This window comes from Prevotella sp. tc2-28, from assembly GCF_900107705.1.
In the GTDB taxonomy this organism is placed as follows: Bacteria; Bacteroidota; Bacteroidia; order Bacteroidales; family Bacteroidaceae; genus Prevotella.
Genome location: NZ_FNRE01000008.1, coordinates 115,344 through 173,014 on the forward strand (window position 1 = coordinate 115,344; position 57,671 = coordinate 173,014).

Annotated in this window: 39 protein-coding genes (2 of these 39 cut by a window edge); 26 read left to right on the forward strand and 13 right to left on the reverse strand. The window is 49.0% G+C overall.

Annotated features, from left to right (window positions below):
* From BLU47_RS15275 to xyl3A, 14 genes are all read left to right on the forward strand, one after another.
* Positions 1–2,926: the 3' portion of a glycoside hydrolase family 88 protein gene (locus tag BLU47_RS15275; RefSeq protein ID WP_091961262.1), read on the forward strand. 1,904 nt of this gene lie to the left of the window's left edge; 2,926 of the gene's 4,830 nt are visible here — the last part of the coding sequence; the start codon falls outside the window, past its left edge; its stop codon occupies positions 2,924–2,926.
* Positions 2,927–3,025: 99 nt separating this feature from the next.
* Positions 3,026–4,237: a pectate lyase family protein gene (locus BLU47_RS08645; RefSeq protein WP_091961264.1), complete on the forward strand. Its 1,212-nt coding sequence runs from the start codon at positions 3,026–3,028 to the stop codon at positions 4,235–4,237.
* 16 nt (positions 4,238–4,253) lie between these two features.
* Positions 4,254–8,123: a pectate lyase family protein gene (locus BLU47_RS08650; RefSeq protein ID WP_091961267.1), complete on the forward strand. Its 3,870-nt coding sequence runs from the start codon at positions 4,254–4,256 to the stop codon at positions 8,121–8,123.
* A 183-nt stretch (positions 8,124–8,306) separates the two neighbouring features.
* Positions 8,307–11,549, forward strand: a complete 3,243-nt coding sequence (locus BLU47_RS08655) for a SusC/RagA family TonB-linked outer membrane protein (RefSeq protein WP_091961268.1) — start codon at positions 8,307–8,309, stop codon at positions 11,547–11,549.
* Positions 11,550–11,571: 22 nt separating this feature from the next.
* Complete coding sequence (locus BLU47_RS08660) at positions 11,572–13,698, forward strand: RagB/SusD family nutrient uptake outer membrane protein (RefSeq protein WP_091961271.1); 2,127 nt, start codon at positions 11,572–11,574, stop codon at positions 13,696–13,698.
* 128 nt (positions 13,699–13,826) lie between these two features.
* Positions 13,827–14,447, forward strand: coding sequence for an HU family DNA-binding protein (locus BLU47_RS08665; RefSeq protein ID WP_091961273.1), 621 nt, complete (start codon positions 13,827–13,829; stop codon positions 14,445–14,447).
* Between the two features lie 384 nt (positions 14,448–14,831).
* Positions 14,832–16,202, forward strand: coding sequence for a glycoside hydrolase family 28 protein (locus tag BLU47_RS08670; RefSeq protein ID WP_091961276.1), 1,371 nt, complete (start codon positions 14,832–14,834; stop codon positions 16,200–16,202).
* A gap of 198 nt (positions 16,203–16,400) precedes the next feature.
* On the forward strand, positions 16,401–19,685 hold the full coding sequence (locus tag BLU47_RS08675; protein WP_091961278.1) for a SusC/RagA family TonB-linked outer membrane protein: 3,285 nt from the start codon (positions 16,401–16,403) through the stop codon (positions 19,683–19,685).
* 15 nt (positions 19,686–19,700) lie between these two features.
* Positions 19,701–21,704 (forward strand): RagB/SusD family nutrient uptake outer membrane protein, encoded by a 2,004-nt coding sequence (locus BLU47_RS08680; protein WP_091961281.1) that lies wholly within the window; start codon positions 19,701–19,703, stop codon positions 21,702–21,704.
* A 20-nt stretch (positions 21,705–21,724) separates the two neighbouring features.
* Positions 21,725–24,106, forward strand: coding sequence for a hypothetical protein (locus tag BLU47_RS08685; protein ID WP_143025515.1), 2,382 nt, complete (start codon positions 21,725–21,727; stop codon positions 24,104–24,106).
* A gap of 203 nt (positions 24,107–24,309) precedes the next feature.
* The gene (locus BLU47_RS08690; RefSeq protein WP_143025516.1) at positions 24,310–24,945 is read left to right on the forward strand and encodes a hypothetical protein; all 636 of its coding nucleotides are present in this window, start codon (positions 24,310–24,312) and stop codon (positions 24,943–24,945) included.
* Positions 24,946–25,129: 184 nt separating this feature from the next.
* Complete coding sequence (locus BLU47_RS08695) at positions 25,130–26,569, forward strand: thrombospondin type 3 repeat-containing protein (protein WP_255402129.1); 1,440 nt, start codon at positions 25,130–25,132, stop codon at positions 26,567–26,569.
* A 16-nt stretch (positions 26,570–26,585) separates the two neighbouring features.
* Positions 26,586–28,436, forward strand: a complete 1,851-nt coding sequence (locus BLU47_RS08700) for a pectate lyase family protein (protein WP_176780516.1) — start codon at positions 26,586–26,588, stop codon at positions 28,434–28,436.
* A gap of 5 nt (positions 28,437–28,441) precedes the next feature.
* The gene (xyl3A, locus tag BLU47_RS08705; protein WP_091961291.1) at positions 28,442–31,027 is read left to right on the forward strand and encodes a xylan 1,4-beta-xylosidase; all 2,586 of its coding nucleotides are present in this window, start codon (positions 28,442–28,444) and stop codon (positions 31,025–31,027) included.
* On the opposite strand, the gene BLU47_RS08710 is transcribed toward xyl3A, so the two are convergent.
* The 4 genes from BLU47_RS08710 to BLU47_RS08725 are packed head-to-tail and all read right to left on the reverse strand — an operon-like array spanning position 31,014 to position 33,546.
* The gene (locus tag BLU47_RS08710) at positions 31,014–31,937 is read right to left on the reverse strand and encodes a calcium/sodium antiporter (protein ID WP_091961294.1); all 924 of its coding nucleotides are present in this window, start codon (positions 31,935–31,937) and stop codon (positions 31,014–31,016) included. The two genes, xyl3A and BLU47_RS08710, sit on opposite strands and share 14 nt — an antisense overlap.
* Positions 31,927–32,361: an RNA-binding S4 domain-containing protein gene (locus BLU47_RS08715; protein WP_091961297.1), complete on the reverse strand. Its 435-nt coding sequence runs from the start codon at positions 32,359–32,361 to the stop codon at positions 31,927–31,929. The genes BLU47_RS08710 and BLU47_RS08715 overlap by 11 nt, the downstream gene beginning before the upstream one ends.
* Positions 32,334–32,936, reverse strand: coding sequence for an aminoacyl-tRNA hydrolase (gene pth, locus BLU47_RS08720; protein WP_091961299.1), 603 nt, complete (start codon positions 32,934–32,936; stop codon positions 32,334–32,336). The genes BLU47_RS08715 and pth overlap by 28 nt, the downstream gene beginning before the upstream one ends.
* Before the next feature lie 10 nt (positions 32,937–32,946).
* Positions 32,947–33,546 carry a 50S ribosomal protein L25/general stress protein Ctc gene (locus BLU47_RS08725; RefSeq protein ID WP_091961302.1) on the reverse strand — a complete coding sequence of 200 codons (600 nt, stop codon included), beginning with the start codon at positions 33,544–33,546 and terminating at the stop codon, positions 32,947–32,949.
* A gap of 342 nt (positions 33,547–33,888) precedes the next feature.
* On the opposite strand from BLU47_RS08725, the gene BLU47_RS08730 reads away from it, so the two are divergent.
* Together BLU47_RS08730 and BLU47_RS08735 are read left to right on the forward strand one after the other, a co-directional pair.
* Entirely contained in the window at positions 33,889–36,219 is a 2,331-nt protein-coding gene (locus BLU47_RS08730) for a S8 family serine peptidase (RefSeq protein WP_091961304.1), read from the forward strand.
* A gap of 48 nt (positions 36,220–36,267) precedes the next feature.
* A complete protein-coding gene (locus BLU47_RS08735) occupies positions 36,268–37,437 on the forward strand; it encodes a glycoside hydrolase family 3 protein (RefSeq protein WP_218131542.1) in 1,170 nt (389 codons plus the stop codon).
* Between the two features lie 106 nt (positions 37,438–37,543).
* Here the strand turns inward: BLU47_RS08735 and BLU47_RS08740 are convergent, their stop codons facing one another.
* Positions 37,544–39,115, reverse strand: a complete 1,572-nt coding sequence (locus BLU47_RS08740; protein WP_143025517.1) for a hypothetical protein — start codon at positions 39,113–39,115, stop codon at positions 37,544–37,546.
* A gap of 524 nt (positions 39,116–39,639) precedes the next feature.
* Between BLU47_RS08740 and nusB the strand changes: the two genes are divergently transcribed.
* The 5 genes from nusB to BLU47_RS08770 all read left to right on the forward strand — a co-directional run bounded on the left by nusB (position 39,640) and on the right by BLU47_RS08770 (position 42,917).
* Positions 39,640–40,575 (forward strand): transcription antitermination factor NusB, encoded by a 936-nt coding sequence (gene nusB / locus BLU47_RS08750; protein WP_091961330.1) that lies wholly within the window; start codon positions 39,640–39,642, stop codon positions 40,573–40,575.
* 21 nt (positions 40,576–40,596) lie between these two features.
* Complete coding sequence (yajC, locus tag BLU47_RS08755) at positions 40,597–40,923, forward strand: preprotein translocase subunit YajC (protein WP_091961333.1); 327 nt, start codon at positions 40,597–40,599, stop codon at positions 40,921–40,923.
* 72 nt (positions 40,924–40,995) lie between these two features.
* Positions 40,996–41,922 (forward strand): YbbR-like domain-containing protein, encoded by a 927-nt coding sequence (locus BLU47_RS08760; protein ID WP_255402131.1) that lies wholly within the window; start codon positions 40,996–40,998, stop codon positions 41,920–41,922.
* Complete coding sequence (gene coaE, locus BLU47_RS08765; RefSeq protein ID WP_091961338.1) at positions 41,919–42,464, forward strand: dephospho-CoA kinase; 546 nt, start codon at positions 41,919–41,921, stop codon at positions 42,462–42,464. The genes BLU47_RS08760 and coaE overlap by 4 nt, the downstream gene beginning before the upstream one ends.
* 9 nt (positions 42,465–42,473) lie before the next feature.
* Positions 42,474–42,917, forward strand: a complete 444-nt coding sequence (locus BLU47_RS08770) for a DUF5606 family protein (protein WP_091961341.1) — start codon at positions 42,474–42,476, stop codon at positions 42,915–42,917.
* Here the strand turns inward: BLU47_RS08770 and BLU47_RS08775 are convergent.
* Positions 42,914–43,339: a Fur family transcriptional regulator gene (locus BLU47_RS08775; RefSeq protein ID WP_091961343.1), complete on the reverse strand. Its 426-nt coding sequence runs from the start codon at positions 43,337–43,339 to the stop codon at positions 42,914–42,916. The two genes, BLU47_RS08770 and BLU47_RS08775, sit on opposite strands and share 4 nt — an antisense overlap.
* A gap of 13 nt (positions 43,340–43,352) precedes the next feature.
* Positions 43,353–46,334: a TonB-dependent receptor gene (locus BLU47_RS08780; protein ID WP_091961347.1), complete on the reverse strand. Its 2,982-nt coding sequence runs from the start codon at positions 46,332–46,334 to the stop codon at positions 43,353–43,355.
* A gap of 144 nt (positions 46,335–46,478) precedes the next feature.
* On the opposite strand from BLU47_RS08780, the gene aroB reads away from it, so the two are divergent.
* Positions 46,479–47,525: a 3-dehydroquinate synthase gene (aroB, locus tag BLU47_RS08785; protein ID WP_091961349.1), complete on the forward strand. Its 1,047-nt coding sequence runs from the start codon at positions 46,479–46,481 to the stop codon at positions 47,523–47,525.
* 46 nt (positions 47,526–47,571) lie between these two features.
* Here the strand turns inward: aroB and BLU47_RS08790 are convergent, their stop codons facing one another.
* From BLU47_RS08790 to menB, 3 genes are read right to left on the reverse strand one after another with little or no spacing between them, the layout of a single operon-like run.
* Positions 47,572–48,567 carry an AMP-binding protein gene (locus BLU47_RS08790; protein ID WP_091961352.1) on the reverse strand — a complete coding sequence of 332 codons (996 nt, stop codon included), beginning with the start codon at positions 48,565–48,567 and terminating at the stop codon, positions 47,572–47,574.
* Entirely contained in the window at positions 48,546–49,613 is a 1,068-nt protein-coding gene (locus BLU47_RS08795) for an o-succinylbenzoate synthase (protein ID WP_091961355.1), read from the reverse strand. The genes BLU47_RS08790 and BLU47_RS08795 overlap by 22 nt, the downstream gene beginning before the upstream one ends.
* On the reverse strand, positions 49,610–50,467 hold the full coding sequence (gene menB, locus BLU47_RS08800) for a 1,4-dihydroxy-2-naphthoyl-CoA synthase (RefSeq protein ID WP_091961357.1): 858 nt from the start codon (positions 50,465–50,467) through the stop codon (positions 49,610–49,612). Before menB ends, BLU47_RS08795 begins: the two co-directional genes overlap by 4 nt.
* Positions 50,468–50,517: 50 nt before the next feature.
* Here menB and BLU47_RS14770 point away from each other — a divergent pair, with 50 nt between their 5' ends.
* Positions 50,518–50,676: a hypothetical protein gene (locus BLU47_RS14770; RefSeq protein ID WP_176780517.1), complete on the forward strand. Its 159-nt coding sequence runs from the start codon at positions 50,518–50,520 to the stop codon at positions 50,674–50,676.
* Between the two features lie 40 nt (positions 50,677–50,716).
* On the opposite strand, the gene BLU47_RS08805 is transcribed toward BLU47_RS14770, so the two are convergent.
* Genes BLU47_RS08805 through BLU47_RS08810 form a run of 3 tightly spaced genes read right to left on the reverse strand, consistent with a single transcriptional unit; the run spans position 50,717 to position 52,875 of the window.
* Entirely contained in the window at positions 50,717–52,030 is a 1,314-nt protein-coding gene (locus BLU47_RS08805; protein WP_091961360.1) for a rhamnogalacturonidase, read from the reverse strand.
* A 7-nt stretch (positions 52,031–52,037) separates the two neighbouring features.
* Positions 52,038–52,322 (reverse strand): rhamnogalacturonan lyase family protein, encoded by a 285-nt coding sequence (locus tag BLU47_RS15160; protein WP_255402132.1) that lies wholly within the window; start codon positions 52,320–52,322, stop codon positions 52,038–52,040.
* Positions 52,303–52,875 (reverse strand): rhamnogalacturonan lyase family protein, encoded by a 573-nt coding sequence (locus BLU47_RS08810; RefSeq protein WP_255402133.1) that lies wholly within the window; start codon positions 52,873–52,875, stop codon positions 52,303–52,305. Before BLU47_RS08810 ends, BLU47_RS15160 begins: the two co-directional genes overlap by 20 nt.
* 173 nt (positions 52,876–53,048) lie before the next feature.
* Between BLU47_RS08810 and BLU47_RS08815 the strand changes: the two genes are divergently transcribed.
* The 3 genes in view from BLU47_RS08815 to BLU47_RS08825 are tightly spaced (at most 25 nt apart) and all read left to right on the forward strand, a layout consistent with a single transcriptional unit that may run on beyond the window.
* Entirely contained in the window at positions 53,049–55,322 is a 2,274-nt protein-coding gene (locus BLU47_RS08815; RefSeq protein WP_255402134.1) for a glycosyl hydrolase 115 family protein, read from the forward strand.
* Positions 55,323–55,347: 25 nt separating this feature from the next.
* Complete coding sequence (locus tag BLU47_RS08820) at positions 55,348–56,292, forward strand: aldo/keto reductase (RefSeq protein WP_091961363.1); 945 nt, start codon at positions 55,348–55,350, stop codon at positions 56,290–56,292.
* Positions 56,289–57,671, forward strand: the 5' portion of a protein-coding gene (locus tag BLU47_RS08825) for a glycoside hydrolase family 2 TIM barrel-domain containing protein (protein ID WP_091961366.1). It continues 984 nt past the right edge of the window; 1,383 of the gene's 2,367 nt are visible here — the first part of the coding sequence; the start codon lies at positions 56,289–56,291; its stop codon lies off the right edge, out of view. Before BLU47_RS08820 ends, BLU47_RS08825 begins: the two co-directional genes overlap by 4 nt.

Below are 57,671 nucleotides of genomic sequence, written 5' to 3' on the forward strand. Positions count from 1 at the left end.
CAATAAGTCCCATAAGACCAAAAAGTCCAATAAGCCCAATACCGTCACCGCCATCTACGACGATGCTGTCAACCAGTTGAAGATTACCTACAACCGCACCTTCGACCCGAAGACCGGACTGAACCGCCATGCTTATGACGAGACGCGCAACACGTTCTGGGCTGACAAAGAGACAGGACTCTCACAGCACTGCTGGGGACGCGCCCAGGGTTGGTACACCATGGCGCTTATCGAAGTTCTCGATGCTCTGCCGGAGAACTACGCCCGCCGTTCAGAAGTCATCGATTTGCTCATCAAGGATTTTGATGCCATTCTGAAATATCAGGATGCCAAGACAGGATTATGGTATCAGGTGATGGACTGCCCCGGACAAGAGGGTAATTATCTTGAGTCCACCTGTTCCAGTATGTTCACCTATGCCTTGCTGAAAGCCTACCGCAAGGGATATGTGGGCGAGAAATACCGCGATGCCGGCATTCGTGCATACAAGGGTATCATTGAGAACTTTATCAAGGTGCATCCTGATAAAACCATTTCGCTCACACAGTGTTGTGAGGTTGCCGGACTTGGTCCTGCTGCAACACCTGAGGTCATCGCTGCCATGAAGAAAATCAATCCGAAAGGCAGTGTCAAGGAGAACCAACGACGCGACGGTAGTTACAAATACTACTTGAGCGAGCCCATCCGCGACAACGACGCCAAGGGTGTCGGACCGTTCATCTGGGCATCCTTGGAAATGGAAATGCTTGGATACACCACCGAAAACTTAACAGCCTCGATAGATCGCGAGGCTGTTCTTTTTCGCAACAACCCTATTATCACCAATGCCGACCCATTGGCGTCCCTCACCGTAGGTAATGGTCATTTTGCCACAACCGTCGACGTGACAGGAATGCAGACATTTGTTGAGGACTATAAAAATGGCATTCCCCTCAACGCCATGAGCGACTGGGGGTGGCATTCCTTCCCTAACGTGAATAACCTGAAAGAGGAAGAGAGCCAGAAGGCTTATGATTTCGGCCATGGCCATTCTGAGATTTACGCCATAGAATACAAAAAGGATGAAGACGGACGCCACAAACAAGCCACCGAGTATTTTCGCGTCAACCCTCATCGTCTGAACTTAGGCGCGGTGAGACTGGAATTAAAAGACAACAACGGGAAACGCATTCCTCTCAGTGGGCTGACAGACATCCATCAACAACTGGAGCTCTGGAATGGCGAAATCACATCTAGCTACAAGGCCGACGGTGCGAACGTAAAAGTAACCACTATCGGACTGCCTGACCGCGATGCTGTGGCATTTCGCATCACGACGTCTCTGCTCAAAGACAAACGAGCGAAGGCCTGCATGCGGCTACCCTATCCTTCTGGCAAACATGCTGATGATGCCAGCGAATGGGATAAAGACGCACTGCACACCAGTAGCATCGTAACACAGGGCGACCATAGCGCCACCATCAAGCATTGCATTGACACCACCACCTATTATATAACTATAAGGTGGGAAGGCCAGGCTCAACTCCAAGAGACGAAGGCACACACCTATCATCTCAGTACGGATGCCGATGTGCTGGCTTTTGAAGTGGAATACCTCAGTTCACCGGCTTATACTGTACGACAAGCCATCACCCCGTTTCGCTTCGACCAAGCCCAGAAGACTACCCAGAAATTCTGGCACAAGTTCTGGACGGAGAGCGCCTTTGTGGACTTCAGCCGCTGCACCGACCCACGTGCAAAAGAACTGGAACGCCGTGTGATACTTTCTCAATACCTCACCCGTATCAACTGCGCCAACAATATGCCACCTCAGGAAACAGGCCTGACATATAACACATGGTTCGGCCGTCCACATCTGGAGATGACTTGGTGGCATGCCGTTGACTTTGCATTATGGAACCAGCCTAAGGTTGTAGCCCAGATGTTAAATTGGTACGACGAGACTGCAGCACCCATCGCCAAGAAGATTGCCCAACGTCAGGGATTTAAAGGCATCCGTTGGATGAAGATGACCGACCCGTGGGCCGGTGAGGCACCTTCCAACACAGGCTCTTTCCTGACTTGGCAACAACCACACTACATCTACTTGGCAGAAGAGATGTATCGCGCAACACCTACTGTCAACACTCTTAAGAAATATGCTGAGAACGTAGAACAGACTGCAGAGTTCCTTGCTGATTTCGCCAAGACAGGAAAACTCTTCGGTCAGACCGCCATGCAGGAATGTATGACCAAGGACATCAGCTATAATCACCCCTTTGAATTGGCTTATTTCCGCTATGCGCTGAACGTAGCCCAACAGTGGCGAGAGCGCATGGGAAAGCCTCGCAACAAGCAGTGGGACGAGGTCATCAAACGCATCGCTCCTCTGCCCATCACCAAAGAGGGCATCTATACTGCCGGTCTGCCTAAGGGTTCAACCAATGCCGTTCTTCCCTCCTTCGATCCATTTAATACTGTTGGCGGAGGGTCTACTGCTAAGAAGACAGAAACCTTTGCTGACAAGACGCGCAACGACCACCCAGCAGTGCTCGGAGCCATTGGACTGTTACCTACAGGTTCTGCCAACTGCGACAGCATCGCCGCCCAAAAGACCTTGGAATGGGTGATGAAGAACTGGAACTGGATGACCACATGGGGATGGGATTACGGCATGATTGCCATGACTGCCGCTCGATTAGGCCGACCAGACATAGCACTTGACGCATTACTCATCGACACGCAAAAGAATACCTATCTCAAAAATGGGCATAACTTCCAGACTGCAGACCGTCTGCGTCTCTATCTGCCAGGCAACGGAGCCCTGCTCACAGCTATTGCCATGATGTGTGCCGGCTGGGATGGTTGCAAGCGTGCCGTCAACCCCGGATTCCCCCAGGATGGCAGTTGGGATGTCCGTTGGGAAGGACTACATCGCATGCAGTAAAGTCGCATCGTACGTAATCGTTTTAGTGTTAAAATATATAAGGTACGAACTGGTTTCCAAAACCTTTTCGTACCTTTGTATTTGAAAACCAATCTGCTTATGAGAATATTTACTACTTTCATACTCTTAGCACTGTCTCTGATTGCCTCAGCCACAGACTACGACCAGAACAAGCCCTTTGGTTTCTGTACCCGTTCGTCACGGACTGACGCGGCTGCAACTTTCAACGTCACAGGAGGCGGATGCTACACCTACCCCCTTGCTGAAAGTTTTACAGGAAAAGTGACAGTGCTGAAGTCCAATGGTCAGGATATGAAGCGTACCATTGAAAATGCCGTCAAACAAAACGACGTTATCATCTTCGATGGAGCCCAAGGCGACTTCATCGTATCAAGCAATGTTTCCATCTCTGCATCGAACAAGACCTTGCTAGGCATCAACAATGCCCGTCTCTGTACCCAATGGAGCGTGACACAGGAAATCATCGAAGCTCTCAACAAGGCAGGAGTCCCCAATATGAGTACCTCAAGCGGAACAGGTGGTATCCTGAGCAACGGTCACAGAGTCGGTGAAGAAGCAGAATACCAGACGCGTCAAATCATCATCAACATGACAAATGACGAAGAAGAGAAGTATCGTAGTGCAGGCGTTCTAACACTCTTCAGATGCCAGAACATCATTATCCGCAACTTGAAATTTGTAGGTCCTGGCTCTATCGATGTTGGTGGCAGCGACCTTCTCTCTTGCCGTGCATCCAGGAATTGCTGGATAGACCACTGCGACTTCACCGATGGCATGGACGGCAACCTCGACATTACCCAAAGTTCGGATTTCAATACCGTCAGCTGGTGTACCTTCAGTTATACCGAGCGTTCGTATATGCACCAGAACACCAACCTCATCGGTTATAGTGACCGAGAACCGACAGGATTTCTCAATACCACCTACGCCTTCAACTGGTGGGGTCCAGGTTGCGTTCAGCGCATGCCTATGGTTCGTGTCGGAAAAATTCACATGCTGAACAATTATTTCAGCTGTACGACAGCCAGCAACTGCATCAATCCCCGCAAGAACTCAGAAGTCCTCATCGAAGGCAACTATTTCGAGAAAGGCGTCAGGAGATACTACAGTCAGAAAGATGCCATTGCAGTTACTTGGGCTGACAGCAACTTTGCCGAGGAGAAGAATAAAATGGGGCAACCCGCATCCATCGGCGAACCCGTCACCGTTCCTTACGAATATACGATAGCGCCTTATGCTGACGTGCCTGCAGCAGTAAAGAAGCATGCTGGTGCAACATTAAAGAAATAACATAAACTATATAATTATGAAGAATCTTTTCCTCACATTATTAGCGACCATACTGTCCATGACAGTGTGTGCAAACGAATACGACCAGAACAAGCCGTTCGGTTTCTGCACCGTATCATCAAGAACGGATGCATCCAGTACCTACAGCATTACTGGTGGGGGCATCTATGATTACGCCCAACTTAAAAGTTTCAACGGAACATCCACCATTCTGAAATCCAATGGTCAGGACATGAAGAGCACCATTCAAAATGCCATTAAGCAGTATGATGTCATTATCTTCGATGGTTCTGAAGGCGATTTCATCGTGTCAGAAAATATTGGTTTCGAAAGAGGAAACAAGACGCTGTTAGGCATTAACAATGCCCGTCTTTGCACCCAATGGCATATGACCGACGAGATAAAAACCGCACTTAATCAAGCAGGAGTACCAAGCATGAGTACTAGCGGAGGAGGAGGCACTCTGCCCAACGGGACAAAAGTCAGTGAGGAAGCCGAATACAACACGAGAAGAATCATCATTGAGTTAACTGGTGATAACAGCGAGAAATATCGTAAATCAGGCATTTTCTCGTTAAATAAAGAGAATGTCATCATTCGCAACATCACTTTCGTAGGTCCTGGCTCTGTCGATGTGGGAGGCTACGACCTCATCTCTGCCACTGGCGCCAAGCACTGTTGGGTAGACCACTGTGCTTTCCAAGACGGCATGGATGGCAACTTCGACATCACCAACTCGTCGGATTTCATTACCGTCAGCTGGTGTACCTTCAGTTATACCGACCGCTCATATATGCACCAGAACACGAACCTTGTAGGTAGTAGCGATGACGAACCAACTGGTTTCCTGAACACCACTTTCGCTTTCAACTGGTGGAGTACCGGATGTAATCAACGTATGCCCATGGCACGTGTTGGTAAAATTCACATGCTGAACAACTACTACACCTGCGCCAATAATTCATCAGCTATCAATCCACGCAAGAATTCGGAATTCTTAGTTGAGGGTAACTACATTAATACTGGTGTAAAGAAGGTTTACAGCCAATCCAGTGCCACTGCTGTCACATGGAAGGACGACAATTACATCGCCGAATCATCTGTAAGCAAGCCATCATCATTTGGAAGCGCCGTCACGGTACCCTACGAATATACCGTTGCCCCTTACTCAGATGTACCAACAACCGTAACGGAGAATGCCGGTGCAACGTTGCAATTCAAAGATGACAGCCCCGAGGGAGACCTCGTGGAAAAGGCACTCTATTCAACCGATTTCAGTGATTGGACAAAAGCAAGTGCTGCACAAAGTGCTTCAACCGTGACCAAACAGACAAAATACAGTCACGAAACATTGACCTTTACCTTATTTAATACAGAGGTCAATCCTGCAGGAAGCAACAATAAGTTCAAAGACGGAGCCACTTTAGGATGGTTGATGGCAGCCAAGAGCAGTGACCCGTATGTTACCACTTCAAAGTTGGCTTCTATTACCAAAGTACGCTTCGTTCATGCAGCAACAGGCAGCAACCGAGGATGGAAACTGGAGGCAAAGGGTGATGGTGATGCCGACTGGGTAACTATTTCGAACTCTGTAGCGAACCCAGCAGGATGGTGCGAAGTCAATGCCAACATCAACCGTACCAATGTTGAACTGCGCTTCACAAATCTGAATTCTAATGAGAATGCTTACATGTTCGAACTCGACATCTACGGCAATGTCAACATGGGCGGGACTCCCTCATTGGGTACCATCAAGGCGAATGGTCAGACTTACGATTTAAGTGAGGTCTTTGAAGAAAATGCCAGTGGCGATATGGAAGCAATGGTAGAAATCTCAAAGGCCGCCACCATGATTAGCGAAAGCAATCCCATCGAGGCTGTTGCCGATAACGGAACCCTTGGCACTATAACCTATGCCGCTACAGCGACATCCTGCAAGGTCACCATTCCTGTCACGGCCAACGGCAAAACGCTGAATTATATCATCAACTTCGTTCAGAAGCCCGACTTCACGCTGACCTATATCGACACCGATGGAACTACAATGGGAACACAGTCGGTAGAAAAAGATGCACAGATAGGAACGTTTGACATTGATATTGCCACAGCAAAATCATCGTCTACCACAAAGAAGGCTCGTGGATGGTTCAAGAAAAATTCTGTTGGTGAGAAATACACCACAGAAAGCATCATCACAGAAGACGTCAATCTGTATGCTGTTGAAACGGAAATTGAGGTGGCTAGCGACAGTAAGAAATACACCTTCAATCTGGCTGACAAGAACTTCGACGCCGTTGACCATGAGGCATTTAACACGATAGGAAGCGGAAAGTTCCATGACACAACGCATGGTTGGTCATTCAGCAATGGCGACAAGATTGAATTGTTGGTAGGTCGCAAGGCCTCTATCAGCCTTGGCCTTTGCCAGTACACTGCTGATGGAGCGACTATCACGGCATCCAATGGGGCTTCAGTTAATGCCAGGACAACAACAGATGGCACTATCGCCTCAATCAACTACGAAGGTGATGAAGGTACCTTGACATTAACCATCAACGCTACAGGAACCGTCTACATTCACAAGATTATTATTCAGAACACCTACACCACCAACTACGATGTTATTGGATCATGGTACATCGTGAAGAAAGACGATGCTGACAGTTTCACAGAGGTACTAGACCTTGCCAACAATACCGGTGGTTCAGATCCCATTTATATCTTCCTGCCTGATGGAACCTACGACTTGGGAGAAAAGGTAAAAACACCCATCAGTCGCAACAACATCTCCATTATCGGACAGAGTGTAGACAAGACTGTCATTATGAACACTCCCCCACTCTCGATGGAAGGTCTTGACAAAGCTGACCTGTTGAAAAACACCAGCACCAATCTCTACATGCAGGACCTCTCGCTAAAGAATGCGATGTACTACGATGGTAAGACCACCGGACGTGCATCTACATTACACGATCAAGGCACGCAAACCATCAATAAGAACGTGCGTCACCTTTCACATCAAGATACCTATTATTCTCACAAAACTGGTGGTTTATACTACTTCGAAGGTGGCGAATTGCATGGTACGGTTGACTACCTCTGTGGCAATGGCAAAGTCTACTACAACGAGGTTAAACTTGTCAACGAAGAGCGCAGTTCCGCTACCATCACAGCAAATTCTGAGCTCTACGTATTTAATAACTGTACGATAGAAAACCATGCAGGTTCCTACAATTTCGGTCGAGCATGGAGCGACAATCCTACATGTATCTATCTCAATACAATACTGGAAGACCCCAGCAAGCTTATTGAGACTCGTTGGAATCTTGAAGGAATCAACTGCGATTATAAAATTGCAGGCGAATATGGAACAAAAGACAAAGATGGAAACAACATTACACCTACCTCTAACACCATCACCTTCAAGAAAGCGAATACAACGCTGAATACTATACTTGCAGAATCAGAACTTTCTAAATATACTATCGACAAAGTATTAGGCACATGGGCGGCTACAGCACAACAGCAGACAAAGCAGTTGAGTGCCCCCACAGCCACTTACGACAACGGCACGGTAACTTGGAGTGCTGTTGACGGAGCTTCAGCCTATGCCCTATTCAAGAACGGAGAGTTCCTTGGCATTACCACATCAAACAGTTACAATGTCACTGTTGATGCGACAAAAGACGCCCTGACCATCCGCACGGCCAACTCACGAGGCGGATTCGGAGCAGAAGCAGCCGTAGCAGGAACTGTCAGCGGCATCAACGTCATCAGCAACAACCGCACTGACGACAAAGCCATCTACACCCTGCAGGGTGTCCGTGTAGAGAAACCGACTAAGGGCATCTATATCATCGGAGGCCGCAAGGTAGTATTCAAATAAAGGCACACATTATAATTTAATAGAGGTGGAAAGTTGTACAATAACTTTCCACCTTTTTTTTTTACATTATTTCTTAAAAAGAAAAAACTTCCCTAAAATTTTGTTTGTTTTGATTATTTATAGTATCTTTGCAGAAGTTTTTTAAAAACATTTACTACCTAATTATTAAAACAAAACACTAACATGCAAAAAAGAAGACTACTCTTAGCCATGTTGCTTTGTGCATTTTGGCTAGTGGGCTTTGCCCAGAATGCAATCAAGGGTACCGTCAAAGACAAGTCTGGCGAACCACTGATTGGAGTTAGCGTTACCTTTGGTAATGGACAGGGAACTGTCACAGACATTGATGGTAACTTCAGTGTCAACGCTCCCGCCGGAACTCCCATTAAGGTATCGTATGTAGGTTACAAAGCCCAGACTTTGAAGGGCTCTGGTAACATGAATATCACGATGGAAGAGGACAACACGACGTTGGAAGACGTGGTTGTTGTAGGTTATGGTACGATGAAACGTCGCGACCTGACTGGTGCCGTTGCCTCTGTAACCGGTGACAAACTGGCTGCCAATCCTGTTGCTAACGTAGCACAGGCTTTGCAAGGTCAGTTACCCGGTGTGAACGTCATGTCTCAGGACGGTCGTCCAGGTGCTACTATGGCTATCCGTGTTCGTGGTGGTGGTTCTATCACCCAGTCCAACGACCCTTTGTTCATTGTTGACGGTGTTCAGGTTAGCGACATCAGTGATATCCCTGCTGACAACATCGAAAGTATCGACGTGCTGAAGGACGGTGCTTCAACAGCCATCTACGGTGCTCGTGGTGCCAACGGTGTTATCCTTGTAACCACAAAGGGTTCAAAGGGTGATGGCAAGGCGAAGGTTAAGTACAACATGTACTATCAGATAAAGAAGGCTCCAAAGACACTTGATGTTCAGGACGCCTACGACTATGTACTTCATAACTGGAGCTATGCGACTTTCTACGGAATGAATGAAGCTGATGGTATTGCTGAGTACTTCGGTTTGGGTTCTCAGTTTGGCAATCATCTGAATGACTACCGAAACGTTGCAACTCATAACTACGTAGACGATGTTATGCGAACTGCTGGTTCATGGAGCCACGACCTCTCACTGTCTGGTGGCAATGAGGCAACCAAGTACTATGCCACCGTAAACTACCTGACAGACGACGGTATCCGTATCAAGTCTGGTATGAAACGTTGGAATGCCAACTTCAAAATTTCGCAAAAGATCACAAAGAATTTGACCTTTGATGCAGACCTGCGTTACAGCGAGATGAAAATCGAAGGTACTAATTTCGACTACGCAGCCGGAAACTCCGTTTATGGCTATCGCCCCATCGACAATCCCTTAGGAAAAGACGACAGTTCACTGCTCTCTATGGGTAGCTCAAGCGTTGAGGCTAGCTACAACCCATTGTCAATCATCGACAACTACACCAACATCACCACACGCCAGCGTATTCGCGGTATGGGTTCGTTGACTTGGAATGTCATCAAAGGACTCACAGCTAAGACTGAGCTATCTCTGAGCCGCAACTGGAGTGAAACAGACTACTGGGATGCAGGAAAATCAACCAACCCATACAATCAGGCACAGTTGACTAAGGGTAATGGCTATGGTATCCGTTGGGCAACTACGCTGAACTATCAGGTACAAGGCCTTGGCGAGGATCATAACTTGTCATTCCTACTTGGTAACGAAGTGCTGGCTAGTAAATCAAACAGCAGTAAGATTACCGGCGCAGGATTCCCTTCCGAATTTGACATGGATCGTGCTTTTGGACTGATCAACATGTACAACATGAAGGAAGCATATTATGATCAAACTAAAAAAGTTTCTGATTTCGAAAGCACTATTGGTGAAGCCAAACACACACTTTCTTGGTTCGGCCGTGTCAACTACGATTTCTTAGGCCGCTACCTTTTCACCGCTACATTCCGTGCGGATGGTAGTTCTAATTTTGCTCCCAACAATCACTGGGGTTACTTCCCCTCAGCAGCTGTGGGTTGGCGTATTAACGATGAGCCTTTCATGGCAAACACAAAGGATTGGCTTGACAACTTGAAGTTACGTCTCTCTTTTGGTTCTTCTGGTAACGATGCCATTGATGCAAGCCTGTGGAAGGAATATTGGGTACCATCAATCGTGTGGAATGGTGACAAGCGTACCGTAACTTTCAAGCCTGGTGACATCCTTGCTAATCCTGACCTGAAGTGGGAAACCACTGTTAGCCGTAACCTTGGTATTGATTTTGGTTTCTGGAATGGCAAACTTCGTGGTAGCATTGACCTCTACTGGAATACCACCAAAGATATCTTGATGAAGGTGCCTGTTGCTGAGACAACAGGTCACAGCTACCAATACCAAAATGTGGGCAAGACCAGCAATAAAGGTCTTGAACTTGCTTTGTTCTATGAGATTTATCGCTCTAAGGATTTGAACATCAGTGTTAACGCCACCTATAACTATAATAAGAATAATGTGGAAGAGGTTGTCGCTGGCGTCAATGCTGATACCCATACCAACTGGGGATCAAGCATGAAGCGCCCATACAATGACTACATCATCCGTGAGGGTGAGCCTGTTGGTACCATCTTTGGTTACAAATCAGCCGGTTTCTACACTGTTGACGACTTCGACGTAACGAATGGTGTGTGGACGCTAAAGAAGGGAGTTCCTGATATTAGTGGTGTGGTTAACTACACTGGTGTAGGTAACAAGACCTACAATACCCCTGAGGGACAAGTAGCATTCCCTGGTGTAGTAAAATTTGAAGACACTGACGGTAGTGGTACCGTAACAGAAGACGACGCTTGCATTATAGGTCACACCATGCCTAAGCACACTGGTGGTTTCAACATCAATGCAAACTGGAAGGGTATTGACTTCTCTGCTGGCTTTGCATATCAGATTGGCGGTGACGTTTACAACGCCAACGCAATGCACTCAATGATGGGTAACAAGAATACCAGCTACGGTTGGAACCGCTTAGCTCTCGTTTCTGACTGCTGGAAGATGTACGACGTTGATGCCAAGGGCGATCTCGTTGCCGTTACCGATCGCGACAAATTGGCAGCTATGAACGCTGGTGCGAAACACGCTCTTCCATACTGTGAGTATGGTATCGTTTCGTCTGAGTTCATCGAGGATGCTTCATACCTCCGTTTAAACACTCTGACCATTGGTTATACCATTCCTAAGTTCCTGACCAAGAAGGTAGGCATCAGCAACCTGCGTGTTTACTTCACAGGTGGTAATCTCTTCTGTATTGCTGGCTATAAGGGTATTGACCCCGATGTCAACACCCGTCCAGGCGGACAGGACGGCTTCCCCGTTCCCAACTACGACTGGAACTCTTATCCACGCGCCAGAACTTATACTTTTGGTCTTAATGTTGCATTCTAAATTTAAGGGAGGATTAATAAGTATGAAAAAAATATTATATTCAATACTATGTGCTGCAGGTGTTCTGACACTCAACTCATGTAGCGATTATTTGGAGACAGACTCTCCATCCAAGACGGATGCCGCCTTTGTGTTCTCTACCAGCGAGACTGCTCGTGCAGCACTGGAAGGAGCATACTCTGACTGGCAGACTGCAGCCAGCAACAAAGTTTTCGGCGATGGACTTTTCTATGCAGCTGATGTTGCCGGTTCTGATATTGAACGTCATCCTGAAGGTTTCACTGCACAACCAGGTCGTCACTATCCAGAATGTTTCTACCAGAACGGCACATACGCAAGCCAATATGCGCTATTGAGTTATCAGAAAGAAAATGATACTTATGCCGCCCTCTATGCTGTCATCAATAAGGCAAACATTGTGGTCGCTGCCACACAACAGTCTGCTGGCTTTGATGATATGATTGCTGCTGGAACAGAAAGCACAATGGGGCAGCTTTATGGTGAGGCCGTCGCATTGAAAGCAACTGCATACCGTGAACTGTTGAAATACTTCGGTGATGTTCCTTATCTGAGTGGTAAGGTAACAGACACTGGAGCACTCTGTGGTCGTGACTCTATTTATGATGTGATTCTTGAAGAACTGATTGCCGCAGAACCACTTATGTATCGTGTTGGTTCGATTCCTGGCATCACAGGCAAGAACTATTTCTCTCGCACCTATGTTCAGGGACTTATCGGTCGTATCGCTCTCGAGGCTGGAGGCTATCAGACTCGCCGTGGTGACATTGCCCGTGTAGATGGCGATGGTGATGCACTGACCTTCGAGACGATGGGTACTGAGAACAACGGAGCCACCTATGGTCGTCGTACAGACTGGAAGTACTACTATGAGATTGCGAAGAAATATTTCAAGGCTGTCATTGACAACCCCGGTAGTGCTAAGTTTATCACTGTTGATCCTCGTAAGGATGAGAGCGGTCGTACCTATGGCAATCCTTACCAGTATTTCTTCCAGCAGATGCATATGGATGATACTGGATTTGCTGATGAATCAATCTACGAATATGACATTGCCCAAGGTAGCAGTGCGAACGATTCTCGCCCCTACTCTTTTGGACGTCCTTCAACAGGTGGTAGCAAGAACAACTATCCTTGTAAGAACTATGGTCAGGGACGTATCAACCCCGCTTTCTATTATGGCGTTTTCGATCCAAAGGATATGCGTCGTGATGTTAGCTGCACTGTAACGGCATCTAATGGTGGTAATGGTACCGAGATTCTGCTTCCATTCAACCCAGGTTCCCAAGGCAAGGGTGGTGGTATCTCTTTAAACAAGTGGGACGAGAACCGTCAGACTAAGGTTTGGACTGCTGCTCAGCGTAAGTCTGGTATCAATGGTCCTTACATGCGTATGTCAGAAATCTATCTGGGCTATGCAGAGGCTTGTGCTGCCCTTGGCGATGATTCAGAAGCAAAGAAATATCTGACTATTATTCGTGACCGTGCATTCGGTGGTGCCGGCAAGGGTAATGTTGATGCATTCATTGCAAAAGAAGGCTCCTTGTTAGAGGCCGTCATCGATGAGCGTGGTTTCGAGTTTGCAGGCGAGGGCGACCGTCGTACTGTTCTGATTCGTACCGGTCTCATTGGCAAGAAGATTAAAGCCATCAAGGAACTCACGACAAAGATGATGGATGGACTCGCTGCCAATGGCTACTATCAGTTCGAAAACGGAAACGTCATCTCTTCTGTAGTTTACACCAAGTCTGTTGATGCAAAAGCTATTAAGGGACATCGTCTGACAGCTCAGTGCCCTGCAGGACAGGAGAACGATCCTTTGCTTTATCCTGGCTGGCGCGGTGTTAATGACGACTGGGCTTCCTATGGTCTGCAAGTTGATGCAAGCTATGCTCCGAACTTGGCAATCCAAGGTCTGTTCCAGCCAGTTTCAGATCCTGCCGCTCTTATTGCTGACGGATACAAGGCTGTGGATTGGGGTAAAACTCTTCTCGCCAATCGTGAAGAATACGAGAAGAACTTGTTCCTTGACTACGACTACGTAAAGGCTCCTATCCACTACTGGCCATTCACTCCTAACGTATGTGCGAATGGTAAATTCAAGAACGGTTACGGATTCAAGAGCGAATAATCCTACACCCTATCTATAAAAATAGCGGAGAGCGCAATGCCCTCCGCTATTATTTCTTGATAGATTTCTACAAGAACATTTGGATTTACCTTCTTTTTTTTGTATCTTTGCAATCAAAAGTAAGAACTATGCCACGTAAGACTGACGGAATGTTGTTCGAACTACAGCCACGCCCCACGACAGGCGAGGACGGTAAGCCGTTGCTATATGCCCGTCCGTCTGCTCCTTACAAACGCACGATGGAGGACGTTGAGACTTATTGCCGATTTAAGGGACTGAACAGCGGACTGGTGGAGATGGCGTTCGACACGTTTATCGACGTTTGCAGCGAATGGCTGGCCGATGGCTATCGTGTAGAAACACCACTGGGCGTGTTTGCGCCAAAAATCAAACTGAAGGGCGACTTCACCGACCCCTCCAAGGTCAGTGGCAAAGACGTCAAGTTTGCCGGTATCGAATTGACTCCCTCGAAGCGATTCGTAAAGAATGTACACAGCAAGCAGAAGGGATTCCGTAAGAAAGGTACCATTGTAGGAAATGCCCAGATGCACGACAAAGCCTATATGAACGAAGCCTTACGACGCGCCATGATTTCAGGGTTCACCACCATTCAAATCTTCATGATGAAGTCCGGTCTGAAATATCACTCCGCCCAGCGCTATCTAGACCATCTCTGCCTTGGCGAACAGCCCACTCTGCGCAGACAGAAAATAGGAGGCACTATTCACTACTTCCCATTGACGAAGTAAAGTCTCTAAGAAACAAATCCCGCAGCGTTTGCTGCAAGATTTTCGAACGAACGCTACAAGCATTTGCCCCGTACGATGCAAATATTTAGCGCGTACGTCCTCAACCCGACTAACCTGTATCTCCGTCCCTTTTAGTTCGGCTCTTTTCCCCTTTTGGCTCGGTATATTTCCCCTTTCAGCTCAAATATTTTTGGGAGAACTATATTTTCTTGTTGTTTTTCGCTAAAAATCGAATTTTGCTGCCACCCTGCTGCCACCAAAATATACTAATCATATTCTGATTTATTTGGTGCTTTCATCCTTAATTCGTATCTTTGCAACAACAAATTCTACTAAAGATGACTGGAAACATCCTCATATACTAAAACAATTCACAACAACACTATGAGAAAAGCCTTACTACTCCTATTAACCTCTGCGGCCTTCAATATCCAGGCAGCCGACTACAACATCATGAAATATGGTGCAGTGAACGACACTACGCAACTAAGCACATCCGCACTTCAACAGGCTATTGACGACTGCAACCGCGATGGCGGCGGAAGGGTTGTCATTCCAACAGGCAGCTACAAAATAGGTACAATAGTCATCAAGAGCAATGTTCATCTGCATCTCGAGCATGGTGCCACACTCTATGGAAGCACCCGACTGGAAGACTACCTCCCCATGAAGTCAGACTATGTATCGCTACGCACACAGACCAGCACCATCCAACTCATCTATGCCGACAAGGCGAACAATGTCGTTATCGATGGCTATGGAACAATCGACGGAAGGGGACGCACATTCAAGAAGCTATCATGGAACGACGAAGGCATCACTCGCCCTCACCTACTCCGCTTCATCCAGAGCCGCGACATTACCATCAAAGACATCACCCTAAAGAACAGCGGTTGCTGGATGCAGCACTATCTGGCTTGCGACCGTCTGACCATTGACGGCATCAAGGTATTCAACCGGAATAACTACAACAACGATGCACTTGACCTGGACGGATGCCACGAAGTGACTGTCACCCGTATGATGGCAGATTCCGACGACGACGGCATTACACTCAAGTCCACTTCTCCCCGTCTCTGCGAGAACATCAGTATTGCCAATTGCATCGTGTCAAGTCACTGCAATGCCATCAAACTCGGCACCGAAACAAATGGAGGATTCCGCAACATCAACATCAGTAATATTGTTGTCAAGCCCAGCTACGACCAAAAAGAAAAGTTCTTCGGACAATGGATAGGTTCTTCTGCTATTTCCTTGGAGATTGTGGATGGCGGACTGATGGAAAACGTCAATGTATCAAATATCAATGTAGAAGGAACGGAGTCTCCCATCTTTATCCGCCTGGGCAATCGGGCCAGAGGCTATCAACTGAAAGGAACCGATTTCGATTCACTCATCCCCATCGACCACGTTGGAAGCATCAATGGCATACATTTGGACAACATCCAAATACGCAATGCGGGTGCCATGGGGTGCAGCATTACAGGGCTTCCCAATCACCCTGTTACCAACGTATGGCTCTCACACATCAGCATCCATCATAAAGGAGGAATAAAGGCCAGTGATCTGCCAGAGATAGAGAGGTCTGTCAAGGATGAGAAAGAGAAAGACTATCCGGAATCCACCATGTGGGGCTGTCTGCCCGCCAAGGGATTTTTTGTGCGACACACTCGGAATATTCACTTCAACGATATTACCATACAGACGGAAGAGGCCGATGTCAGGCCAGACTTCGTACAAGTCGACACAGAATAAAGAAAAGACCTAACCTCTTAACCCAGGGTTATTGGAAAATAAGGGTCGCTTATTGCAAGAAATCTGGTCTCGAACATAAAATACGTAAACGTTTTCAAAGAATTTATTAAGAAATATTCACGTTTCTCGATTATTTTGCGTACCTTTGCAGGCAGAATATACTACTATTTTATTAATTTTATTAAAACTACTAATTTTATGTCTGTTAAATTTAAGAGTATTTTCCGAACGACACTTTTATTGTGTCTGCTCTTAGTATGTGGTCAAGTTTCGGCACAGACCATCGCTAAGGGAACGGTTACAGACCAGACGGGAGAACCCGTTATTGGCGCGACCGTAGTTGAGAAGGGTAATGCCAAAAATGCAGCTGTTACCGACTTCGACGGTAACTTTACACTGAAACTGCAGCATGGAAAGACGATTGTAGTATCATACATCGGTATGGTATCACAGGAAGTCACCGCAGGCCCCGATCTGAAGATTCAGTTACAAGACGACAACGCAGCCCTTGAGGAAGTCGTTGTTGTTGGTTACACCAGCAAGGCTCGTAAAGACCTGACCGGTTCGGTCGGTTCTGTCAGCGGTGCTAAACTGGCACAGGTTCCCGTTGCCTCTGCTGCTGAAGCTATGCAGGGTAAGATCGCCGGTGTGCAGATTAGTACGGTCGACGGTGCTCCTGGTGCTGACATCTACATTAAGATTCGTGGTGGTGCTGCCCTCGGACAGAACAACCAACCTCTTTACATTGTAGATGGTTTCCAGCAGGACAACATTAATGACCTTCCTCCTACGGATATCGCAAGCATTGACGTTCTGAAGGACGCTTCTCTGACTGCAATCTACGGTGCACGAGGTGGTAATGGTGTAGTTGTTGTAACCACCAAGTCAGCCCAGCAAGGTAAGCTGAAAGTTGAATTCAACGCCTACGCACAGGCTAAGAAGCTGGCAGGAAAGCAGGATATGCTTGATGCCTACGAGTTTGTAAAGTATCAGCGTGACCTGTCTTACAACAACAAGACAAACAACTATGCTTTCCGTACTAACTTCGGTAACCCGTCTGATATGGACATTTATCGCAATGCTACAACCCACGACTGGCAAGACGAGCTGATGGGCGGCACTGCATGGACTCAGATGTACAATGCGACTATCAACGGTGGTAATGACAAAATACGTTTCAGCACCTCTTTGACTCACCACAATGAAAACGGTATCATTGAGAATTCCGGCGTACGTCGTACCAACATGAACAGTAAGATCTACCTTCAGATTTCACCACGCGTGAAAGTAACCATCAATCCCCGCTTCACCTATCGTCGTGACTTAGGCGCAGGTGCTGATGGCATCGGTACTGGTGGTTTGGTTGGTGTTCTTCGCTACCGTCCCACCAATGGTTACCGTGAGTTCACTCACAGTAACGAGGCTGCTCTTATTTACAACCAGGAGCGCTACTGGAAGTTGGCAAGTCCTATGGACGACATCGACCAGAACTATATGAAGAAGCACTCTTACAGCTTCACAAACCAAGCTTCATTGTCATGGGAAATCATTGACAACCTGGTATTCCGTACAGACATCGCACAATTCTGGGGATTCAGCGATCAGAATCAGTTCTGGGGCTACCTGACTGACACCGCACATAGCAATGAGGACAAACCTGTTGCTCAGATTACCGACGTTCGTCGTAACAAGTACACTTGGACCAATACGCTGAACTACTCTTTCACCGTTAAGGAAGACCACAACATTTCTGTACTGTTAGGTCACGAAATGTATGACGACCAGCGTACCACCAGAATTAACGCATCACGTTATTTCCCACAGTTCATCTCTCCCAACAAGGCTTTTGCTAACATGGGACTAGGTTCTGCCTACAAGTCTACCTCTACCGTAAAGACTCCTGACCGCATGTTGTCATTCTTTGGACAGGCCAACTACAACTACAAGCACAGATACTTGCTTTCATTCACGTTCCGTGCCGATGGTAGCACCAAGTTTGCTCCTGGCCACCAGTGGGGTTACTTCCCCTCTGTATCTGGAGCATGGGTTGTTTCTGAAGAGCCTTGGTGGAACAAGAATATCATGAGCCAACTGAAGGTTCGTGCTTCGTTCGGTCTTGCTGGTAACAATGATATCGGCGACGACCTCTGGCGCTATCAGTATAGCATCAGTGAAAATGGCGGACCAAGCTGGGGCGAAAGCACTATTTCCGAGAATGGCGAGACTTATTATGCAGCCAGCAACACATTCCCCAATGAAGGAATTAAGTGGGAAACTACCACGAACCGCAACTTGGCACTTGACATGAGTTTCTTCAACGGAAGACTGACCATCACACCAGAATTCTATTGGAACACAACAAAAGACCTGCTTTACAAGAGTCTTATCCCGACAACATCTGGATATACTTACCAGCAGCAGAATGTAGGTAAAGTTACCAATAAGGGTGTCGAGTTGACTATTAACTACCAGATGTTCCAGCAGAAAAACTTTGACTTGAGTGTAAACGCTACGATGGGTTACAACAAGACAAAGGTTGACCAGTTGAACAATGAGGATACCGTTATTTGGGCCAGCAGTAAGAAGGGTGGATGGAATCCTGGATTTGACGATTTCTGCCTCCGCGTTGGTGAGGAAATCGGTCTGATTTATGGTTTCGTCTATGATGGAATTTACACCTTCGATGATTTTGAGCGCGACGGTTTCACCTATAAATTAAAAGAAGGTGTTGTCAACGGCCTTTATGCCAAGAACACTGATACCGCAGTCAACAACGTGCATCCTGGTGATCCCAAGTTCAAGGATCTGAATGGTGACGGACAGATTGACGAGAACGACCGCACCGTGATTGGTAATACCAACCCACGCCTGCAAGGTGGTTTCGGTCTCAGCGGACGTTGGAAGGACTTTGACTTCAATGCAAACTTCGTTTATTTCCTCAACTTTGACGTATTGAATGCAACAAAGTACCGTCTGTCTTCTTCTACAGGCAACAACCTCAGCACAAGTCCTCTGAACGTATCATCTGACTTTGACTACGCAAGCCGTTGGGTTTACTTCGGAGACATCTACAACACAAATGCTGATGGTTCACAGTCTCTTTATTGGATGAGTGAGCAGCTGGTAAACAACAGCCAGAAGATTCAGTATATGGACGAGTATGAGCGCATCAATGCTGGCAAGTCATTATGGAATCCCATGCGCGTCAACAGTGACTACACTCACTCTTACTTCGTTGAAGATGGTTCGTTCTTGCGTCTGCAGAACGTAACAGTTGGTTACACCTTGCCTAAGAAGATTACCAGCAAGTTTGGTGTAGAGCGTCTGCGTGTCTACTTTACTGGTTCTAACCTTTTCTGCATCACCAAATACAGTGGTTACGATCCTGAAGTCGACATTCAGAGCGGTCTGACTCCAAGTGTTGACTACAACCGTTACCCACGTAACCGTAGCTATCTGTTTGGTTTTAACTTGTCATTCTAAAATTCTGCAACTACTATGAAGAAGAAAAATATATTCATCGCAGGACTTGCTTTAATTGGCCTGAGCGCTTGTAGTGACTTCATGGAGCCTGAAGCTCCATCGAGCGTTACTGACGACTATGTGTTCAGCAACCTCAACGAAGCCAATTCCCTGCTTAACGGTGTCTATGCAGCTATTGCCAATAACAACACCTATGGCAATGCTTATCTGACAACCTACGATTTGAACAGCGATGTGGAGTTCACCACTAGCTCTGCCGAGTCTCAAGTGGCCGCCCACAATGAGTACAAACTGTTCGATGCCGAGGCCGACGCCAGCGGCCTGATGAGTACTTGGAATGCCGCCTACACACTGATAGAGCGCGCCAACAACTTTGTCAATGCTGCTGAAAGAAGCGGTCTTAAGGACAACGAGGATATGCTTCAGATGATTGGTGAGGCCAAGTGTATGCGTGCCATGCAATATCTTGACCTTGTGATTATGTTTGGCGATATTCCTTTCTCACTCACACGTTCTTACGATGCTGAAAGTCTGGTAATGCCTCAGACTGACCGCGACGTCATTCTAACCACCCTCATCAACGACTTGAAGGCTGCTGCTCCAAAGATGAAGCTTTCTTCCAATGTCACTCAGGGCATTGAGCGTTGTACCAAAGAGTTTGCCTGGGCTCTGATTGCCCGCATGGCGCTCTATCGCGGAGGTTATTCACTGCGTCCTAACGTAAATGCTCCGAAGGAAGTTGGCACCATGAAGCGCGCTGACGACTACATCGAGTATTATAAGGTCGCACGTGACTATTGTGACTCTGTTATGACTGCCGGTACACATAAACTTACAAAGGACTGGTATCAGGTATTCATTGACGAATGTAACTATAAGGTTAACAATTCTGATGACCCCATCTTTGAGATTCCGTTTACAATGAACGTAAATGGTAATATCGGCTATGCTCATGGTCCTAAGGGCGACGAGACTGCTGCTGGTGGAACAGAAGCTCCCAACTACTGGGGTACCAGCAATGGTGGTGTCCGCCTGAATGCATTCTTCCGTTTCAGCTATGATCCTGAAGATGCTCGCCGTGATGCTATCGGATACTGGCGCTATGACGGATTTGGACAGCCTGTACTGCTCAACGACTACAACAACTACTGTAACAAGTGGTCTAAGTTCTGGGATGAGGGACATCGTCAGGGTGTGACCAGCAGTGGCAACACTGGTATTAACTTCCCCTATATGCGCTATGCAGATGTTTTGCTGATGTTTGCTGAAGCTGAGAATGAAATCAACAATGGTCCTACAGCAGCAGCTAAGTCTGCTCTGAAATCAGTTCGTGAGCGCGCATTCCGCAATGCCACTAATAAGGCTTTAATGGTTGATGCTTACGTGGAGTCTGCAGGCAGCAAGGAAGAATTCTTCGATCTCATCTTCGACGAGCGTGCATGGGAGTTTGCTGGTGAAGGCACACGTTGGAAGGATCTGGTACGTTGGAATCGTTATGCAGAAGTTGTATTCAAGACCTTCTGGACTTACTATGGTAAGGCAACAGATGACTATACCTACGATTTGGACGACAAATTCGATACCTATCCTACCGACATCTTCTATAAGATTGTAAATCCTGGAGATGAACTCTATCCTACAGATTACAACTATCCCAACAAGACACTGCCCGTTCTGAAATTCTTCAAGTATGAGTCAGACGATTTGGTTATTGACAACATGTGGGAGAACTTTGGTCTGAACGGTAAGTACATGCCTCCTACGACTGGAGAAGATGCCTGGACACAGGCTTCATGGTTCAGCTGGCAGGATGACACAGGTGCACGTCCTCAGATTCGTTGCTCATTGCGTGGTTACATTTATATTGATGTAGAGGGTAATAAGATTCCCGCTACTATGCCTGAGCTGTCTGCTGATATGGACTTCAGCATTTTACCTCCGGTACGCTACATTCTCCCCATCCCACAGGATGCTGTTACGAGAAGTAATGGAGCTTATAAGAATTACTATGGTTATTAATTCTAAAACATTGACTTACGATGAAAAAATATAGTATTTTCCTCCTTATGCTTTTGGCAAGTGCCTCTATGGTGCTTACCAGCTGTAAGGACGACGACAAAGCAACAGACAACTACACTCATCAGAGTGACCGTCTGTTCATGCCTCAGTTCCGCGTTACGCAGAACACAGGCAATAGTTCCGACCAATATGGTTGTGGATCTGCTGCCCAATTCCAATATAGTGGAAGCACTCATGTCAACGACATCTGGTTGAACTGGTATGCCGTAGACGGTGCTGTTGCCTATCACCTGAAAGGAAAGGTTCAAGGCGGTCGTTGGAATAACGATGAGGTACTTGACACCATTCTTTACGTGAAGGACGGCAAGCATCCATTGAGCTTCCTTCATCAGGACTTGGCCTATTCTACAGGCTATCTCTATTGCTTGCAAGCTATCTCTCCAAAGGGTGAAGCTTATAACTCAAAGTGGTCAGGATGGATTGGCGAGGCTGCTGATGGTTCTGACGACCTTGGACACCAAGCAGACATGAGTCGTGACGACGACCGTGGTGCATTGTTCACAGGTTCGCTGAACACTGGTATGCGTTACGATATTCCCTCTGTATTCTCAGTAGAGAATGTAACAAAGACCACCATGCGAGTTAATTTTGCTACGACTGTAGAAGGTATTGATAGTTACAAAGACTTCCTCGCTGCTTCTCAAAATCTCGTTTACAACCCAGAGAGCAACACATGGGTGTTCGATAGAATCACACTTGAGCCTTCTGCCGACAACGCCGACCTGCCAACGATTACACGTGAAATCACATCAGCTGATTTGGCTAAAGGCTACGTGGATTTCGATGGTTTGGAGCCCAACGCTGCCTATATTATTAATGGTTGGAACACAAAGGTTCCTCGCCATTTTGATGGTAACTTCAATAGTGCCATGGTTCGTATGCAAGGTGATCCACAAGATCCTATCGTTATTAAGTGGGCTCCAGATCCAAACGATACGATTCTTGCCAATACCGTAAAGAATGCAAAGGAATTGTTGGGTAAAGCCACGCGTATTGATACCGTTTTCATCAACTATATGAAGGACAATACTATTCCAGAAGGTCAGATTTACTATCTTGAGGGAGGTAAGACCTATTATATGACTTCCAGCTTTAACATGACAAAGGGCTTTACTCTGGAGACCAACCCAGATGATATTGCAGCAGGTAAGGGCCGTGCAGAGGTTCTTCTTGGTGTTGGAACAAGCGACGACGCAGGCATGTCTGGCAATGCCGTTACCATTATGCTTTGCCGTAATGCAGCCAGCGGTGCTGAGAACGGTGTTTCGCTGGGTATCCAGCCTATACGCTTCAACCAGATCAATTTCCATCCTCATATTGTATGGAACTACATGGATAAGAATGGTAAAGGCGGTAACTCACAATACAGCATTGGCGGTAACTATTTTATCAACATGAACTCTCAAGGCTTGTCATTCTCATTGAGCGAACTTAGCATTACCAACTGTTCGTTCAGTGGTCTGACCCGTGGATTCATCCGATTCCAGGGTCCAAACCGCCAGCTCATCGAGCACATGACTGTCGAGGGATGTGTATTCACCGACTGTGGTCCATACGATGCTAACGGTCGTGGATACTCGTGGTTTGCTGGTCCTGGTAACCGTAAGGACTCTAACTTCTTCAAAGACCTGAAGATTAAGAACAACTCATTTATTGATGTGCCTAAGCATGCATTCGTATCAGAAAACGGTAACCTGCCTTGGCCTGCCGGAACCACATGGAACATCGAGATAGAGAACAACACGTTTGTCAACCTCAGCCCACGCTCCAGTAGTTCTGGTCATGGATTGTTCCTTGAGACTCGCTATGCTCCCGCCGGCAGTAAGATTACCGTTAAGAAGAACCTCTTTGTCACAGTACGTAAGGGCGATAGCGACGACCGTAGTCTCTACATGCGTGGTATGCGCATTGACACCAAGGACATGTCTTATGACTTCGCAGACAACTATGCAACAACCGTTCCTGCATGGGGTAGCTATAAGGCATCGACAGATGCTTCAACGACATTGAATGATGGTCTGTTCACCAACTATCCGTTCAGCCACACATCAAGCGGTGCAGGTTATCAGAAGGGTGCCCTCAACATTGGAGGATACGGTGAGACACAGATCAAGTTCGGTGACAATCGCAACGAAAACGAAAGTGATGCCGTTGGTTATCAGTTGACTCCAGAGGAGCTCTTCAAAGACCCACAGCCACTGGGTGTAAATGGTGATGCCAACATGCATCGTCATAATGTTGACGGTTTCTACTACAACCTGACTGAACGCGTAAAGGCTCACCCCATCTATACCAAGAAGATTGGTGACCAGCGTTGGGCTACAGGTGCAGCTTGGAAGTAAGCAATACTCTATAATCACTAAAAAGGCGGACACCACCACGGTGCCCGCTTTTTTTGAAGATTCTGCGTAAACCTTTACGGAAGATTTCTTTGTAAAATCGAAACAAATGTTTGGCTGAATCAAAGATTTGTCGTAATTTTGCAATGAGTTTAAACTCATTTAAATAACTTATATACTAACATTTTAAACAAAACAAAAAGCGTATGAAGAAATTTTTTACTCTAATTGCAATGGCTCTTATGGCCGTAGGTGCAAACGCACAAACCAAATTGATTAATTATCCTGAAAGTAAAGATGGCATTACATTGAAAACAACTGATCCTGATCAGGTTACTTATTCAACAGTGAAGATTCACACCAACACTGATGCTGTAGAAGGAATCAAGTTTGGTAAATCATTCAAAAACGAAACAGCTGAGTATTATTATGCTGAACTGTCTGTTGCCGGTGGTTTCAAAACGGGCGATGTGATTACAATAGCAGGTGCATACAACCATGATGATGAAAAAACTGCCACAATTGCTTTCCGTTCTGCACTTGATGGTTCTGCATTCTATACTACAGAGAATTTTGTAAACGGAAAAAAATCTGCTGACGACCCCGTAGATCAAAAATACACTCTACAAGCAGATGCAGATGCGTTATACATAGGTAGATCTGGTGGAACTGGTACATTTATTACAAAGTTGATTATTACTCGTGGCACCACTGGCATCAACGCTGTAAAGTCTGAGACTATTGACGTAAACGCTCCTGTCTACAACCTCGCTGGTCAGCAGGTTGACAAGAGCTATAAGGGTGTAGTGATTCAGAATGGCGTAAAGCACATTCAGAAGTAATCAAAACCTTCAATAAATACTACGAGGGCGGACACTACCAATGGTTGTCCGCCCTTAATATATAATGATAAATTGGTGACTTTTCAGTTAAGATCTTGCAAATAAATCCGTTTCCAAACTAAATATTTGGAAGTTTCATGAATAGTTCGTACCTTTGCAGAAACAAACTACAAACAAAACAAACATGACGCTAAACAGACTATTAATGATTGTCTGGGTACTTGCTAATTCTATGCTGACTCAAGCACAGGAGAAGCTACTGGCATTCCCAGGAGCAGAAGGTTTCGGCCGCTACACCACTGGCGGACGAGGTGGTGAGGTCTACCACGTCACCACCTTGGAAGACGGTCCGCAGAAAGGTACACTACGATGGGCTAATGCACAGCAAGGTCCTAAAACGATTGTTTTTGACGTATCAGGAACCATCTTTCTGAAATCGCCTTTGAGGTTCTCGCCAAACACGACGGTGGCAGGACAAACGGCTCCCGGCGATGGAATCTGCTTGGCAGACTACCCTGTATCCGTTACTTCCAACAACATCATTCGCTACGTGCGTTTTCGATTGGGAAACCGTCAGGTGGCTCATCATGAGGGTGATGGTCTGGGAGGCAGTCGCAGTCAGGACATCATCATCGACCATTGCTCCATCAGCTGGTCTATCGACGAGTGTCTGTCCGTCTACGGAAATCGTGACTTCACCGTACAATGGTGCATCATATCACAAAGTCTGAACAATGCAGGCCACCAGAAAGGCAAGCATGGCTATGGCGGCAACTGGGGCGGCAGTGGCGCTTCTTATCACCATAACCTGATCGCACATCACACATCCCGTACTCCGCGATTGGGTCCAAGCCCGTTTACTCAAGAAGATGAGCGCATGGACTTGCGCAACAATGTCATCTACAACTGGACGGAAAACGGATGCTACGGAGGTGAGGCTATGACGGTGAATATCGTGAACAACTATTATAAGCCGGGACCGGGCACACCGACAGATCTTCGAGGCATGCGCATTGCCGCACCTAATATACGCACCTCGAAATATACTCACCACGGAACAGAACGCCCTAACGTATGGGATAAGATGTGGCATGTGTGGGGTAAATATTATGTGGAAGGCAACGTCAATGCGAAATATCCAGAGGTGACTCGTCACAACTGGGATTATGGCGTATGGAACCAGATAGACCGACTGGGAAACGATGGCACCTATACTGCTGTTACACAAGATACCATCCGACTGCGTGAGCCCATGCCGTTTGCGCCTGTCGTCACGCACACCGCAGAGAAAGCCTACGAGTTAGTGCTACAGAAAGCCGGTGCCAGCCTGCATCGTGATGCGCTGGACAAGATGATTGTCAAAGATGTCCGCGAGGGCACTGCCACCTTTACCGGTGAAGGTTGCTCACCAGGCATCATCAATACCCAGAACGATGTCAAGATAGGCGACAGTCCCTGGCCAGAGCTGAAAAGCAATCCTGCTCCCAAGGACACTGACGGCGACGGGATTCCCGACGCATGGGAGCGTCGCCATGGGCTGAATCCCCATGATAAAAAAGATGGCAAGCTGACCAGCAAGGACGGCTATACTAATCTGGAACTATACATGAATGAAATAAACTAACAAAACAAACATGATAATGAAAAAAAATCTAATGATTCTCATGAGCGCCATAGTTCTCCTACCTGCTATGGCCACCAACAACGTAGCACCATGGGGCTGGGCAACCTGCTCCGACGAGTCAGGCGCTGCGTACACTTTAAACGGAGGAAATTTCTCGGATGCTACAACCGTCACCCTGACTGCTCTTGGTGACGGCAAGACCGACGATTCGCAAATCAAGCAAGCCATTGCCAAAAACGACATCATCATCTTCGACGGTTCCAAAGGCGACTTCACCATTGGCGAGACCATGAAGATTTCGTCAACGAAAAACAAGACCCTCATCGGCATCAACAATGCCCGACTGTGTACGAAGTTCTTCCTGACCGATGAGGACAATGCCTACCTGAAGAGTCAGAACCTCGAAGGACTGAGCAGCACAGATCAATACACTGGCACCCTGCCCGATGGCACGACCCTGACCTGCGACCGACGGGCCTTCTTCACCAAGAAAGCCATCATGGAGCTGCAGTATCAGAAGACAGGAGCCTATTCGCTGCCCAACAAGTCGGGAATCTTCCACATCGAGACCTCCAGCGAGAATATCATCATCCGCAACCTCTCGCTCATTGGCCCGGGGGCTGTCGACATCGACGGTGCCGACCTCATCACCAATCAGGGTAAGCACATCTGGATTGACCACTGCACATTCGTAGACTCGCAGGATGGCGCACTGGACAGCAAGGTGTGCGACTGGGCAACCTACACCTACAACCACTTCTACTACACCTCGCGCAGCTATTCACATGCCTATACCTGCGGCTGCGGATGGGTGAGCAACCACGAGATGGTGATCCACATGACCTTTGCCTGCAACATCTGGGGCGAAGGCTGTATGCGCCGACTGCCACAGGCCGATGACTGCTACATACACCTCGTCAACAACTATCACAACTGCCCCGGCAATAGTGTTGGCATGACCATTAACAGTTACAGCAAAGCATTAGTTGAGGGCAACTATGCAGCTGCCGGTGTCAACAAGCCACTCGATGGCAGTGGGGCTAACCGCAACGTCACCGCAAAGGATAACAGTTTCTCGGCTTCCTCCGTGGGCGAGCCGGTGTCTGTTCCCTACACATACAACAAAATTGCCGCCGCCGATGTACCCGCCACACTGAGAGGCGAAGAGGGGGCCGGAGCCAAGTTAGGCAACGATGCCGAATACATTCTCTCCACCATCCCGACCAAAGACCGCGGAACAAAGACATCCTCACTGTATTATTTTGTCGATGGGCTGGTCGGCAAAAACAGTAGCGGACTGTCGACGGTAGATTTCAGTGACGGTGCTACCTTAGTGCTGAACAATAGCAGCAAGGCTTGGTCCAATGGCACTGCTGTCACCATCGACGGCGAAAGCTATACCACGCTGAAACTGTCGAACGGCGCAGAAAACATCTTCACCGCACCAGAAGGCAAAGATGTCAGAAGCATCACCTTCTATTCCTATATCAATGTGAAGGAAGAGAACATCAACTTCACGACTTATCCTGAATATGGCTTCCGCACATGCTATTGGGGCAAGGTGGCAGACCAGTCATACACAGAGTCTGCATCCGACGTGCAGATACTCAAGTCAAGAGACCCAAAGAGTCCTGATATAGCCACCTTCACCATCAATCCGACACATGTGGTGAAATTCAGCAACAAGGGTGAACAGCTTTGCTTCGCCATGAAGGTGACCTATGTCGAGCAGTCTACAGGCATCTCAGCACCTCGCACCATACAACAACCTACAGATCATGCTGTCTACAGCCTCCAGGGTGTCCGCGTGGACAAGCCCTCCAAGGGCATTTATATTCAAAACGGAAAGAAGATTATTATTAAGTAAAGACTATGAAGAAACTACTTGTAACTATACTGTTTATGGTAGGGGCATCGGCCTTGCGGGCGCAGATGCTGCCCTACCAGAACCCACAGCTAACCGCAGAGCAACGTGCCGACGACTTACTAGGTCGTCTGACGCTTGACGAGAAAGTGAAGCTGATGATGGACACCTCGCCAGCCATTCCGCGACTGGGTATCCCACAATTCCAGTGGTGGAACGAGGCGCTGCATGGGGTGGGACGAAACGGATTTGCCACCGTATTCCCCATCACAATGGCAATGGCAGCCTCATGGGACGACGCCCTACTACACCAGGTGTTCACTGCCGTCAGCGACGAGGCCCGTGCAAAGGCTCAGCAAGCCAAGAAAGCCGGTAACATACAACGATACCAGAGCCTGTCGTTTTGGACACCGAACATCAACATATTCCGTGACCCTCGATGGGGACGCGGACAGGAGACCTATGGTGAAGACCCCTATCTGACAACGAAGATGGGACTGGCCGTGGTGCGTGGTCTACAGGGGATGACCTACGAAGGACGATGGCTGGGCGGAGGTTATAAGAAGTTATTGGCTTGTGCCAAGCACTTTGCCGTACATAGCGGTCCGGAGTGGAACCGTCACACCTTCAATATAGAAAACCTGCCCGAGCGCGACCTGTGGGAAACTTACCTGCCAGCCTTTAAGGCATTGGTGCAAGAGGGAAAGGTGGCTGAGGTGATGTGTGCCTATCAACGTATTGACGGCGACCCCTGCTGCGGCAATGCACGCTACGAGCAACACATCCTGCGAGACTTATGGGGATTCAAGGGACTGATTACCAGCGACTGCGGTGCTATCCGCGATTTTCTGCCTAAATGGCACAATGTAGCCAAAGATGGTGCCGAAGCCAGTGCCAAAGCTGTATTGGCTGGTACCGACGTTGAGTGCGGCTCGGAATACAAGAACCTGCCTGCTGCCGTGAAGCGCGGTGACATCAAGGAGACTGACCTCGACAAGAGCCTGCGCCGTCTGCTCATTGCCCGTTTCGAACTGGGTGACTTCGACAATGACGAGTTGAACCCATGGACGAAGATTCCCGCCAGCGTGATTGCCTCGAAGGAACACAAGGCGCTAGCCTACGAGATGGCCAAGAAAGGCATCGTATTGCTGAAAAACAATGGCATCCTGCCCCTTTCTAACATCAGACATCAAACATCAAACATCGTCGTCATGGGTCCTAATGCCAATGACTCGGTGATGATGTGGGGAAACTACTCAGGCTACCCCACTCGTACCATCACAGCGTTAGAAGGAATCGGGAAGAAGGCAAAGGTCAGCTACATACAAGGCTGTGGACTTACTCGTAACGAGGCTTTTGAGAGTCGCTATGACAAGATTCAGAGTCCGTTAGGCTACAAGGGAATGCAGGCCATCTACTGGAACAACACCGAAATGAAGGGGAAGCCTGTGACAACCGTTAATATCGCGAACCCCATCCAGCTGAGCAACGGTGGTAACACGGTGTTTGCCCCAGGCGTTAACCTGGAGAACTTCTCTGCCCGCCTGGATGGTATCTTCAAGCCCACAGCCGATGAGAAACTCATTTTCGACATCAGCGCTGACGACAAACTGCGCCTCATCGTCAATGGCGACACATTGGTGGACATCTGGAAAGTACGCCACCGCATCCAGGGTGCCAAGAAGGAACTGGATGTTAAGGCTGGCGAGCACTACCGCATCCAGATAGACTATGTACAAGAGACGGGCTATGGAGCCTTGAACTTCGACATCAAAAAGAAAATCAATCCTACCCACCAGGAACTGCTGGCACAGATAGGCAACGCCCAGACGGTTGTCTTCGTGGGTGGCATCTCACCCAGTCTGGAAGGTGAAGAGATGAAGGTCAGCGAACCTGGTTTCAAGGGTGGCGACCGTACCAGCATCGAGTTGCCCCAGGCGCAGCGTGACATACTGGCTATGTTGCATCAAGCTGGCAAACAGGTGGTGTTTGTCAACTGCTCCGGCAGTGCGATGGCACTCACCCCCGAGCTGGAGTCGTGTGATGCCATTGTGCAGTGGTGGTATGCAGGAGAGCAGGGCGGAACGGCACTTGCTGACGTGCTCTTTGGCGACTACAACCCCAGTGGCAAGTTGCCTATCACCTTCTACAAGAACACGGAGGAGTTGCCCGATTTCCTGGACTACACAATGAAAAACCGCACCTATCGCTACTATACCGGCGAGGCGCTGTTCCCCTTCGGCTACGGACTGAGCTACACCACCTTCGACATCAGCAAACCCGTCTATAAGAATAATAAGGTACGCGTGACCGTCAAGAATACCGGTGACCGGAAAGGTATGGAGACCGTTCAGGTCTACGTACGTCGTAGCGCAGACAAAGAAGGTCCTCAGAAGACACTGAAAGCCTACCAGCAAGTCATGCTGGAAGCAGGTGAAAGCAAGGCAATAGCCATTGACTTCCCCCGTCAGTGCTTTGAGGGATGGGATGCCCAGACCAACACCATGCGCGTCGTGCCAGGTAAATATGAACTCATGGTGGAATCGTCGAGTGCCGACAAGGATTTAAAGAAGGTGGTGATTACAGTGAAGTAATCAGCCACCACAGATAAGCCATATAGCCCAACAGCAGCACGGCACCTTCCCAGCGTTCTACCGTATAGCGGGTGCGCGAGAAGAGCCAGATGAGGGCTACCGACAGGAGCATCACTGCCATATCAACGGTGGTGATGCCTTCTATTTCCAAGGGATTGATGGTTGCCGTCAGTCCAAGGATGAGCAAGATGTTGAACACGTTGGAACCGATTACGTTTCCAATGGCTATCGCAGATTGTCCCTTGCGAGCAGCCACCACACTGGTAGCCAATTCTGGCAGTGAGGTTCCTCCCGCCACGATGGTCAGACCGACAACAGCCTCGCTGATGCCCAGCGACAAAGCGATGTCCGATGCAGCGTTAACAAACAGGTTACTGCCCACCACCAAACCAGTCAGACCGAAGACCACAAAAAGGATATTCTTCCACACCGGTGAGTTCTCCCTGACGACATCGGCCTTCCCCGTCTTCGCCTGCATCAGCGTGTAGACCATGAAGGCGGCAAAGCCCAACAAAAGGATAATGCCGTCGAAGCGTCCCAAAGCCCCGTCGAAAGCCAGTACGACGAGCAGGATGGAGGCAAGGACGGAGCAAGGGATATCCTTCTTCACCGTCGACTTGCTGATGACCATCGGGGCTACCAATGCTGCTGCTCCCACGATGAGCATGGCGTTCATCGTGTTCGAACCGACCACATTACCTATAGCCATGTCCGACGTACCGTTCAGGGCAGAGACCAGACTGACGAAGAACTCAGGAGCTGAGGTTCCTGCAGCCACAATGGTCAGACCGATAATAATCTCAGGCACATTCATGCGCCGAGCCAGTGCCGAGGCACCTTCCGTCAGTTTGTCGGCACCGAAAAGGACAAGTGCCACACCGAGGACAATCCAAAGAATATTAAATATCATCTTCGTCGAAATCAAAGTCAAAATCACCATAGCCCTCCATGGCTGGACCAACAAAGTCGTCCAACGCACGACGGTCTTTCTTCGTAGGACGACCCGTTCCCCGCTGACGGTCTATGAAACCGCTGATACGGTTCATCTCCAGCAATTCATACTGGTCGGGCGCCGTCACGTTCTCGTAGATCTCAGGCAATAGCTTAGCGCCTACCCGCTGTTCTATCGTCTTCAGAATTTTAAACGAATAGGTCACGGGGGGCTTGCGCACGTTAATCACCTCGCCCGCCTTTACCATGCGACTGGGTTTTACATTCATGCCGCTAATGGTGACGCGCCCATTCTTGATGGCGTCGGCAGCGATGGAGCGTGTCTTGAAGATACGTGCAGCCCACAGCCACTTGTCTACTCTTGCTTCGTTTGTTTCTGCCATACTGGTGTCTTTCCCAACTTGTTATACTGGTTCATCGTCACGTCGACGCCTGCCAACACAAAGCTCTTGATGATGTCGACAGTCAGGTCGATAGTCGGCTGCAGATGCTCGCGTTCCTCCGTCGAAAAACGTCCCAACACATGGTCTATCTGCGAGCCTACCGGATAGTCGTTGCCGATGCCCATACGCAGACGGGCATAGTTCTGACCAATGAGCTGCTGGATGTGTCCCAAGCCATTGTGTCCGCCGTTCGAGCCGTTGCCTTTCAGACGGAACGAGCCCAGCGGCAGCGCCACATCGTCGCTAACCACCAGCAGTCGGCTTTGGTCGATATTCTCCTGGTTCAGCCAATAGCGCACGGCATTGCCGCTGAGGTTCATAAATGTGGTGGGTTTCAACAGAAACACCTTGCGGCCTTTCAGCGAGGTCTCGCCCACGAAACCGTAACGGCGGTCGGCAAAAACAATATTGGACGCCTTCGCAAAAGCGTCCAATACCATAAATCCTGTATTGTGGCGGGTCTCAGCGTATTCGTCGCCAGGGTTACCCAGACCAACAATTAAGTACTTGTCCATGCTGTCAATATTACTCTGCAGCAGCCTCAGCAGCAGCCGAACGAGAAGCACGTGTAGCCTTGACAGAGCATACGATAACTTCCTTCGGAGTAGCAATCTCAAGACCCTCGAAGCTCAATGAGCCAACCTTGATGGCCTTACCCAGCTGCAACTCTGTAACGTCGATGTCCAGTTTCTCAGGAATCTGCTTATATGGAGCGGTAACGTTAATCTTACGGATAGAGAGGTTCAGACGACCACCATCGCGAACACCCTGAGCGTGACCGACGATGTTAACGGGAATACCAACGGTGATAGCCTTGGTCTCGTTGATCTCGTAGAAGTCAGCATGCAGCAGTGCATCGCTTGTGGGATGGAACTGCAGTTCCTTCATGATAGCCTTATGCTCAGTACCGTCAATGTTCAGGTTGACAACATATACATGAGGAGTATATACAGCCTTGCGGAGCTCAGCCATAGGAGCCACGAAAGCCATTGCCTCGGGCAGACCATTCTCGCCTTTCTTCTCACCATACAGATTGCAGGGAACCATACCCTCCTTGCGAAGCAACTTTGAGGCCTTCTTGCCTACGTCGGTGCGCTTCTTACCACTTACGTTAATCTCTTTCATAATTAAAATGTGTTACTCTAAAATTAAGTTATTTGCTTAATCCACCATCACACGATGCGAAGGTTTAGCTCCGGCCTCCCGTAGGGGGATTGTCGAAAGCGGGTGCAAAGGTACACTTTTTTTCGCTAATAGCCAAAGTTTTTTCCTTTTTTCTTCACGCGTTATAATAATTAGGTGATTTGTGGGCATCTATGATGGTCACATCATGGCACCGAAAGCAAAAGCATAAATACCTCGTGGTTAACATTTTTTTAGCGAAACGTTTACGTGTTATTAAAATTTTCCTTTACCTTTGTTTCCAAAATGTGAACAAATTTTTTTCTGATATCTAAAACAATCTAAATGATGAAAAGAACGATGAAGTGTTTGCTGGCTTTGCTTTTGATGGGCGGCGGCAGTATGATGGCACAAGATAAACTATCCCCGATGGTGAGCTCCTACGTGCAACAGGCTAAGACGAGGCGTGCTGCAGCGACAGAAGAACAGAAGCCCGGACTTTTCATGGTGAGGGTTCAACCCAATGCCAACCCCGACGAGGTGAGCGGCCAGATAGCCGGAATGGGTGCAGAGGTTAAGGCGGCTATGGGTCACATGCTGATGGTGGCTGCCACAGCCGAACAATTGCCGGAAATAGCCCGGCTGGAGGGCGTGTTGAATATTGCGAAAGGCACCAAGCCCCTACTGAAACTCGATAAGTCGCGACAAGTCACACATGCCGACGAGGTGCAGAACGGCACGGGCGAGCAACTGCCACAGGCCTACAACGGCGAAGGTGTCATCATTGGCGTCATAGACGCCGGTTTCGATTTCACCCATCCCGTTTTCAAAGACGACAAAGGCAATCTGCGCATCAAAGCAGCCTACATGCCGGGGATGACCTATACCGAGGGAAGGGGCAAGAAGGCGGTGGTTGACGGCAAGGAACTGGAAGGCACGCTCTTCGACATACCCGAAATGATACTCGACACCACGCAATTGAAGCAGACCAACACTTTTCACGGCACACACGTCGCCGGATGCGCAGCAGCCAGTCCGGTTGCCAACGTGAAGGGCATAGCAGGTGGCCATCTGGCAGGTATAGCACCTAAGGCCGAACTCATACTGAGCGAAACATACGCCGACGAACAACAAAATAAGAAATACGAAGGAGGCACTACTGACCCGGAGGTGCTCAACGTTATCAATGCGATGAACTACATGGAAGACTATGCCAAGAAGGCTGGCAAGCCCCTGTTGGTGACGATGAGTATGAATACTGCAGTAGGGCCCCACGATGGTACCAGTGCAGAATCGCTGGTCTATAAAGATTTCTGCGACAGAGGCAACATCATGACCATCGCCACTGGCAACGAAGGAGGCGATAATTGTCACGTCCATAAAACGATAGATGCCAACCATCCCCTCAAGGTGTTGTTTTCCAGGAGCAACGAATACAGTGTCATCAACTACCTGCTGACCGACAAGCCTGCCAAGATCAGAATCTTCCTCTACGACATAGCGAAAAAGACGGAGGTAGCCACCACGAATACGTATGATCTTGTGAACGGCATCAGTTCAAAGGCGGCCATATCCAAAGACGGGGAGGATGCTGACAAGGACGAGCTGAGCAAGGACTTGCTGAAACTGATGAAAGACGGTGATGGCAAAAGCCGTTATTACAATTCGGGCGGTGCGCTGGCTGTTAAAAACGGTATCGGCGAGACACAGGATCCGAAGGGAGGCACTCGCCATGTGACCACAACAACCATTCAGTCGATTGGACTAATGATCAGCAGCGACATCAGACTAGGCATTGAGATTACGGCTAACGAGAGCATCGAGCAACGCGCATGGATTAACTCCAATAGCGGCGGCGGCGAGTTTGAGAATGTCGAAGGATTTGACAAGGGTTCTGCCGATGTCAGCGTAGGCGACCTCTGCACCACTGGTGTACCCATCAGCGTGGGTTCATGGACAGCCAACAATCTAGTCGTTGACGAACCCGGTGGAAAACCAGAAGCCGATAAAAAGGAAACGGTAGGCGACATCTCCAAATACACCAGCTATGGTGTTGACTATGCCGGCCACCAGCATCCCTTCGTCCTAACCCCTGGCAACTGTATCTATAGTGCCAGCAACTCGTTTCTGAGCGATGAATTCAACGACGTCATTGCCAAACAGGATTTCTCGAATCAGTTCAAAGGTCAGACCACCCCACGAAGCTACAGATGGGTGAGAGCCAACGGTACGTCGATGGCAACACCCATTGCGGCAGGCATCATTGCCCTGTGGTTGCAGGCTGCCCACGACAAGGGCATCACGCTGACCATCGACAAGGTGAAGGACATCATCAAGGAGAGCACCGAAACCGACGAGTTTACCCAGAAAGCTGGCATCCGTGCCGGCTATGGCAAGTTGAATGCCTACAAGGGACTGCTCAAGGTGCTGGGATTACCAACAGCCATCAGCGAACTTAGTCAGCATCAGCCGCAGGGTATGACCTTCCGCATTGCCGACGGCCGACTCTATGCCGAGGGTGCAGAGGACGGAACGGCTGTCACACTCTACAACCTGTCGGGTGCCATCGTGCGCCAGTCGCAGGTAGCAGGCGGTGCCGTCAGCCTCGACGGTCTGCAGCCCGGTGTCTATGCCGTACAGATAGGGCGACTAGGCTCTACACTCATTCGATTATAACCAAAACGGATTATCAAGAATCATCAAATAAATAACAAAATCCCAACAATGAAACAGAGAATACTATGGATGCTGACCGTCATCATGACCTACGGTCTTTTATTGACATCCTGTTCTAACAACGACGCACCTGTCGTACCGCCCACCGATGAGGTAGAAGCGTTGCTGCAGAAGATGACGCTGCGCGAGAAAATAGGACAGATGTTCTACATCCGCATTGAGTCGCTCGACCCCTCGATAGAATGGACTACCTACGACGACCTGGCAGCCCTCAAGAACCAAGAGATTACCATGAACATGAGGAATGTCAATAAGGAATACCCCGTAGGCGGCATCATCCTGTATGCATGGAACATCGAGGACGAGGCACAGCTGGCCACCATCATCCCGCAGATACGTTCGCTGAACGGTCATCCGCTGCTCTGCATCGACGAGGAAGGCGGCAGGGTATCACGCATCGCAAATAACCCGAACTTCAACGTCAAGAAATACGCCTCGATGGCGGCTATCGGTGAGACCGGCGACCCGCAGAATGCCTACGAGTGCGGCAACACCATCGGCACCTACCTGAAAAAATACGACTTCGACATCGACTTTGCCCCTGTGGCTGACGTGAACACCAATCCGGACAATATCATCATCGGTCCGCGTGCATTCAGCGACAAGCCTGAGGTGGCTGCACCGATGGTAGTCAACTACCTGCAAGGTCTGGAGGATGCAGGCATCACGGGCTGCATCAAGCATTTCCCCGGTCATGGCGACACGACAGCCGACACCCACACGGGCTATGTACAGTCGCTGAAGACGTGGGACGAGATGAAGGACTGCGAGATGGTGACCTTCCGCGCAGGCATCCAGTGGGGTTGCCAGCTGATCATGACAGCCCACATCGGCGTACCTAACGTCACCGGCTCTACCGTTCCCTCCACCATGTCGCCCATCATCCTGCAAGACAAGCTGCGCGGAGAGTTGGGCTACAAGAACATCATCATCACCGACGGCATGGAGATGGGCGCCATCACCCATCACTACACCAGTGGCGAGGCCGCCGTGGGCAGCATCCAGGCAGGAGTGGACATCGTGCTGGGTCCTCGCGACTTCACCGAGGCCTTCGATGCAGTGATGGCTGCTGTGAAGAACGGAACCATCAGCGAAGAGCGCATCAACCAGAGCGTGCGGCGCATCCTGACACTCAGACTCGGTATGAACCGCCTGTAAGCGACGCCATAAGAGATGGCGGCAAGTTTTTCTCTCACTTAATCACGACCCTGAGCTTTGCTCGAGCTCGCTCACGTTCGGAAGTGAGAACAAGCTCTCACTTCTCTCACTTAATCACGACCTTCTTGCCGTTAACGATGTAAAGACCCTTCTGCGTCGGCTTTCCACTAAGCCTGCGACCGTCGATGGTGTACCAAACATCAGACATCATACCTCTGACATCTTTCATCGTCTTGATACCCGTAGGTGTTGCAGCGTCAACCCATTGGAAATAGTTGAAGTATTCTGTTCCTAACCCCATCAGAAACATCTTGCCGGCATCTAGATGGTCGCTTTTACTAAACGTGTTGTCTATGCGATACATATCGTCTAAGCCGTGGGGATGGGCATTGTGGAAGGCAAGGTAGTTGCCATAGGGCACCACCATGTCACCCTTCGAGTGTGCAAACTGTATGCGGTGTTGTGGTTTCCAGCCAGTGCAGACATTATTCGATTCCAGGGCATAGCGCATGTCCTCATAGGCGTTGCCCGTCGCGGCTGGCGCGCTGATGAAGTTGTCTGGATTCTTCATATAGCTGTAGAAACCAGGAGTAAGGATTTTGTCGAGATTGGCCCACGCTACCCAGGAGCTCCAAATCATGCCAGGAATCTCATGTTTGAAAAACATCTCTTTCATGTTGGCGGGAGCCTTATAGGTTTTGCCTCCAATGGTGGCGGTGCCATTGTCTATCTGACTAAGCCAGGCCTTATTGATATCGTCAGTGGTCAAGTTCTTGGTGCTTAACCAGTCCATGACACCGGTGTCGAGGAACGACTGTTCAAAGTAGTCGTCCAGCTTGTGCTGGGACATAGCGGGATTGCCTACTATCATGCCGTTCATAATCATTGGAAGGACAACGGGGAAGGTAATCTCGTTCTCGTTGTGGGCGGTGGTGACATCGTAGCTGGTGCCGTCGTCGTTCAGGTAGTAGTGCATGGTGGCCATCAGGTCGTATGGACCGTCTCCGCAAATAGTGCCACGGAAGTGCAACTTGTCACTGAGTCCGTTCTGCTCGATATGGCGTTGCGCGGCTAGTGCCACTGCACCGCCCTGTGAATAGCCAAGGCTGAAGCACCGCCAATTGTCCTTCAGCGGCAGGGTATTGTTCGCACCGTTCAGCTTGCCGTAAAGTTCCAGTCCATAGGTTAAGGCATCAACGACCTGCTGTGCCGTCACCTTCTGGATGAGGTAGGGATGTGTCCTGGCACTCGACACGCCGTAGCCCTCGTAGTCGGGCATGATGACGATGCTGCGCTTGACGATGCTCTTGTAGGGTTTCCCCTCGTCGTATTCAGCGCCTTCAAACAAGGTGGAGAGAACTACAAAATCGGCTGTTGAGAGCGTAGCGCTGGTGGGACACTGCGAATTGGCTGTGACAGTATAGTGGCTATACAAGTGTACCGACTCGATGGCAGCACCCTTCGGCGGCGTGGTAGGTGCCCAACAACACAATAACGACGAAAGCACAACGGGGTCGCCCGTCACGCTGGTCGATGGATAGTTGAACTTATATACCATTCGGTTGCCCAGTGTTGTAATATACGGTTCCAACGCGGTGGATGGTGTCGGATTCTGGGCCCATGAGCCCTGCACGACTACGCACAGCAGGGCAAGCAATGCAAGTAAAGATTTCTTCATATTGTCTGGTTTTTAGCTTTTTTTGTTGCCAAAGATACGCATAAATGAGCAGATAACCAAATTTTAATTGAGTTTTCTCAAATGGGAGTATTTTAGGCGAAGCCAAAGAGTGCCGTATAGAAGCCAAAGCCTTGATTGCTGATTGGTAATCTGCTATTATTGACGGATAACGTTGGCACCTTCCTCGCTGCCAATCCTTTCGTTTACGAACCGTAGGGGGTTGGAAAATCCAGAGCAGAAGCGCAGCGTCGTCTGGATTCACTTTGCGGTGCGCCCTTCGGGGAACCGGAGGCGGATAGATTTCAAGCGATAACCCTTTTAGATTTCGTCTGAACTCCATATAATCTTGTCCGAAAAGGGAAAAAAATAGGTCTGTGCTATTGCGGTATAGACCTTTTTTCGTATATAGTTTTTGGGCAGTCTTAGGTACTCTCGTTCGAGAAAACTCAAATAAAATTTGGTTTTCTTCTCACTTATTCGTACCTTTGCAGCTGATAAGTGTATCAAATAGCTATTTAAACAGTATGATCAATCGAGAACTCATCAGGATTAAGACAGTACAGTTGACCTATGCGTACTATCAAAACGGGAGCAAAAACATTGACTCGGCTGAAAAGGAATTATTATTCAGCCTGTCAAAAGCCTATGACCTTTACAATTTCTTGCTGGCCTTAATCGTCAGCATTACCCGTGAGGCGCAACGTCATTTGGAAGTGGCTCAGTCGAGAGCCCAGCGCGAGGGGACAGAAATGCCCTCACAGAAGTTTGTCAACAACCGTTTTGCCCTTCAATTAGAAGGGAACAAGATGCTAAACGACTTCATGGAAACCCAGAAGAAGACGTGGAATGACGAACCCGAATTTCTAAAGAAGATGTATCAACTTGTTGCCGAAAGCCAAATATACAAGGATTATATGGCTAGTCCGGAGGACAGCTATGAAGCCGACCGGGAACTATGGCGCAAGCTGTATCGCACCCTGATACAGCACAACGACGACCTGGATGCCCTGCTGGAGGAGCAAAGCCTTTACTGGAACGACGACAAGGAGGTGGTTGACACCTTTGTCCTAAAGACCATCAAGCGCTTTGAAGAAAAGAACCAGTCGCATCAAGAGCTTTTGCCTGAATACGACAACGAGGAAGACAAGGACTACGCTCGTAAGCTGTTCCGTGCAACGATTATGAATGGTGACGAGTATCAGCACTTCATGAGCGAAGCCTCACGTAATTGGGACTTCTCACGTCTGGCTTATATGGACATCATCATTATGCAGATAGCCATTGCCGAGATGATGACCTTCCCCAGCATCCCCATCAATGTAACCATTAATGAATATGTGGAGATTGCCAAGCTATACTCTACCCCACGCAGTGCCAGTTACATTAACGGAATGCTCGACGCCATAGCCCGTCACCTGACAAAGACAGGAAGACTCCTGAAACATATAGAAGAACGATAACATAAACGAATTAAAACAAATATGACACAGTTATTTCTCGCTGCACAAGCCGCCCAAGGCGGTGGCAGCATGACCAGTTTCCTCATTATGATGGTTGCCATCTTCGCCATCATGTATTTCTTTATGATCCGTCCTCAGCAGAAGCGCCAGAAGGAAATCCAGAATTTCCAGAACACACTGCAGGAAGGCGCTCAGGTTGTTACCGGCGGCGGCATCTACGGTACCGTCAAGAAAATCGACCTGGCCAGCGGCATCATTGAAGTCAAGATTGCAGACGGCGTAGTCATCAAGGTGGACAAGGGTTATGTATTCAAAGACATGGCCAGCACACCCATGCAGGGCAAATAAGCATTAACACATCTCCTGATGTCGGGTATCAAGACCATATTCAAAGCCATCAGACTTTTCTTGTTCAGCAACATGAACAAGCAACTTCTGGTCTTTGTATTCTTTCTGTTTCTCTCAGGAATCTTCTGGCTGATCAAGACCATGAATGAAACCTACGAGAAAGAGATCAAGATACCCCTACAAGTGGGCAACATCCCCAAGAACGTGGTGCTGACATCTACGGCTGTTGACACCCTGCGCGTCACGGTAAGGGACAAGGGATGGGTCATCCTGTCGTACCTTCACGGTGACAGGCTGAAGACGATGAGCATCAACTTCAAGGCCTACGACAGAGGTCACGGACAAGGCGTCATACCCAGCGGAGACATCAAGCGTATCGTGGAACAGGCTTTGGAACTTTCTTCAAAGACGATTTCCATCAAGCCTGAGCGACTGGAGTTCTCATACAACTATGGAGAACACAAGCGTGTACCCGTCAGATGGACAGGACGTATCATTCCTGACCAGCTATATTTCATCTCACAAGTAGAATACACGCCCGACAGTGTTGACGTATATGCCACACAACAGAAGTTAGACAGTATCAGCACCATCTACACAGAGGCACTGAACTATGCCAATTTCCGCGATACCCTGTCTATCGACTGTCAGTTGTCGCATATGAAGGACGTAAAAGTGGTTCCGAAGCAAATCCATATCAAGTTCTACACCGATGTGCTGACGGAAGAGGCGATGGATGGTGTTCCCATACAGGGCATCAACGTACCTGCAGGGAAGGTGCTGCGCACATTCCCGCCCAAGGTAAGAATACACTTTGTGGCAGGTGCCGACCGTATCAGAAGCCTGCGTCCTGACGATTTCACGGTGATTACCGACTACAATGAAATCATGGATACGAAATCGGAGAAGTGCAAGATATATCTTCGCAGCGTTCCTCAAGGCATCAGCCGCGCGTCGCTCGAAACCAAGGAAGTAGACTATCTGATAGAGGAAGAATGAAGATAGGTATCACGGGGGGCATTGGCTCTGGAAAGAGCTTTATTTGCCAAAGGTTGAAAGCACGAGGCATAGACGTGTACGACTGCGACACGGCTGCCAAGCGACTGATACGCACCTCGCCAGAGATCCGACAACAGTTGACGGCACTCATCGGTGAGGATGCCTATCACGGAGAGGCGCTCAACAAGGCTGCCGTTGCCAAGTTCCTCTTAGCCAACGAAGCCAACGCCAAAGCCATTGACGACATCGTGCACCCTGCCGTCTTCCGGGACTTCCAGGAGAGCGGTATGCAATGGATGGAGAGTGCCATCATGTATGAGTCAGGCATCAACCAACTGGTGGACCGCGTAATCGTGGTCACTGCCCCACTTGAGGTGCGCATACAACGCGTCATGAAGCGTGACGGCATCAGCCGCGAAAACGTACTGCAATGGATGCAGCGCCAATGGTCGCAGGACAAGGTCAGGGAACTGGCCGACGACGAGATAGTCAATGACGGCATAGCAGACATTGACGCTCAGATAGATAATATTTTAAGATAAGAAAAGAATATGAAACAGACTATTTTAGCCATCTCGGGTAAGCCGGGACTTTACAAATTAGTATCACGCGCCAAGAACAGCCTCATCGTTGAGGCCTTGGACGATACTCACAAACGTCTTCCTGCCTTTGGCACAGACCGTATCACCTCTTTGGCAGACATTGCCATGTTCACCGAGACAGAAGACGTGCCTCTGATGAAGGTACTGGCTTCCATGCGTGACCTGGAAAAAGGCAAGGAGTCGAGTGTCAACTTCAAGAAGGCTACTCCCAAGGAATTGCACGATTATTTCTCGAAAGTTCTCCCCCAATGGGACCAGGACCGCGTACAGAACAGTCATATCAAGAAACTCATCCAGTGGTATAACATCCTCATCAAAGCTGGAATCACCGACTTTGAAGAAGAGATGGCTCCCACTGAGGGCGACAACATTGACGACCGCAAAGAAGCTTAATGCTCTCCTTTCCTACAGGCAGGGCAGATGCCCTTTACCATGTAGTTGACAGCATTCATCACAAAACCGCCAGGCAATTCTACTGGCGGTATTTTTGTGTCTTCCAGGCAATAAGTACGGCGACAGCGTTCACAATAAAAATGTACGTGTATGTCGTCATCATGTTCTTCATCATGACTATGGCATAACTCATAGCGCACACCGTCACCTCCGTCTTCAATGACATGTACGAGGTGGTGTTCACGAAAGAGCGTCAAGGCACGGAAAATACCCGATTTGTCTATCGTCTTGATTTTCGCCTCCAGCTCTGACAAAGAAAGCGGACGACCAGCCGCTTCCAGTTCACTTGCTACCAGAATGCGATTAGCCGTCGGCTTTACACCATGAAATGCTAATAACTCAACAGTATCTTGTTTACTCATAGTTCTTCTGTCTTTAGAAACGGCGTCCGCCTCCGCCGCCACCGCCAAAGCCTCCGCCGCCACGGCCTCCACGGCCGCCACCAGGACCGCCAAAGCCACCAGGACCACCAGGACCCATTCCCTGACGTCCGGCCTTACCTCCAAAGAGATTCAGACGATAGATGACATGGAACATGGCATAGCTGGTAATGGCATTGTACTCTGTATCGCTGCGCTGCATAGCCGTAACAGTACGGCTGAACGTAGACTGTCGGTGCAGGATGTCATACATCTGGAAGCTTAAAGTCAAAGACTTATTACGCAAGAAAGACTGTGACAACTGTGCGTTCCATATCAGTTCGTTGGTATTCATCGATTCATCATTATAGCCTCGACGACTGTTCATATTCATACCTGTCGAAAGCTGTGTGCCCCAAGGAGCCGTCAGCATGACACTTGCACCATACGAGAATGTCCATGTGTCCATGTTGTTGTTCGTCTGCAACTCACTACGTGCATGTAGGTATTCCAAAGAGCCATTCAGTTCGAATTCAAACCACTGGTTACGATAATTGGCAGCCAATCGCTCACCCACTGTCGTGCTGCGCGTGGTAGACTTCTCTGAGTTGGCATTACGATTCACGCTGACATAACCGACGCTATTAGCATAGCGAAGCGTGGTGAATGTGTTGATATTAAAGAAGGCTGCGGAGTCGATGGCCGTATTGAACATAAACATACCAAAGGCATTCCAGTTGCCGTCAATATTCTCCGGACGCGTTGTCCGAGCACCCGTCTGCACATTATAGGTCACCATGTTGGAAACAGCATTGCTCGTTGTCGATAAATTCAAGTGAGCCATAATACTGCGCTGGTGATTAGGGATGTAGTTGTTGTAGAACAAGCGGAAGTTCTGGGTGAACGACGGTTTCAGTCCAGCATTACCCTGACGGACGTTCAAGGGGTTGGAGTCGTCGGTAATGTCAAGCAGGTCAGTCATTGACGGCTGACTGGTATTAGCCCTATAGGTAAAGCGCAACTGACTAACTTTTGAGATCTTCCAACGGAAATCTGCCGTTGGCGACCAGTTCATGACGTTACGTTTTGTAATGGTATCCGTCGTAAGATAACGATAGGTCAATTCTGAACTCTGAGGTATAAACTGCACTCCGACATTGAAGTTATAGTCCTTGCGAACAATGCGCAGCATGAGCTCAGCTGTATGAATATAGTTCTTGTAAACCGAGTAACGGCTTAGATTCTGACTCTTCGTGCTTTCTAAGTCAATGGGTGGCACATGATTACTCAGCAATGACAGATAGCGATCCCAGTCACGGTAGTCTGGGTCGATAGCCATAAAAGGAAGTCCTGTCTTGGTCAGGTCATACGTACCACGGTCGCTCTTGGTATACTTATACTGGAATTGATAGCTGAACTGCAGATAGGTCTGACGGAAGATAGGCTCGCTATAAGTGGCCCGGATACTGTAATCCCAATTCTTGGTGGGCGTCACGGCATATCGGTTAGCCTGATAGGTAGAGTCTTTATACTCTCGGGGAGTCTTGGTGCTGTCGACAATGAAATACTCCACAAAGTTATTGGTCATCGATTTGCTCATTCCCTCACTGTAATTACCATTCAGTCGCAAAGTAATATTACGGCCAGTACTGCTCAACCGGCGATTGATCTGCAACACAGCACCTACAGTCTTCGAATCGCTATAGGAGAGGCCCTTGCTGAGATTTGTATTTTTTACGATAGAGTCCGTATATATCAAACGGTCAATCTGTGACAACGGGTCTGTAATACCTGAAATGCCATAAGGGTCAGCCCTGAAAGTAGCATTAAGGCTGTTACTCAGACCGTCGTTGGAGTTATAGCGGAACTGAGGACGCAGCATGATGTTCCATAGCGTGTCAGGCGTCCATTCCACACGCATACGAGCATCCCAACTATTGGAACGGTTTAGGTTCTTGCTCAGGCTATTACCAAAGGAGGATGACGTGCTACTCATGAAATCTTCCGTAGAACGACGTACCTGAGCATCATCGTCATTATGGTTCCAACGGATACTTCCATCCAACTTCAAACGATTCTTTTTCTCATAATTCACGTTCACACCAGTCATCTTCGTTGCCGTCAGACCTTGACGACCTCCACCCCAGCGTCCACCGCCGGCAGAGAAGCCCATATCATTGACGTTGTTGGCGCTTCCCATCAGGAAAATCTTCAAATCGTCCTTCATCCAGCCAAACATGGTACGTCCGCTGTAGCGTTCTTGTGTACCTGCAGCGATATCGGTATTGAGCATCATACCCTTATTCATGCCAGGTTTAACACCAAAGTCGAGCACGGTTTCCTCTTCACCGTCATCAATACCACTGACACGAGCCAAATCACTTTTCTGATCGTAAGCCTTAACGCGTTCGATGATGTTGGCAGGCAGGTTCTTCATGGCTGTCTTTGTATCGCCTGTCATAAACTCCTTACCATCAACCATGATTTTCTTCACTTCCTTACCGTTGATGGTAATTTTTCCGTCATCAGAAACTTGTGCGCCAGGCAGTCGCTTCACCAACTCTTCCACGACAGAGCCTTCCGGAGTACGGAAAGCGGCAGCATTATATACAAAGGTATCTGCCTTCAACGTAACCTTTGAAGCCTGTCCTGTGACGGTGGCGCCCTTCAGCATGATGGCATCAGGCTTCATGTTGATGGTGCCCAAAGCTACATCCTTGTCAGCACCTACCGTAACCCGCTTCGTATAAGGCTTGTATCCCACATAGGTCACTTGTACGATATACTTACCAGCTGATGGTGCCTTCAACCTGAATCTTCCCTCCAAGTCGGTCAACACACCTGTCACAAGTGTGCTATCCAGTTTAAGCAGTTTCACCGTTGTCTGTGAGACAGGTTCCTGCGAATCATTCTCTACTACTTTTCCTGTCACATGGTGTTGTGCCAACATAACCACAGTCAGCAATGACAAGAACAAAAATGTTATCAGTCGTTTCATTGAAAATAAAGGAAATATTTTCCTCTAAGACGTTCAATAATTGAAAAAGTTTAAATAAAACCAATAAAAATTAGGGTATAATCGACAATTATCCACTTTTTTGCATACCAGTTTCGCAAATTTTAATTAATTTTGCACCCGAAAATGACAAAGAAACAAAAATTAGTCATATCCCATAACCTACAAAAGACACTTACCAATGCTATTGACGAGTGTCCGCATGACCAACTGTTCGTATTGGTAGACACTACCACCGAGCAGTGTTGTCTTCCCGTTATTTCTGCCTACGACTGTATGAAACACGCCCACCCCATTGTCATTGGTGCCACTGACACCCATAAGACACTGGACACGGTGACTCAGGTATGGACAGCGTTACAGCAAATGGGAGCCACACGCCATTCATTGTTGATTAACCTTGGCGGTGGGATGGTGACTGACTTAGGTGGCTTTGCCGCCTCAACATTCAAAAGAGGTCTGTCCTATATCAATATTCCCACAACCCTCCTGTCAATGGTGGATGCCAGCGTGGGGGGTAAGACCGGTTTTAATTTCGGAGGACTGAAAAATGAAATCGGGGTGTTTAACAATGCGGATTGTGTCATCCTAGACACCACTTTCCTTCAGACACTTGACCAAGAGAACATCCTCTCAGGATATGCAGAAATGCTGAAGCACGGGCTTATCAGCAACGAGAAAACATGGGCAGAACTGCTGAACTTCAATCTAACCGATTTGGAGCAACTGGGCAGCATGCTCGCTGAGAATGTTGCCGTCAAGCAACGCATCGTCACAGAAGACCCCACAGAACACGGCATACGTAAAGCATTGAACCTTGGGCATACCGCCGGACATGCCTTTGAGTCACTGGCTTTGGAGCGTAAACCTATCCTACACGGCTATGCTGTAGCCTATGGATTGGTGGTAGAACTCTACCTTTGCTGTGTCAAGACGGGATTTCCTCAGGACAAGATGAGACAGACCGTCACATTCATTAAGGAGCACTACGGTCGAATGAATATTACCTGTGATGACTATCCCAAGATTATCGAGCTGATGCATCACGACAAAAAGAATGTCGGTACAGCCATCAATTTCACGCTGTTAGGTGGTATTGGTGATATCCGTATCAACCAGACAGCCACAGAAGACGAGATCAAAGATGCATTAGACTTCTATAGAGAATATTAGAGAGAAACTACTACCTATTTAAATTACTAATAACCAACGATGGGGCTTATCCGTGAGGATGTGTCCCATTTCTTTTTTCATCTTCTGCCACCAGCTTTTCTGCTTCTGCACGGGCTGGTTTACCCGTTTGCGTCATCGGTAGGCGGTCAACGACGACGATGCGACGAGGTTGCCAATATTTGGGAAGTACCTGACGACAGACGCGCATAGCCTCGTCAGCATCTCCCCGTTCTATCATCAATACGACCTGTTGTCCTAACCGCTCATCCTTCGCGCGCGTAATCAAATAAGGATTTGTTATATGAGCATGAAGCATGTGTTCCACTTCCTCTGCTTGAATCTTGATACCTCCCGAACAGATAACATTATCCTTACGACCCAGTACACGGAAACGCTGTCCGTCAAGCTCTACCATATCATTGGTGACCAAAGTACCCTCATGAACCGCAGGGGCGTCAATGACCAGACAACCTTCTGAGGTCTGCGACACGCGAATGCCATCAAAAGGTGTATACCAGTCGGTTGATGTTGGTCCGTTAAGCCGTCGTAACGCTATATGCGACAACGTCTCCGTCATGCCGTAGGTGCTCCATACAGCATAAGGGAAGTCCTTCAAGGCTGCCTGTAAAGACTCGTCAATGGCACCGCCACCAATAATCAGATGACGGATTTGGCGTAAGCGCTCCCGTTCCGCAGCGACCTGTAATGAGTTATAGACCTGCAAAGGGACCATTGCGGCAAAATCCACAGGTTCCGTAAAATCAGAAAGGGGATGACCACTGGGAAGTACACACGACAGCCGGAGGTTACAGGTCAGTGCACGCACCACCATCATCTTGCCCGCAATATAGTCAAGCGGCATGCACAGCAAAGCGGTATCGCCTGCCCTGAGGCCAAGGAAGCTACAGGTTATGCGGGCCGAGGCCTCCATACGCTGTTTCTCCACCTGCATCGGCTTGGGCGTCCCCGTCGAACCACTGGTATGCACCAGTACCGTCGGGCTGTCATTGTTCCATTCGGCTAAAAATGATTCGAGATCCATAGCTGGTCACCACGAATAACAAGCGGCATGTCTATATTATCTGTAAACAGTTGTCCTGTCCCCAGTCCTTGCGGCATCGTAATGGGATTACCATAGACCGAACTGCACAACTGGGCGATAGCATTCAGTCCGACATTACTCTCTAACGCACTGGTTATCCAGGAGCCGATTCCCATATCCCGAGCTATATCGACCCACTCTCGAACCCCCATCATACCTCCATGAAGTGACGGTTTCAGTATGATATAAGCCGGACGGATGATGTTCAGCATCTGACGTTTAGTACCAGGATCATTCACGCCAATCAACTCTTCGTCAAGGGCGATACGAAGCGGTGATTCACGGCAGAGTTCGGACATATAAGACCACTGTCCCGCCTTAATAGGCTGTTCGATAGAATGAAGCGAATATTGTGACAGCAACTCGAGCTTATACAACGCTTCCTCAAAGGGGAAAGCGCCGTTAGCATCCACGCGCAGTTCCACGTCATGAGGGCTGAAACGCTGACGAATCTGCTTAATAAGCGCTAACTCACTGTCAAAGTCGATGGCACCAATCTTTAGCTTGACGCAACGGAAGCCTTTGTCCAGTTTCTCCTCTATCCGTTGTTGCATCTCATCGTAGGAACCCATCCACACCAATCCATTGATGGGTATTCCACACTCACCACGACTGAACGGGGTATCAAATAAGAGGTGAGAGGTCTTGCCGTGCAAGCGACCAAAGGTCGAGCGGAGAGGTGAGAGGTGAGAGCTAAACGAATGCCAAGCTGTTTCCAGTCCGAAAAGCATCGAAGGATAGTCGCGCAGGTCATCGTAAGGAATCTCACCCGTCTGTTCCACCACATCACAGAAACGACGCAGCACATCTGCATAATTGGGGATATCATCACAACTCAGCTGTGGCAATGGGGCACACTCCCCTACCCCTGTATGTTCACCGTCAGTCATCGTGACCAGCCATATCCTACGTTCCGTGTACACCCCACGACTGGTTCCCGCTGGTTGCTTGAAATGAAGTGTACGCTCCGCTATCGTTATCTTCATGGAATTTTGGGATATTGGTCGAAATCCGGCTTACGTTTCTCCAGGAAAGCCTTACCACCTTCTTGGGCCTCGTCCAGAAAATAATATAGCATCGTAGCATCACCAGCCAGCTGTTGGATACCAGCCTGGCCGTCCAATTCTGCGTTCAGTCCTGCCTTAATCATTCTGAGGGCTATCGGACTGCGTTCCATCATCTCTTCTGCCCATGCCACACACTCATCCTCTAACTGTTCTAAGGGAACCACTTTGTTGACCATGCCCATCCGTTCTGCTTCCTGAGCGGAATACTGACGACACATAAACCAGATCTCACGAGCTTTCTTCTGCCCAACGATACGGGCGAGGTAGCTGGAGCCGAAACCTGCATCGAATGAGCCCACCTTAGGACCTGTCTGTCCGAAGATGGCGTTCTCTGATGCAATCGTCAGGTCGCACACCAAGTGTAGCACATGTCCACCACCGATTGCATAGCCATTCACCATCGCAATAACGGGTTTAGGCAGGCGGCGTATCTGCATCTGTACGTCAAGTACTGACAAGCGGGGAACTCCCTCTTCATCCACATAGCCGCCACGTCCCTTCACATGCATGTCGCCACCAGAACAGAATGCATGCTTCACGTCTGTCAGCGATTTTCCCTCCGGCACTTCCGACATCGCACCTGTCAGCAGCACCACACGGATGTGCTGCATCTCACGGCATAGTGCGAAAGCTTGACTCAGTTCCAATGTCGTTCGCGGAGTGAAGGCATTGCGATAATGCGGTCTGTTAATGGTAATCTTGGCTATTCCATGATAATCTTCGAAAAGAATCTCCTCGAATTTTCTAATCTCTTTCCACTCTCTTTTTTCCATAGTCTCCGAATTTTTATGCAAAGATAGAAATTTATTATGAATTATGAATTATGTATTATGAATTATTTCGCATACCTGTTGGATTCTGGACAAGAGCTGACTGGCGGAGTGGAATTTTCGTGAGATGCTACAACCTTCACGGGATTCCCGTCGACAAGCCCACCAAAGGAATCTACATTACCAACGGCAAGAAAGTAATCGTGAAATAAAAATAAGGAATGGCCCTCCATTGAGAAGGGCCTTTTCTTATTAAAGGAACACCTTGGGTTCAGGCGATGCACCCGCTTTAGAGAAGTCTAATGGTTTACCGTCTAAAGTGAAATCTATTAGCTCATACTTATCGCTTGTCTTCACATCAATCATCGTTTTGGTATCCACTTTGATGTTTCGCAAGGTGACGTTGTTGCATCGCGACAAAGGCATGTCCTTACGATCACCGGGTTTGAAGAACTGTGTCCAGGGATGGATAAAGAGGAAACGGTCACAGTGACCTGTGATGTTTTCTACCAGCACATACTCATAGTGCTGGGGCGTGTCGGGACGCATCTTCAACCACAGCACTCGATTAGCGTTGTCCGTCTGACAGTTGCGCAGAATGACATTGCGGTCGTGCAACGACTCCGAGCCCAAGGTCAGGCAGCCATGTACACGGCCATAGTGGCAGTTCTGTATCAGGATGCGCTCGCAATTGCCATTGGTAGAGTCCTTGTCGGCCCAGGTACCTTTGCCACCCTTCAACACAACAGCATCGTCGTTGACATGCATAAAGCAGCCATCCACCATCACGTCAGTGCAGACGTCGATGTCGATGGCATCCGACGAGGGTGCTCCACGCTTCGGCTGTGGGGCATAGACATTCTCAGTGGGTGCATAGATGTAGCAGTCCAGGTAGCGCACGTGATCACTCTTGTAGACATGGTTGGTCCAGAAAGGCGAGTTGATGAGGTGAACGTCCTGAATGGTGACGTTACGTGAGTTCGAAACGTAGGTTAGGCGTGGCCGCTGGGCATCCTTATTGGTACACTGCGGATTCCACTGACGACGAATCCAGAACTCTTGCCAGTACTTCAGACCATTGCCGTCGATAGTACCCTTGCCTGTGATAGTAAAACCATTCAGTCCGTCAGCATTCACCAGAGCTGCGAAATACTTGCAGGTTTCTCCCTCAATACGTGTAGTCAGGATAGGGAAGTCAATGATACGGTCAGAGCCTAACAATACAGCGCCCTCACTCAGGTGCAAGTGTGTTCCCTGCTTGAAGAAGAGGGCACCAGTCTTGAATGTTCCCGTAGGAACAACCACCACGCCGCCACCCTCTTGGGCACAACGGTCTATCACTGCCTGAATTTGCCGGGTCTGCACCTCAGTGCTGCCTGCCAAAACGCCATAGTCGGTCAATACATACTGACGTCCCAGCGCATTCACGTCAACACGACCCTTTTCCATGAACCATGCATCCATTACCGTACCGTCAGGCCATGTCTCCACAGCCTTCTTGCCTTTTGGTTTTGCTGAAGCCGTCAATGTCAGCACGGCCAGCAACAGAATGATTGTTTTTCTCATCGTTTCTTTAATTATTTAGTTTGGGGTTCAGTTCGTCAGGAGATTCTTTGGTAAACATATTCACGGCAGGAGCTTCTCGCTCATAAAGATGACGGATGACGTGACTATCAGAGCTCCACATCTCCACGCTAGGATTCGTGGGGTCTGTGTCTGCTGCCACGGCACGTCCCACATCCGCCTTTGACGGTATCTGGAAGATGACCTCTCCTGTACGGGCATCGCGGAAATCCGAACCGTCACGTCTGTTCTCGTGGCAATCCCACACCTGCAACTTATCTGTTGAGGGGGTCAAAAGCCATCAAGTGGATGGCGTCACCATGACCCATACCCGTGTTATACAGTCCACGTCCATCATGGTCTACAGCCATTGAGCCATAGGTTATCTCGTCGCAACCATCACCATCGACATCTGCCACAGAAGCATCGTTGGCAGAATAGCTGAACGTACGTCCGTCAGGGGTCTGTCCGTCAGCGGGTTTCTGCAACTTCACAGGCAGATAACCATCCGGAGCACCCGCCTTCAGCACGTAGCTCCCGTTCAACCCGCCACCACGAACTTCATAGGTAGCATCACCGGTCAATGGATTTTTATCCACGAAGAAGGCTCCGCCCGTCATCAACGGCTGTTTGTTCATCTTCTCGCCATTGCGATAGACATCGAAGGCTTCGCCTTTCCTGTCAAACGACAGTATGCGCCAACTGACGACTACCTGATTGTCATGACGCAGGGCAACCACACCACGGTTCAACTTCTCTAAGGCCATCTGCTCCTTTTGGTAGCGTGGCTGGGCAAAGCTGCTCCAGCATATTGCCACAAGACAAGCCAAGAAGAGTGCTCTTTTCATTTTGAGTTGTTTTAGTTTACTTAAAGTCATTAGTTCTTTTTGTCGTTTGTCCACGCAAAGGTAATAAAAAAACACCATTTACGCACAACTTTCCAACGCTATTTTACAAAAAAACAAAAAAAACACTGTATTCGAAAAAAAATGCCTATCTTTGTACCATCAAACTACTACATATGATACGTCTGCTACTAATACTCTTTCTGATGTCCTGCTTTTCAGCGCTTACAAGCCGTGCCGAAGTGGTGTGGTTTAATGGCAAGCAGCCTATAACCTATAGTCTGCCAAAAGAGGTGGAGCCTGTGGTGACGACAGCATTGGAAATGTGGAAAGATGACATGCGACAAGTGACCGGCATGGATGCCGTAGCTTCACGCAAGGCGACCATAAAGATTTCACACAACAGCAGACTGCCTTTCGATGGTTTCTGCATACATACAAAAGGAGGACAAATCATCGTGGAGGGCGGTAATGGGCGCGGTATGGCCTATGGCATTCTGGAGTTGTCACGCCTGGCTGGGGTATCCCCCTGGACTTGGTGGGGCGACGTAGTGCCTGAGCGCAAAGGACGACTGGTACTTAGCGAAGACTTCAAAACTGTCCAGCAGCCCAGTATAGCCTATCGTGGTATCTTCATCAACGACGAAGACTGGAGCTTGCGCCCCTGGAGTAGCAAGACCTACGAAAAATCTCAGCAGGCCACCATTGGTGTACAGACCTACAAGCGCATTTTCCAACTATTGTTGCGACTGCGTGCAAACACCATCTGGCCCGCCATGCATGAGGGGTCGACACCTTTCTTCCAGATTCCCAGTGCACAGGATATGGCCGACTCCTGTGGCATTGTCATCGGTACTTCTCACTGTGAGCCATTGCTCAGAAACAATGTCGGTGAGTGGGATACAGCACAACGGGGACGTTTCAACTACAAGACCAACCGCATGGCGGTGCAGCAATACTGGAAAGAGCGTCTGCAGGAGATTCGTTCGGCAGACAACAAATTCTTCACGATCGGCATGAGAGGCATCCATGACAGTTCTATGGAGGGATATACCACGGAGCAGGAGAAGTTTGAGGCACTGCAGCAGGTCATCGACGACCAGCAAGTCCTGTTGCGCCAGTATGTGGGTGACCCCACCCGTCTCCATCAGGTCTTTGTACCCTACAAGGAGGTGTTGCAACTCTATGAGAAGGGACTGAAGGTACCTGACTACGTCACGCTGATGTGGTGCGACGACAACTACGGCTACATGACGCGACTGCCCAATGCCATCGAACAGCAACGCAAGGGTGGTCATGCACTGTATTACCACCTGTCTTATTGGGGACGCCCGCACGACTACCTTTGGCTCACGACCACACAGCCAGGACTTATCTATCATGAGTTGCGCCAGGCCTACGACAGCCATGTTCGCCAACTGTGGATAGCCAATGTCCACGACCCCAAGGTGGCAGCCTACGACCTTCAGTTATTCCTCGACATGGCATGGGATATCAACTGCGTAAACCCACAGACCATCAACCAGCACCACGAGCTGTGGTTGACGACCCAGTTTGGCTGTGACATATCACGTCGTTTGGCTCCTGCCATGCGTTGCTACTACCAACTTTGTGCCATGCGTCGCCCAGAGTTTATGGGGTGGACACAGGTGGAACTCGACAAGCGTCGCTACCACAGGGGACTGTCACTGGTTGACACCATCCCCATGACACGCCAAGAAGCAGACAATCGTCTAGCGGCATTCGATGCAATCGTAGCAACCATTGACAGCTGTCGACAACTGTTGCCACCAACTCTTGCCGATGCCTATTTTGCAGCCGTCGAATATCCTGTCAAAGCCACCGCTGCCATGAACAAGAAGATGCTTGCTCACACTAAGGCTGTCAGTCATCAGGCTTACGATGACATCCTGCAATTGACAGCGCGATACAACAGCATGAACAACGGCAAGTGGCACCATCTGATGGATGCTGCACCCCGTCAGTTGCCCGTCTTTGGCGATGTACATGCCACACTAATAGGGAAAGGACAAGGACTGACCACGACTTATCCGGCAGCTGATTACACAACGGCAACAGACGGCACACGGTGCATACAGATGTTGGGGTACTCCATGAATGCGGTCAAGATGCGCAAGGGAGACGTCCTCAGTTACAACGTCGACATCAGTCAAGAGGGTTACTACACCCTGCAGACCGCACTCATTCCCACCCACCCCATAGATGGAGGAGACCTGCGCTTCACCATGACTATTGATGGGGGCGAGCCCACCCTCTTCTCGCTGCGAGAACCCTTCCGCTCTGAACGGTGGAAAGACAATGTGCTGAACTGCCAGACCAAACGTGCCATCAAGGTTTGGCTGACCAAAGGCGTGCACCAATTGACACTCACGGCCCTCGACGAGAACATCGTTATAGACCAGTGGCAACTTACTCAAGAAATACAATAACCAACGATAACATACTATTGATAAAATGAAAGACTACTTAGCATCCGATTCACGCTACGACGTCATGCAGTATAACCGCTGCGGACACTCTGGCGTTCTGTTACCCAAAGTCAGTCTAGGCATGTGGCACAACTTCGGTGGTATTAATGACTACCAGCGCTCGCGCACCATCCTGCGCCATGCCTTCGACTGTGGTATCACACATCTTGACCTTGCCAACAACTACGGTCCTCCCTATGGTTCGGCAGAGGAGACATTAGGACACGTCATGGATGACGACCTACGCCCCTATCGTGACGAACTGTTCATCTCTACCAAGGCAGGGTACGACATGTGGCCTGGACCTTACGGTAACTGGGGTTCACGCAAATACCTCATGGCATCACTAGACCAGTCGCTGCGACGCATGCACCTCGACTATGTCGACCTGTTCTATTCGCATCGCTACGACCCCAATACTCCATTGGAAGAGACATTGCAAGCACTTGTCGACATCGTACGCTGTGGCAAGGCGCTCTATGTCGGCATCTCTCGCTGGCCGCTGGAGGCAACACGCTTCGCGATTGATTACCTTAGGCAGCACGACGTGCCCTTGCTCATCTATCAGGGACGTCTTAATATGCTTGACCGCGAACCCATCGACGAAGGAATCCTTGACCTTTGTTACAAAGAAGGAGTGGGATTCATCTCCTTCTCACCACTGGCTCAGGGCCTCCTCACCGACCGCTATCTCAACGGCATTCCCGATGATTCTCGCATGGCACAGGGCAAGTTTCTGCGCCAGGACATGCTCTCTGAGGAACTGCTCCAACAATTGCGCCAATGGAACCAGGAGGCACAGGCCAAGGGGCACACACTGGCAGAGTCTGCCCTGCGCTGGATTCTCGACCAACAGGGTGTCACCTCAGTCCTCGTAGGCGCAAGCAGCACTGAACAACTTGACAAGAACCTCAAATGCATCAACCCATGAAACGCCTATTCCTATTACCTTTCCTTCTCTGCACCTCTATGGTGCTCATCGCCCAGCCCCGCCAGACACAATGTCTGAATAACGGTTGGCAATTTTCCCGTGATGCACAGTTCACCAACGTAGAGACCATCAACGTACCCCATGACTTCCAGATATCACAGCCCTGGGTACCGCCAGCAGCAGACGAGAAGGCTGACAACACCGACGTGGCTGCCAATATCAAGTCACGTCTCTCTGCACGCGGTTTCAAGGAGATGGGTCAAGGCTACTATCGTCGCACCATCACCCCCGATGCCTCGCTCAAGGGACGTCGTGTGCTACTCGACTTCGAGGGCATCATGCTTGTGGGCGACGTCTTCCTCAACGGACAACGCATTGGTGGTACGGACTATGGCTATGTAGGCTTCGAACTGGACATCACCAAGCAGCTACGCTACGGAGAGCCTAACGAACTGCTCGTCGTGGCTTCCACACAGAAGGAGCTCAACTCACGTTGGTACACGGGTGGCGGACTCTTCCGCGACGTCAAATTGGTCAATACTCCTGCCGACCTTTACTTCGGGCGCCATCCGCTCTACATCACCACACGCCAGAACCGCTACGTCAGTCTATCAGCAGAGTTTACCAACCGCACCAAAGCCAAGGAGGTTCACATGCATGTCATGATTTATGACCCTGACGGCAAACTCGTGGCAGAGACGACGGGCGTCAAGAAACGCAACCCGCAGACACGCACCTTAGAGATGCAGGTTCCTGAGATGGAGATTGCCAATGCTCAGCTATGGAACACAGAATCGCCTAAGCTCTACAAGGTCGTTGCCCAACTGCTCCGCGAGGATGGCTCTGTTGCTGACGAATATACTGAGCATTTCGGCATCCGCACCATAGAGATTGGTCCTGACTATGGCTTGAAATTAAATGGCAAGAAGGTACTGCTCAAGGGCTATGCTAACCACCACACCTTAGGTGCCCTTGGTGCTGCCGCCTATCCTCGTGCCATCGAGAAGCGCTTACAACTGATGAAGCAGTTTGGCATGAACCATGTGCGCACCAGCCACAATCCTTACAGCCGCTCGTTCATAGAGTGCTGCGACCGTCTGGGCATCCTTGTCGTCGATGAACTCTACGACAAGTGGACACTGCAACATACAGGTGGACGTGTGCCGTTCATGAACCATTGGGCACAGGATGTCACCGAGTGGATCAAACGCGACCGCAACTCTCCCAGCGTAGTACTGTGGAGCTTAGGCAATGAGTTACAGCAAGATCCCAACCAGCCGTTCAACGACTTTGGTGTGACATGCTACAAGATGATGCGCCCCGTGCTGCAACGTTACGACTCCACTCGTCTCGTCACCGTAGCCATGCACCCGCGCTAC

Coding starts and splice junctions, on each gene's coding strand:
- BLU47_RS08645 (WP_091961264.1), top strand. CDS start 3,026: ATGAGAATATTTACTACTTTCATACTCTTAGCACTGTCTCTGATTGCC.
- BLU47_RS08650 (WP_091961267.1), top strand. CDS start 4,254: ATGAAGAATCTTTTCCTCACATTATTAGCGACCATACTGTCCATGACA.
- BLU47_RS08655 (WP_091961268.1), top strand. CDS start 8,307: ATGCAAAAAAGAAGACTACTCTTAGCCATGTTGCTTTGTGCATTTTGG.
- BLU47_RS08660 (WP_091961271.1), top strand. CDS start 11,572: ATGAAAAAAATATTATATTCAATACTATGTGCTGCAGGTGTTCTGACA.
- BLU47_RS08665 (WP_091961273.1), top strand. CDS start 13,827: ATGCCACGTAAGACTGACGGAATGTTGTTCGAACTACAGCCACGCCCC.
- BLU47_RS08670 (WP_091961276.1), top strand. CDS start 14,832: ATGAGAAAAGCCTTACTACTCCTATTAACCTCTGCGGCCTTCAATATC.
- BLU47_RS08675 (WP_091961278.1), top strand. CDS start 16,401: ATGTCTGTTAAATTTAAGAGTATTTTCCGAACGACACTTTTATTGTGT.
- BLU47_RS08680 (WP_091961281.1), top strand. CDS start 19,701: ATGAAGAAGAAAAATATATTCATCGCAGGACTTGCTTTAATTGGCCTG.
- BLU47_RS08685 (WP_143025515.1), top strand. CDS start 21,725: ATGAAAAAATATAGTATTTTCCTCCTTATGCTTTTGGCAAGTGCCTCT.
- BLU47_RS08690 (WP_143025516.1), top strand. CDS start 24,310: ATGAAGAAATTTTTTACTCTAATTGCAATGGCTCTTATGGCCGTAGGT.
- BLU47_RS08695 (WP_255402129.1), top strand. CDS start 25,130: ATGACGCTAAACAGACTATTAATGATTGTCTGGGTACTTGCTAATTCT.
- BLU47_RS08700 (WP_176780516.1), top strand. CDS start 26,586: ATGAAAAAAAATCTAATGATTCTCATGAGCGCCATAGTTCTCCTACCT.
- xyl3A (WP_091961291.1), top strand. CDS start 28,442: ATGAAGAAACTACTTGTAACTATACTGTTTATGGTAGGGGCATCGGCC.
- BLU47_RS08710 (WP_091961294.1), bottom strand. CDS start 31,937: ATGATATTTAATATTCTTTGGATTGTCCTCGGTGTGGCACTTGTCCTT.
- BLU47_RS08715 (WP_091961297.1), bottom strand. CDS start 32,361: ATGGCAGAAACAAACGAAGCAAGAGTAGACAAGTGGCTGTGGGCTGCA.
- pth (WP_091961299.1), bottom strand. CDS start 32,936: ATGGACAAGTACTTAATTGTTGGTCTGGGTAACCCTGGCGACGAATAC.
- BLU47_RS08725 (WP_091961302.1), bottom strand. CDS start 33,546: ATGAAAGAGATTAACGTAAGTGGTAAGAAGCGCACCGACGTAGGCAAG.
- BLU47_RS08730 (WP_091961304.1), top strand. CDS start 33,889: ATGATGAAAAGAACGATGAAGTGTTTGCTGGCTTTGCTTTTGATGGGC.
- BLU47_RS08735 (WP_218131542.1), top strand. CDS start 36,268: ATGAAACAGAGAATACTATGGATGCTGACCGTCATCATGACCTACGGT.
- BLU47_RS08740 (WP_143025517.1), bottom strand. CDS start 39,115: ATGAAGAAATCTTTACTTGCATTGCTTGCCCTGCTGTGCGTAGTCGTG.
- nusB (WP_091961330.1), top strand. CDS start 39,640: ATGATCAATCGAGAACTCATCAGGATTAAGACAGTACAGTTGACCTAT.
- yajC (WP_091961333.1), top strand. CDS start 40,597: ATGACACAGTTATTTCTCGCTGCACAAGCCGCCCAAGGCGGTGGCAGC.
- BLU47_RS08760 (WP_255402131.1), top strand. CDS start 40,996: ATGAACAAGCAACTTCTGGTCTTTGTATTCTTTCTGTTTCTCTCAGGA.
- coaE (WP_091961338.1), top strand. CDS start 41,919: ATGAAGATAGGTATCACGGGGGGCATTGGCTCTGGAAAGAGCTTTATT.
- BLU47_RS08770 (WP_091961341.1), top strand. CDS start 42,474: ATGAAACAGACTATTTTAGCCATCTCGGGTAAGCCGGGACTTTACAAA.
- BLU47_RS08775 (WP_091961343.1), bottom strand. CDS start 43,339: ATGAGTAAACAAGATACTGTTGAGTTATTAGCATTTCATGGTGTAAAG.
- BLU47_RS08780 (WP_091961347.1), bottom strand. CDS start 46,334: ATGAAACGACTGATAACATTTTTGTTCTTGTCATTGCTGACTGTGGTT.
- aroB (WP_091961349.1), top strand. CDS start 46,479: ATGACAAAGAAACAAAAATTAGTCATATCCCATAACCTACAAAAGACA.
- BLU47_RS08790 (WP_091961352.1), bottom strand. CDS start 48,567: ATGGATCTCGAATCATTTTTAGCCGAATGGAACAATGACAGCCCGACG.
- BLU47_RS08795 (WP_091961355.1), bottom strand. CDS start 49,613: ATGAAGATAACGATAGCGGAGCGTACACTTCATTTCAAGCAACCAGCG.
- menB (WP_091961357.1), bottom strand. CDS start 50,467: ATGGAAAAAAGAGAGTGGAAAGAGATTAGAAAATTCGAGGAGATTCTT.
- BLU47_RS14770 (WP_176780517.1), top strand. CDS start 50,518: ATGTATTATGAATTATTTCGCATACCTGTTGGATTCTGGACAAGAGCT.
- BLU47_RS08805 (WP_091961360.1), bottom strand. CDS start 52,030: ATGAGAAAAACAATCATTCTGTTGCTGGCCGTGCTGACATTGACGGCT.
- BLU47_RS08810 (WP_255402133.1), bottom strand. CDS start 52,875: ATGAAAAGAGCACTCTTCTTGGCTTGTCTTGTGGCAATATGCTGGAGC.
- BLU47_RS08815 (WP_255402134.1), top strand. CDS start 53,049: ATGATACGTCTGCTACTAATACTCTTTCTGATGTCCTGCTTTTCAGCG.
- BLU47_RS08820 (WP_091961363.1), top strand. CDS start 55,348: ATGAAAGACTACTTAGCATCCGATTCACGCTACGACGTCATGCAGTAT.